General features: G+C 39.5%; 50 protein-coding genes (2 of these 50 only partly in view). 23 read left to right on the top strand and 27 right to left on the bottom strand.

Features of this window, described 5'->3' with window-relative positions; translation table 11 throughout:
* On the top strand, positions 1 to 513 hold the 3' end of the coding sequence (gene barA, locus ATS72_RS15485; protein ID WP_010555869.1) for a two-component sensor histidine kinase BarA. 2274 nt of this gene lie to the left of the window's left edge; the window shows 513 of its 2787 coding nt (coding positions 2275-2787); its start codon lies beyond the left edge, outside the window; it ends in the stop codon at positions 511 to 513.
* A gap of 70 nt (positions 514 to 583) precedes the next feature.
* On the opposite strand, the gene pdxJ is transcribed toward barA, so the two are convergent.
* From pdxJ to rpoE, 10 genes are all read right to left on the bottom strand, one after another.
* Positions 584 to 1315, bottom strand: coding sequence for a pyridoxine 5'-phosphate synthase (gene pdxJ / locus ATS72_RS15480; protein WP_058428512.1), 732 nt, complete (start codon positions 1313 to 1315; stop codon positions 584 to 586).
* Positions 1316 to 1337: 22 nt separating this feature from the next.
* Complete coding sequence (gene recO / locus ATS72_RS15475) at positions 1338 to 2030, bottom strand: DNA repair protein RecO (RefSeq protein ID WP_010555867.1); 693 nt, start codon at positions 2028 to 2030, stop codon at positions 1338 to 1340.
* A 20-nt stretch (positions 2031 to 2050) separates the two neighbouring features.
* Positions 2051 to 2983: a GTPase Era gene (era, locus tag ATS72_RS15470; protein WP_058428511.1), complete on the bottom strand. Its 933-nt coding sequence runs from the start codon at positions 2981 to 2983 to the stop codon at positions 2051 to 2053.
* Positions 2973 to 3650 (bottom strand): ribonuclease III, encoded by a 678-nt coding sequence (gene rnc, locus ATS72_RS15465; RefSeq protein ID WP_006794149.1) that lies wholly within the window; start codon positions 3648 to 3650, stop codon positions 2973 to 2975. Before rnc ends, era begins: the two co-directional genes overlap by 11 nt.
* A 2-nt stretch (positions 3651 to 3652) precedes the next feature.
* On the bottom strand, positions 3653 to 4588 hold the full coding sequence (gene lepB / locus ATS72_RS15460) for a signal peptidase I (RefSeq protein WP_058428510.1): 936 nt from the start codon (positions 4586 to 4588) through the stop codon (positions 3653 to 3655).
* 16 nt (positions 4589 to 4604) lie between these two features.
* Positions 4605 to 6395 carry a translation elongation factor 4 gene (gene lepA, locus ATS72_RS15455; RefSeq protein ID WP_008132753.1) on the bottom strand — a complete coding sequence of 597 codons (1791 nt, stop codon included), beginning with the start codon at positions 6393 to 6395 and terminating at the stop codon, positions 4605 to 4607.
* Positions 6396 to 6643: 248 nt separating this feature from the next.
* Positions 6644 to 7093 (bottom strand): SoxR reducing system RseC family protein, encoded by a 450-nt coding sequence (locus ATS72_RS15450; RefSeq protein WP_006794146.1) that lies wholly within the window; start codon positions 7091 to 7093, stop codon positions 6644 to 6646.
* A 19-nt stretch (positions 7094 to 7112) separates the two neighbouring features.
* Complete coding sequence (locus ATS72_RS15445) at positions 7113 to 8063, bottom strand: MucB/RseB C-terminal domain-containing protein (protein ID WP_058428509.1); 951 nt, start codon at positions 8061 to 8063, stop codon at positions 7113 to 7115.
* A 4-nt stretch (positions 8064 to 8067) separates the two neighbouring features.
* Entirely contained in the window at positions 8068 to 8679 is a 612-nt protein-coding gene (locus tag ATS72_RS15440) for a sigma-E factor negative regulatory protein (protein ID WP_058428508.1), read from the bottom strand.
* A gap of 1 nt (position 8680) precedes the next feature.
* Complete coding sequence (rpoE, locus tag ATS72_RS15435; protein WP_006794143.1) at positions 8681 to 9262, bottom strand: RNA polymerase sigma factor RpoE; 582 nt, start codon at positions 9260 to 9262, stop codon at positions 8681 to 8683.
* A gap of 246 nt (positions 9263 to 9508) precedes the next feature.
* Here rpoE and nadB point away from each other — a divergent pair, with 246 nt between their 5' ends.
* A complete protein-coding gene (gene nadB / locus ATS72_RS15430) occupies positions 9509 to 11119 on the top strand; it encodes an L-aspartate oxidase (protein WP_006794142.1) in 1611 nt (536 codons plus the stop codon).
* On the opposite strand, the gene ATS72_RS15425 is transcribed toward nadB, so the two are convergent.
* The gene (locus ATS72_RS15425; protein ID WP_425320029.1) at positions 11094 to 11411 is read right to left on the bottom strand and encodes a hypothetical protein; all 318 of its coding nucleotides are present in this window, start codon (positions 11409 to 11411) and stop codon (positions 11094 to 11096) included. The genes nadB and ATS72_RS15425 overlap by 26 nt on opposite strands.
* Positions 11412 to 11505: 94 nt before the next feature.
* On the bottom strand, positions 11506 to 11757 hold the full coding sequence (locus ATS72_RS15420) for an FAD assembly factor SdhE (protein ID WP_006794140.1): 252 nt from the start codon (positions 11755 to 11757) through the stop codon (positions 11506 to 11508).
* 161 nt (positions 11758 to 11918) lie between these two features.
* Here ATS72_RS15420 and ygfZ point away from each other — a divergent pair, with 161 nt between their 5' ends.
* A complete protein-coding gene (gene ygfZ / locus ATS72_RS15415; RefSeq protein ID WP_058428507.1) occupies positions 11919 to 12830 on the top strand; it encodes a tRNA-modifying protein YgfZ in 912 nt (303 codons plus the stop codon).
* Between the two features lie 12 nt (positions 12831 to 12842).
* Complete coding sequence (locus ATS72_RS15410) at positions 12843 to 13328, top strand: FKBP-type peptidyl-prolyl cis-trans isomerase (protein ID WP_006794138.1); 486 nt, start codon at positions 12843 to 12845, stop codon at positions 13326 to 13328.
* 36 nt (positions 13329 to 13364) lie between these two features.
* Here the strand turns inward: ATS72_RS15410 and ATS72_RS15405 are convergent, their stop codons facing one another.
* From ATS72_RS15405 to ATS72_RS15395, 3 genes are read right to left on the bottom strand one after another with little or no spacing between them, the layout of a single operon-like run.
* Complete coding sequence (locus ATS72_RS15405) at positions 13365 to 13853, bottom strand: hypothetical protein (RefSeq protein WP_058428506.1); 489 nt, start codon at positions 13851 to 13853, stop codon at positions 13365 to 13367.
* Between the two features lie 24 nt (positions 13854 to 13877).
* Entirely contained in the window at positions 13878 to 14693 is an 816-nt protein-coding gene (locus ATS72_RS15400; RefSeq protein ID WP_425320028.1) for a DUF481 domain-containing protein, read from the bottom strand.
* Positions 14694 to 14734: 41 nt separating this feature from the next.
* Positions 14735 to 15055 carry an HI1450 family dsDNA-mimic protein gene (locus tag ATS72_RS15395; RefSeq protein WP_006794135.1) on the bottom strand — a complete coding sequence of 107 codons (321 nt, stop codon included), beginning with the start codon at positions 15053 to 15055 and terminating at the stop codon, positions 14735 to 14737.
* A gap of 243 nt (positions 15056 to 15298) precedes the next feature.
* On the opposite strand from ATS72_RS15395, the gene ATS72_RS15390 reads away from it, so the two are divergent.
* The 14 genes from ATS72_RS15390 to pelG all read left to right on the top strand — a co-directional run bounded on the left by ATS72_RS15390 (position 15299) and on the right by pelG (position 35093).
* Positions 15299 to 16090, top strand: a complete 792-nt coding sequence (locus ATS72_RS15390; RefSeq protein WP_058428505.1) for a crotonase/enoyl-CoA hydratase family protein — start codon at positions 15299 to 15301, stop codon at positions 16088 to 16090.
* An 88-nt stretch (positions 16091 to 16178) separates the two neighbouring features.
* Complete coding sequence (locus tag ATS72_RS15385; RefSeq protein WP_058428504.1) at positions 16179 to 16532, top strand: CidA/LrgA family protein; 354 nt, start codon at positions 16179 to 16181, stop codon at positions 16530 to 16532.
* A complete protein-coding gene (locus ATS72_RS15380) occupies positions 16525 to 17244 on the top strand; it encodes an LrgB family protein (RefSeq protein ID WP_058428503.1) in 720 nt (239 codons plus the stop codon). The genes ATS72_RS15385 and ATS72_RS15380 overlap by 8 nt, the downstream gene beginning before the upstream one ends.
* Before the next feature lie 37 nt (positions 17245 to 17281).
* Positions 17282 to 18112, top strand: coding sequence for a mechanosensitive ion channel family protein (locus ATS72_RS15375; protein WP_058428502.1), 831 nt, complete (start codon positions 17282 to 17284; stop codon positions 18110 to 18112).
* Between the two features lie 157 nt (positions 18113 to 18269).
* A complete protein-coding gene (locus ATS72_RS15370; protein ID WP_058428501.1) occupies positions 18270 to 21521 on the top strand; it encodes an nSTAND1 domain-containing NTPase in 3252 nt (1083 codons plus the stop codon).
* Between the two features lie 20 nt (positions 21522 to 21541).
* Positions 21542 to 21922: a DP-EP family protein gene (locus ATS72_RS15365; RefSeq protein WP_058428500.1), complete on the top strand. Its 381-nt coding sequence runs from the start codon at positions 21542 to 21544 to the stop codon at positions 21920 to 21922.
* 185 nt (positions 21923 to 22107) lie between these two features.
* Positions 22108 to 23097: a sensor domain-containing diguanylate cyclase gene (locus ATS72_RS15360; RefSeq protein WP_058428499.1), complete on the top strand. Its 990-nt coding sequence runs from the start codon at positions 22108 to 22110 to the stop codon at positions 23095 to 23097.
* 337 nt (positions 23098 to 23434) lie between these two features.
* Entirely contained in the window at positions 23435 to 26146 is a 2712-nt protein-coding gene (locus ATS72_RS15355; RefSeq protein ID WP_058428498.1) for an endo alpha-1,4 polygalactosaminidase, read from the top strand.
* A complete protein-coding gene (locus tag ATS72_RS15350) occupies positions 26146 to 29427 on the top strand; it encodes a tetratricopeptide repeat protein (RefSeq protein ID WP_058428497.1) in 3282 nt (1093 codons plus the stop codon). Before ATS72_RS15355 ends, ATS72_RS15350 begins: the two co-directional genes overlap by 1 nt.
* A gap of 14 nt (positions 29428 to 29441) precedes the next feature.
* On the top strand, positions 29442 to 29957 hold the full coding sequence (locus ATS72_RS15345) for a hypothetical protein (RefSeq protein ID WP_008132805.1): 516 nt from the start codon (positions 29442 to 29444) through the stop codon (positions 29955 to 29957).
* Positions 29954 to 31255: a PelD GGDEF domain-containing protein gene (locus tag ATS72_RS15340; RefSeq protein WP_058428496.1), complete on the top strand. Its 1302-nt coding sequence runs from the start codon at positions 29954 to 29956 to the stop codon at positions 31253 to 31255. Before ATS72_RS15345 ends, ATS72_RS15340 begins: the two co-directional genes overlap by 4 nt.
* Positions 31248 to 32231 carry a tetratricopeptide repeat protein gene (locus tag ATS72_RS15335; RefSeq protein WP_058428495.1) on the top strand — a complete coding sequence of 328 codons (984 nt, stop codon included), beginning with the start codon at positions 31248 to 31250 and terminating at the stop codon, positions 32229 to 32231. Before ATS72_RS15340 ends, ATS72_RS15335 begins: the two co-directional genes overlap by 8 nt.
* Entirely contained in the window at positions 32224 to 33741 is a 1518-nt protein-coding gene (pelF, locus tag ATS72_RS15330) for a GT4 family glycosyltransferase PelF (RefSeq protein ID WP_058428494.1), read from the top strand. Before ATS72_RS15335 ends, pelF begins: the two co-directional genes overlap by 8 nt.
* Positions 33729 to 35093, top strand: a complete 1365-nt coding sequence (pelG, locus tag ATS72_RS15325; protein WP_058428493.1) for an exopolysaccharide Pel transporter PelG — start codon at positions 33729 to 33731, stop codon at positions 35091 to 35093. Before pelF ends, pelG begins: the two co-directional genes overlap by 13 nt.
* Positions 35094 to 35151: 58 nt before the next feature.
* Here the strand turns inward: pelG and ATS72_RS15320 are convergent, their stop codons facing one another.
* The 3 genes from ATS72_RS15320 to ATS72_RS15310 form a co-directional block, all read right to left on the bottom strand.
* Positions 35152 to 36150: a D-Ala-D-Ala carboxypeptidase family metallohydrolase gene (locus ATS72_RS15320; RefSeq protein WP_058429147.1), complete on the bottom strand. Its 999-nt coding sequence runs from the start codon at positions 36148 to 36150 to the stop codon at positions 35152 to 35154.
* An 11-nt stretch (positions 36151 to 36161) separates the two neighbouring features.
* Positions 36162 to 37523, bottom strand: coding sequence for a L,D-transpeptidase family protein (locus ATS72_RS15315; protein WP_058428492.1), 1362 nt, complete (start codon positions 37521 to 37523; stop codon positions 36162 to 36164).
* A gap of 172 nt (positions 37524 to 37695) precedes the next feature.
* Positions 37696 to 38673 (bottom strand): DNA topoisomerase IB, encoded by a 978-nt coding sequence (locus ATS72_RS15310; RefSeq protein WP_058428491.1) that lies wholly within the window; start codon positions 38671 to 38673, stop codon positions 37696 to 37698.
* A gap of 189 nt (positions 38674 to 38862) precedes the next feature.
* Here ATS72_RS15310 and ATS72_RS15305 point away from each other — a divergent pair, with 189 nt between their 5' ends.
* Both ATS72_RS15305 and purU read left to right on the top strand, forming a co-directional pair.
* On the top strand, positions 38863 to 40749 hold the full coding sequence (locus tag ATS72_RS15305) for a hypothetical protein (RefSeq protein ID WP_006794861.1): 1887 nt from the start codon (positions 38863 to 38865) through the stop codon (positions 40747 to 40749).
* A gap of 197 nt (positions 40750 to 40946) precedes the next feature.
* Complete coding sequence (purU, locus tag ATS72_RS15300) at positions 40947 to 41777, top strand: formyltetrahydrofolate deformylase (RefSeq protein ID WP_010555843.1); 831 nt, start codon at positions 40947 to 40949, stop codon at positions 41775 to 41777.
* A gap of 89 nt (positions 41778 to 41866) precedes the next feature.
* On the opposite strand, the gene ATS72_RS15295 is transcribed toward purU, so the two are convergent.
* The 3 genes from ATS72_RS15295 to acs all read right to left on the bottom strand — a co-directional run bounded on the left by ATS72_RS15295 (position 41867) and on the right by acs (position 46517).
* Complete coding sequence (locus ATS72_RS15295) at positions 41867 to 43456, bottom strand: AbgT family transporter (RefSeq protein ID WP_039036525.1); 1590 nt, start codon at positions 43454 to 43456, stop codon at positions 41867 to 41869.
* A 371-nt stretch (positions 43457 to 43827) separates the two neighbouring features.
* The gene (locus ATS72_RS15290; protein WP_006791970.1) at positions 43828 to 44481 is read right to left on the bottom strand and encodes a response regulator transcription factor; all 654 of its coding nucleotides are present in this window, start codon (positions 44479 to 44481) and stop codon (positions 43828 to 43830) included.
* A gap of 95 nt (positions 44482 to 44576) precedes the next feature.
* Positions 44577 to 46517: an acetate--CoA ligase gene (gene acs, locus ATS72_RS15285; protein WP_006791969.1), complete on the bottom strand. Its 1941-nt coding sequence runs from the start codon at positions 46515 to 46517 to the stop codon at positions 44577 to 44579.
* 437 nt (positions 46518 to 46954) lie between these two features.
* Here acs and ATS72_RS15280 point away from each other — a divergent pair, with 437 nt between their 5' ends.
* Together ATS72_RS15280 and ATS72_RS15275 are read left to right on the top strand one after the other, a co-directional pair.
* The gene (locus ATS72_RS15280; protein WP_006791968.1) at positions 46955 to 48124 is read left to right on the top strand and encodes a DcaP family trimeric outer membrane transporter; all 1170 of its coding nucleotides are present in this window, start codon (positions 46955 to 46957) and stop codon (positions 48122 to 48124) included.
* 235 nt (positions 48125 to 48359) lie between these two features.
* A complete protein-coding gene (locus tag ATS72_RS15275) occupies positions 48360 to 50483 on the top strand; it encodes a TonB-dependent siderophore receptor (protein WP_058428490.1) in 2124 nt (707 codons plus the stop codon).
* Positions 50484 to 50752: 269 nt separating this feature from the next.
* Here ATS72_RS15275 and recA read toward each other — a convergent pair whose 3' ends face one another.
* The gene (gene recA, locus ATS72_RS15270) at positions 50753 to 51796 is read right to left on the bottom strand and encodes a recombinase RecA (RefSeq protein WP_006791966.1); all 1044 of its coding nucleotides are present in this window, start codon (positions 51794 to 51796) and stop codon (positions 50753 to 50755) included.
* A gap of 65 nt (positions 51797 to 51861) precedes the next feature.
* Positions 51862 to 52353, bottom strand: a complete 492-nt coding sequence (locus ATS72_RS15265; protein WP_058428489.1) for a CinA family protein — start codon at positions 52351 to 52353, stop codon at positions 51862 to 51864.
* Positions 52354 to 52374: 21 nt separating this feature from the next.
* On the opposite strand from ATS72_RS15265, the gene mutS reads away from it, so the two are divergent.
* Complete coding sequence (mutS, locus tag ATS72_RS15260; protein ID WP_058428488.1) at positions 52375 to 54957, top strand: DNA mismatch repair protein MutS; 2583 nt, start codon at positions 52375 to 52377, stop codon at positions 54955 to 54957.
* 68 nt (positions 54958 to 55025) lie between these two features.
* Here mutS and rpoS read toward each other — a convergent pair whose 3' ends face one another.
* The 4 genes in view from rpoS to ATS72_RS15240 are tightly spaced (at most 41 nt apart) and all read right to left on the bottom strand, a layout consistent with a single transcriptional unit that may run on beyond the window.
* Positions 55026 to 56000 (bottom strand): RNA polymerase sigma factor RpoS, encoded by a 975-nt coding sequence (gene rpoS, locus ATS72_RS15255; protein ID WP_058428487.1) that lies wholly within the window; start codon positions 55998 to 56000, stop codon positions 55026 to 55028.
* Positions 56001 to 56035: 35 nt separating this feature from the next.
* Positions 56036 to 56860: a peptidoglycan DD-metalloendopeptidase family protein gene (locus ATS72_RS15250; protein ID WP_058428486.1), complete on the bottom strand. Its 825-nt coding sequence runs from the start codon at positions 56858 to 56860 to the stop codon at positions 56036 to 56038.
* A 41-nt stretch (positions 56861 to 56901) separates the two neighbouring features.
* Complete coding sequence (locus tag ATS72_RS15245; protein WP_008126892.1) at positions 56902 to 57480, bottom strand: YqaA family protein; 579 nt, start codon at positions 57478 to 57480, stop codon at positions 56902 to 56904.
* Positions 57481 to 57489: 9 nt separating this feature from the next.
* Positions 57490 to 57671, bottom strand: the end of a protein-coding gene (locus tag ATS72_RS15240; RefSeq protein WP_058428485.1) for a protein-L-isoaspartate(D-aspartate) O-methyltransferase. Its footprint extends 457 nt past the window's final position; only the last 182 of its 639 coding nucleotides appear in the window; the start codon falls outside the window, past its right edge; its stop codon occupies positions 57490 to 57492.

Genomic DNA, 57671 nt, shown 5'->3' with positions numbered 1-57671 from the left:
AAAGAACAACTACTGAAAGATGGCTTTAAAGGGTATTTAACCAAGCCTATTGATGAAGATACACTTAAACAAATTATTAGCGACCACAGCCCACAAACGCCAATAAACCGTGAAAAAAGCAAAAATGAAATACCACAAAGTCCAGCGCCTTTTGAGAGTAGCCGAATAGATTGGCCCCTTGCATTACAACGGGCTGGTGGAAAAAACGAATTGGCGCTTGAAATGCTTAATATGCTGCTTTTAAGCGTACCAGAAACGCTTAATTTACTAACTAAAGCTATTGATAATGAAGATTGCGAACAAGTACTCAGCATTGTGCATAAATTTCATGGTGCGTGTTGCTACACCGGTGTACCGAAATTAAAATCGTTAGCTGAAACTATTGAGACTTCACTTAAAAATGAGTGCGTGCTCGAAAATATAGAACCTGAACTTTTTGAGCTACAAGATGAGCTTGAAAACCTATTGGTTGACGCAAAAATGGATAGTAAAAACAAAAAAGACGTGCTTTAAGCGCGTCTTTCAATTATGCCTTAACACTCAGACTTGATAGTTAAGTTAAAACAGCTATTTATAATTGAAGTTAAATCCGCGCTTCAATCATTAGGCGCTTCATATCACGCACCGCTTTATCTAAGCCATCAATGGCGGCACGCGCAATAATAGCGTGGCCTATATTTAACTCATAAATTTCAGGCATAGCCGCTATTGGTTTTACATTATGGTAATTTAAACCATGTCCTGCATTTACAATTAAGCCTAAACTTGCAGCGTATTGTACTCCTTGACGAATATGTTCAAGTTCTTTGCTTAAGTCGCTATCGTTTGTAGCATCTGCGTATGCACCGGTGTGTATTTCTACATAAGGTGAGCCACAGGCTTTTGCAGCATCTAGTTGTGCAGTATCCGCGTCAATAAATAATGAGACTTTAATCCCTGCATCGGTAAGGGTTTTAGTTGCCGCTTTTATTTTGTTTATATTACCTGCAACATCTAAACCGCCCTCAGTGGTCAATTCCTCTCGTTTTTCCGGCACTAAACAAACATATTCAGGCTTCACCTCTAAAGCAATAGCAATCATTTCATCGGTTACTGCTGTTTCGAGGTTCATACGCGTTTGAATTGTTTTTGCCATTACGTACACGTCACGGTCTTGAATGTGGCGGCGGTCTTCACGTAAATGAATGGTAATGCCGTCTGCACCAGCGTGCTCTGCAACGCTTGCTGCATGCGCTGGGTCAGGATAAGTTGTTCCTCGTGCTTGGCGAAGCGTTGCAATGTGATCAACATTTACACCCAAAAGAATATCTTTCATTGTTTTACCTGTAAAATTACGTTTATTGAGAGGCCGTAAATAACTCACGACTTTTTAATGGCTTATTACCTAACAAAGGTTTTAGTAAATAGCGACTTAACTGTTTTGCCATATATAACACATCTTTTCGGCTAAAGTCATGATTTGCTATTGCTTGAAGCTGTTCACCGCTAAAACCTGAGCGAGTATCTTCTTGGATAACAAACCCAAGTTCAGAGAAATAACTATACGTAAGCGCTTTATCTATTGGCTCACCGTTGGTATCAAAACTGAAATCAACACCGTAACCCAATAATTCTAGTAATTGAAATTCGTACGAACGCAAAACAGATTGCAAATTGGCGCCACGGTTTAAGTTTTCTAAATGAGATTTATAAAGCTCATAAGCTTGTTCAATAGGCTCATTAACAGGCACTATTCTATTTGTTAACTCGTTTAAATAAAACCCACAATAAAGCTCGTCACCAGATAGAAAAAGCGGTGCGCCGTGCAGCTCAAATTTATTAATGTATTTTAAATCGTACTTACCACTATAGTGAACAAGTAGAGGTTGAAAGGGTTGTAATTGCGCTTTGTGTTTAGTGGCCTGGCGGCCACTAATTCGTGCGATCATTCTAAGCTGGCCAACGCCTTCTACTAGCATATCGAGCATTACTTGTGAGTCACTATAAGGACGTCGGTGTAATAAATATGCGGTATAGAAGTCACTATCCATAAAGTAGGTTACTTACTATTTTAGTCTTCACCATAGCCTAGGCTTCTAAGTGCGCGTTCGTCATCAGCCCAACCAGACTTAACTTTTACCCAAAGCTCCAAAAATACTTTGTTATCTAGCATTTCTTCAAGGTCTTTACGGGCTTCACGGCCAATTACTTTTAGCTTTTCGCCTTTATTACCAATAACCATGCGCTTTTGTGTTTCACGTTCAACCAAAATTAACCCATTGATATGCCAAACACCGTTTTCTTGCCATTTAAACTGCTCTATTTCAACAGTAACCGAGTAAGGTAACTCTTCACCCATAAAGCGCATTAGCTTTTCACGGATAACCTCTGCAGCCATAAAGCGCATCGAACGATCGGTTACGTAGTCATCAGGAAAGTAAAACTCACATGGCGGAAGACGTTTGGTTACTTCGTCTTTTATAAGGTCAATATTTTTACCTTGCTTAGCCGAAACAGGCATAATGCTCACAAAGTCAAACTTATCGCCTAATAACTTCATGTGCGGAAGCACTAAATCACGGTCTTTCACTTGGTCAATTTTATTAATAACCAACATCACTGGCTTACCGCTTTGCGATACTTTATTTAGTACCATTTCATCATCAGCAGTCCAGTGTGTTCCTTCAACCACAAAAATAATTAGTTCTACGTCACCAATTGAACTAGACGCAGCACGATTCATTAAACGGTTAATTGCGCGCTTTTCTTCTATGTGAAGTCCCGGCGTATCAACATAAACGGCTTGATGTTTACCTTCTGTATGAATACCCATAATACGGTGGCGCGTTGTTTGCGGCTTACGTGAAGTAATACTGACTTTTTGCTCAATAATCTCATTGAGTAAAGTCGATTTACCTACGTTAGGACGTCCTACAATGGCAATCATGCCACAAAATGTATCAACATCGCCTTCATGAGGTTGTATTAGGGTATCAAGATTCATTTTTAATTATCTTCAATGCTTTTTCAGCAGCTTTTTGTTCGGCCTTACGGCGTGAGCTACCAACAGAAATTATGCTATCCATTCCATCAACAATACATTCAACCGTGAATGTTTGATTGTGCGCTTGGCCCTTTGTATCAACCACAGTGTAGCCTGGTAAAGGAAGTTTGCGACCTTGTAGATGCTCTTGCAGCAGGGTCTTCGGATCTTTTTGATTAAGCCCTGGTGAAATAGCATCTAAGCGTGATTCGTACCACGATAAAATAAGCTCGCTGCAACGCTCAATACCTGAATCTAAGAATGCAGCACCAATGATGGCTTCTACTGCATCGGCAAGCGTTGATTCGCGACGGAATCCACCACTTTTAAGCTCACCTGGGCCTAAACGTAAGTAATCACCTAAACCAAATTCAACGCCAAACTCAGCAAGTGTTTGACCACGTACCAGTGTTGAACGCATGCGGCTTAAGTCGCCTTCACGTGCTTTAGGGAATTTGGCATAAAGTGCATTAGCAATAACAAAACTCAAAATTGAGTCGCCTAAAAACTCCAAGCGCTCGTTATGCTGACCTTTGTGACTGCGGTGCGTCATTGCCTGTTCAAGTAAACCTTGATCAGAAAACTCGTAGCCGATTTTGTTGTATAACTCTGTTACATTTTTTTTCATTGTTACTGAATATTACCTAGGCGTTCAAAGCGAACACCAGTTGGAACCCATCCTGGTAAAACATCATCAGGGCCATTCTCAAATTCAAAACTCATCCATATAAAGACAGCTTTCCCCACCAAGTTTTCTTTTGGTACAAATCCCCAAAATCGACCATCTTCACTATTATCACGGTTGTCACCCATCATAAAATAGTGTTCTGCGGGTACAACCCACTCATCGGTGCGAGTACCAGCTTGTCTAAAGTAGCGACCTTTTTTCTCTGGAACCTCAGGGTAAATTAAAATATCGTGACCATCTTCTGTTAGCGATTCATTTATTCGAACCGATTCCATGCCTTTTAGCATAAACTCGCCTCTATCTTTCACTTCCATGTCAATTTTGTTGTACTCACCACATTGTAAGTTACTGCGGCTTACTTCACCCTCAGCACACTTTGGCTGAATGTATAGGTGCTTATCGCGGTATACAACCTTATCGCCAGGTAGTCCTATTGTTCTTTTGATGTAGTCAATTGTTTCATTACCAGGAAACTTAAAAACAACAATATCACCACGTTCTGGCTCGTCCATCTCAACTAATTGAGTGCGCCAAACAGGGTCTTTTATACCGTATGAATACTTTTGTACTAAAATAAAATCGCCCACGAGTAGTGTTGGCATCATTGAACCTGACGGAATTTGAAAAGGTTCAAAGATAAACGATCTGAAAATAGTAATAGCAGCAATCATCGGAAAAATCGATTTTGCAGTTTCGGTTAATACTGGCTCTGGTGCAATTAATGCTGCTGTTTCATCATCTAACTTTGCGCCAGCAGAGGTTTGTGCTAACGCTAAACGCTCTTGCCTTTTTGGTGCATACATTAAGTGGTCTATTAACCATATTAAGCCTGAGCCTAAGGTTAACAGCACCAATAAAATTGAAAAGTAACCAGCCATTTATAATCCTTTGTTGTTATTTGCCAACTTTCAAAATAGCTAAAAACGCCTCTTGAGGTACTTCTACATTACCTACTTGTTTCATGCGTTTTTTACCATCTTTTTGTTTTTTGAGTAGCTTTTTCTTACGACTCACATCACCACCGTAACATTTAGCAATTACGTTTTTACGTAGCTGTTTTACAGTTGTACGCGCAATAACATGCTGGCCAATCGCGGCTTGAATTGCAATATCAAACATTTGGCGCGGAATAAGCTCTTTAAGTGCATCAGCAAGTTGACGTCCACGCGATTGCGCACTGTCTCTGTGAGCAATAATTGCAAGCGCATCAACACGTTCACCATTAATTAAAATATCAACGCGAACCATATCTGAGGTTTGAAAGTGCTTAAAATTATAATCTAGCGATGCAAAACCACGGCTTGTAGATTTAAGCTTATCGAAGAAATCCATTACCACTTCAGCCATTGGTAACTCATACGTTACTGCAACTTGCTTACCATGATAAGTCATTTTGGTTTGGCTACCGCGCTTTTCAATACATAGGGTAATTACATTACCTAAGTACTCTTGCGGCACTAATATATTTGCCTCAACAATCGGCTCGCGAATTTCTACAATGTCATTTACTGCGGGTAAGTCAGACGGATTATCGATTTGGAAAGTGCGATCGTCCTTCGTTACTATTTCGTAAATTACCGTTGGTGCGGTTGTAATTAAATCAATATCGTATTCGCGCTCTAAACGTTCCTGAATAATTTCCATGTGGAGCATACCCAAGAAACCACAACGAAAACCAAAACCAAGTGCCGTTGAGTTTTCTGGTTCGAAGAATAACGACGCATCGTTTAAGCTTAGCTTGTTAAGCGCATCACGGAATGACTCATACTCGTCAGACGCAATTGGGAACATACCTGCATATACTTGCGGTTTAATTTTCTGAAAGCCAGGTAAACGCTCTGGTGCTGCGTTTCTTTGATGCGTGATCGTATCACCAACGGGTGCACCGTGAATCTCTTTAATACCTGCGATAACAAAGCCTACTTCACCGGTACGTAAAATACCTGTATTGGTTTGCTTAGGTGTGAATATACCCACTTGATCGGCTGTATGAATGTGCTCGTTAGACATGATTTTAATTTTGTCACCCGTGCGTAGCTCACCGTGCTTAATGCGCACAAGCGATACAACACCTTGGTATGGGTCAAACCATGAATCAATAATTAGCGCTTGTAGAGGCTCATCCTTTTCACCAACTGGCGGCGGGATGTCTTTGACGATCATTTCAAGTACTTCGGCAATACCAACACCTGTTTTGGCACTACACTGCACAGCGTCTAAAGCATCAATACCAATAATTTCTTCGATTTCTTCAGCAACACGCAATGGATCTGCTTGTGGCAAATCGATTTTGTTTAATACAGGAATTACTTCTAAGTCCATTTCAATTGCGGTGTAACAGTTTGCTAAAGTTTGCGCTTCAACGCCTTGTCCTGCATCAACAACTAATAATGCGCCTTCACATGCAGCTAAAGAACGCGATACTTCATAGGTGAAGTCAACGTGCCCTGGGGTATCGATAAAGTTAAGTTGATATGTTTCGCCGTCATTTGCTTTGTAGTTCAACGTTACACTTTGCGCTTTGATGGTAATACCACGTTCGCGCTCAATATCCATTGAATCTAAAACTTGTTTTTGCATTTCACGGTCGGTTAAACCGCCACAAACTTGAATCAAACGATCTGAAAGGGTCGATTTACCGTGGTCAATATGGGCGATTATCGAAAAATTACGGATATGCTTCATAAACTGAGTTCAATACTTCTTATTTAAAGGACTAAATATGGATACCTAAGTGACTTGCAAATACTTGTTTTAGCATGCTTTTGTTAATTAATTTAAAACATACATAATGACGAAAAATGATATAAACAATCAATAACGGCTCACACAGCAACCATGCTGATTAACTTTTATTAAATTGTTTTAAATCACAGCTTCCTGTATTTCCAAGTTACTTGGGTATAAAACGCCAATTTTACATTTAATTGGCGTCAATCACCATCTATTTGAGTTAAAGGGATACTAATTGGGTGAATTTTTACTACTTTTATATCGTGCCTGAGCGATTTAACACGTGTTTTTGCAATATAAAACCCCAAAACACCGCCCACCGCAGCTGCAAATATTTGCCACCCTTCGCCCATTAGTAATAACTCAGACGTAGCAAGTGCAAAAACAAGACTTAAAAAAAGCGGCAGCATATACACAGCAAATGCGTGTTTTACCATATGGCTATCATCAAGGGATAAAGTGATTTTCTGGCCTATTTCGACAGGGGACTCAAATTTATAAGGGAGTGTTTTTTTTGCAGTGCCAAATAATTTACTAAATACTTGGGAGCCGCAACGACCGTTGCAGCCAGCGCAAGCTTGCTTTTGCTCGGCTTCTAAATGAGCCGTGTGGCCACTAAGGGCCACAACAGTGAGGGTTTGTTCAATCATAACAATCCTTACGAATCGTTTATAAAGCGCGCGTAACAGATTCGGCTATTGCCTTTGCAGTTAGGCTTGGCACATTACCAACAACCGATACATCAAAATTACCGCCATTATGCACATAAACCGTTGTAGCGCCAGAGGTGAGTGCACCACTTAAACGTTTACCAGGTAGTGGTCGCTGAATAAATACCGACACTTCAACAAACCCATCTGAATATAGATAGTAATCCGTAAGCTCATTATTCAAATCTAGCTTGTGTCTGTCCGATTTGAGTAGCTCAAAACCGGCAGGTAACCAGCTTATTTTCCAGTTAGTTGACGAACTATCAACTCCTTCCAATTCGTTTTCAGGTAACGGTGTAGGAAAATTTCGATTTAACACTTCTAATAGCATAGGAGCTGGTTGTTCAGTCACACTAATATGGGTTAACTGAAGCTGCTCAAGAGCTTCTCCTTGATGGTTTACATAAGCAGCTTTTAATAGCAGCGCCGATTCCATATCAAGCCAAATCCAGTAGTTATATTTGTGCTCATCTTTTGACTCTATACGTACAAGTTGTGCAGCACGCCCAGCAATACGCCCTTTTCCGCCAAGTACAAAATCGTAGTGCTCACTTAAGCGTTGTATGTCTTTAAAAAGTACTTCTGGGATAGGCCCTGCAATAGAGTCTGTTTTTAGTGAATAAGGTTCAGACTGAGGTTCAAAGTAAGTTACCTGGTCGTTGACTCTAATCATTTCAAGGCCTGCGCCATTGAGCAAACTCAAGTGTTCGAGTTCAGTTTCACCTTGTTTGGCGTGCACCCATCGATAGGGTTCCATTGATTTACCTTTAACAACCACAAACGAGGCATCAAAGTTACGATTATGAACAGCATTAGCCATTTCTAATAATAGCGTTTTGGCAGGATTTGTGTCGTTGGCAACTGCAGTAAAGCTCAATACCAACGACAGAACAAAAGTGATTACTTTCATTTAATTAGTTTTTTTCCTCTTGCGCTTTTGTTGCATTTTGCGCTGTTTGAAGAGAGTTAGCAACACGTGCTTGACGTTGATGCTCTAACACTAACGCGCCAATACGCTGTTGTTGCAATTCACGTAAGCCTTGCTCTGCGTTTTCAAGAGCGGGCGCTGATGAGTAGCTTACTGGTGACGCCATACCTGTTAACGGTGTTGTTTGCAGTAATGGGATTTCATTTTGCTGTGGATCACTTTGCGGTAAAGTGCTTACTCCCACAATCGCAAACATTGCCACACTTGCGGCAATTGCAAGCTGAGCAACAGGCTTACGCCAATTAAATGCCACTACGTTATTTTGTTCTGACTTATCGGCCACTTCAGACTGCGCTTTCGACTGGGTAAAGTCAGCATAAACAGGCTCGTTTTCAAGTGCTAGAGCAACGCGTTCGCTAATATCGATATGGATGTCGTGATTATTTTTTTGAGCACGCATTGCATCACCAATTAACGCATAACGACCAAACGTAGAAACATCTTGCTCTGCAATTTTTGCATCAGCTAGGTGCTGCTCGCCATCAAGTAATGCAGATAACGATTCGTTATCTAACTTGTTAAGGTGTGCTTTTGTCATACTAAGACTCGCCTATTAATGGGTTTAATTTGTTATCAATTGCTTCACGGGCACGAAATATACGCGAACGTACTGTGCCTACAGGGCAATCCATTACCACAGCTATTTCCTCATAGCTCATACCCTCAATTTCTCTGAGAGTTATTGCGGTTTTAAGGTCTTCAGGCAAACTATCAATTGTATTAAAAATTACAGCGCGAACCTCTTCACTTAATAAAAGGTTTTCAGGTGATGCGTTTGAACGCATCGAGTCACCACAATCATAAAATTCAGCTTCTTCAGCGTCAATATCATTAGCTGGCGGCTTACGCCCCTGAGCAACTAAATAATTTTTAGCACAATTAACGGCAATACGGTATAACCAAGTATAGAAAGCACTGTCGCCTCTAAAGTTGGGAAGTGCACGGTAAGCTTTTATAAAAGCTTCTTGTGCTACATCAGCAATATCGCCTTGATTTGATACATAACGAGAGATCAAACCTGCAATTTTGTTTTGATACTTCTTTACTAATAGATTGAAGGCATTTTTATCGCCCTGCTGCACTCTTCTTACTAGCACTAAATCCAATTCCTGCTCGCTCATTCGAGCCGGTACTCCTATGTCTGGTTTTTGCTTGTTATTCATATTATCGCCATTGTTCACAAATACTCTGACCGCGACATGAATAAAAAGTTCTGCTTAATATTATTTTTATATAAAATAGTTCATAAATAACGGCGCTAAGCCATTAAAATCACTACATAGTGGTATGACAAATATGATACAACTACAAACATTAAAAACAAATACTGCTTTATTTAAGCATTGTAACCGCAAAGTACCCCTGACATGAACCAAAATAAACATCACATCGCAGATGTCGCTATTATCGGAAGCGGCGCGGCTGGCTTATCTCTTGCCTTATCATTAGCTAACTATTGTAACGTTACCGTTATTAGTAAAGGCGCGCTTACAGAAGGCTCTACACTTTATGCACAAGGTGGAATAGCCGCAGTATTTGATAAAAAAAATGACAGTATTGAATCGCATGTTGAAGATACTCTGGATGCTGGCGGCGGCCTATGTGACCGTGAAGCTGTTCACTATACAGCAAGTAATGCACACGATTGCCTTCAATGGCTAATTGACCAAGGTGTGCCTTTTGACATGGAATTTGATAGCAAAGGCAAAGAGCGTTTTCACTTAACGCGAGAAGGCGGTCATAGCCATCGTCGAATTTTGCATGCCGCCGATGCGACTGGTAAAGCCGTTCAAACAACATTAATAAGCCAAGTGAAATTACATAAAAACATCACTCTACTTGAGCAATACAATGCAATTGATTTAATTACTGATAAAAATACTGGCAAAGCAGGAACACACGTTGAGGGTATGTATGTGTGGAACAAAAAAGCTAAAAAAGTCGAAACTATATCGGCTAAATTTGTAGCACTTGCGACCGGTGGAGCAAGCAAGGTGTACTTATATACATCTAATCCTGATGTATCAAGCGGTGACGGTATTGCTATGGCTTGGCGAGCTGGCTGTAAAGTGGCTAATATGGAATTTAATCAATTCCATCCCACCAGCTTATACCACCCTGAATTACAAAACTTTCTAATTACCGAGGCAATGCGCGGTGAGGGCGCGTATTTAAAACGCCCCGATGGCACTCGCTTTATGAAAGATTTTGATGAACGTGAAGAGCTAGCCCCTCGTGATATAGTCGCTCGCGCAATCGATTTTGAAATGAAGCGCTTAGGTGCTAATTGCGTTTACTTAGACATTAGCCATAAAGATAAAGAATTTATTATTGAGCACTTCCCTACCATTTATGCAAAATGCTTGAGTGTTGGGTTAGATATTACAAAAGAAGCGATTCCGGTTGTCCCTGCCGCACACTACACTTGCGGTGGTGTAATGACTGACTTTAACGGTAAAACAGATTTAGATAATCTATATGCAGTTGGTGAAGTAGCTTACACCGGCCTGCACGGTGCAAACAGAATGGCAAGTAACTCATTATTAGAGTGCATTGTGTTTGCCCATGCTGCAGCGAAAGATATTTTAAGCAAAATTGAACATGCACCAGAACCCATGACCTTGCCGCAATGGGATGAAAGCCGTGTAACTAACTCGGACGAAGAAATAGTCATTACGCATAATTGGCATGAGTTACGCCTATTTATGTGGGATTATGTCGGTATTGTTCGTTCAACTAAGCGTTTAGAGCGCGCACTACATCGGGTTGAGTTGCTGCAACAAGAAATACACGACTATTATGCTAACTTTAGAGTAAGTAACAACTTACTCGAGCTACGTAATTTAGTGCAAGTAGCAGAGTTAATAATTAGAAGTGCAATGCAAAGAAAAGAAAGTAGAGGGCTTCATTACACAATTGATTACCCTGAGCAAAACGAAAACCCAACCCCCACTATTTTGACCCCTGAGCGCCATTAACCGCACTCAAAACAGCTCGTTTTAATCGGGCATAGCTTTGCTTATCAACACCATTGGCTGAAATAATAAGCCAATGGTTGTTATTAAATCCTTTTATGAATAGCCAAACACTGCCCAAAAACACTTTGCTTTTAGGACTTATTTGCCCTTCTATTTTATGTACGTCATTTTCGAATCTAAACAAACTAGACTCTAAAATAATCACGCCCATTTGCGGTTGGCAGGCTTTTACTTTACGCCCGACTAAAACCCCGGTTATCAGGTTGGCAAAAATACATATGAGGATTGCCAAAAAAGAGCTTAAAAATAAACATATTATTAAAGTAAGCACACAAAAAAAGACCACAATGGGTTTGTGGTCTGCTTTATTATTTTTTACAGTGAACCTATACACGAACTCTGTTTAATATGAGTTGTACCATACTATTTAGCTGCTCGTCTTTACATTTTTCATGGCCCATAAACCATGCAAATAGATCAGGATCTTCTTGTGTTAACAAGCGCTGAAAAATAGCTTGTTGCTCTGCATTTAAAGAATCGTATGCTTCTTCTACAAACGGCATAAACAAAACATCTAGCTCTAACATACCACGACGACAAGCCCAACGAATACGTGCTTTACTATGAATTTCAACCATTTTAAACCTCATACTGAATTGACTCGAGTTTAACAAACACAAGCCGGTTTAGCAGCTATTAATCAACTATAAAATAAATACACCCCTGCGGGTGCTTGTCTGTACCATACGTAGCAACTGCGTTATTATGTCACTTCATTTGTATTGCAAAGAAGGTTTTTATGTCTAGCGTTTACGCATGTCCGTTATCTCACCAACTTATTAGCCTTACAGGTGCTGATAAATTATCTTATCTGCACGGGCAAATTACTCAAGATCTAAATAAACTAACCAACAGCAATTTTTTATGGACCGGCCACTGTAGCGCCAAAGGAAAACTTTGGGGCGTATTTAAGCTATTTTCTCACCAAGACAGTTACTACTTATCTGGCAGTAGTGCTGAGGTAGAGCAATCGTTAGTTGAGCTAAAGAAATACGCAGTATTTGCAAAAGTAGACATAAGTGCGTCTTCAAACCGGTTAATTGGCCTTATTGGTGATGACTTATCTACGATTTTAACAGAGCTGGGTATTGCTTTTGACGACAATATAATAGCGTGTGACTTTGATAACGGTAAAGCATTGAAGCTGGCTGATAACCGAGTGTTGCTTATGGTTAATAGTCAGTTTGCAATCCCTGATAGCGTTTTAACGCTTGATAACGATGCCCTATGGCAGCAAGCAGCAATTTTAGCTGGCGAGCCACAGCTGAGCAGTGATGCAATTGGTGAATATGTGCCGCAAATGGTTAATTTACAAGCCATTGGTGGAATCAGCTTTAAAAAAGGCTGCTATACAGGGCAAGAAACTGTAGCCCGTATGAAATACCTTGGTAAAAATAAGCGAGCAATGTATATCGTATCAGGGCAAAGCGAAAGCATGTTGGATGAACCCGAACTTGAAGTACAACTGGGTGAAAACTGGCGCCGTGCTGGTAAACTTATTTCGCAAAGCTTTGATGAAAAAACTAATATATTAACTGGCCTTGTTGTGTTGCCAAACGATACTGAAACAACGCAAGTATTTCGTGCAAAACACGCGCCTGAGGTAGAGCTAAGCATTCTGCCTTTACCTTACTCTCTAGATGATGAATAAATAGGAATGACTATGATCGTTGCGGCAAACAAAGTGGTAAAAATGCATTATTCAGTAATGGATAATGATAACAATAGCATTGATAACTCGTTCGGTGGTGAGCCGCTACATTTTATTGTGGGCACTGGTTACCTCATTTCAGGCCTTGAAAATGCGCTACTAGGCAAACAACCTGGTGATACGCTTAGCGTAAAAGTTGAGCCTGAAGATGGTTACGGTGAACGCCACGACAACCTAATGCAAGCTGTGCCAAAATCGATGTTCGAGGGTATGGAAATTGAAGTAGGTATGCAATTTCGCGCATCAACAGATGATGGCGACCAATCAGTAATGATTATTGATATTCAAGATGAAGAAGTCATTGTTGATGGCAATAACCCGCTTGCAGGTATTACACTTAACTTTGATGTAGAAATACTTGAAGTGCGTGACGCAACAGAAGACGAACTCACTCATGGCCATGTTCATGGCGAAGGGGGTTGTGGTCACGACCACTAACTTAAACGTATAAAAAAAGCGCCTAAGGCGCTTTTTTTATATCATGTTATTGCGTTTGACCACTTTGGGTTCGCTTTGTTGCTTTTGAGGCTGCGCCATTGGTACGTTTTGTTTTTTTAGTGCGTCTAATAACCCTTGCTGATCGTTTGTACCCACTCTATACAAGGTGCCATCGTTAAGCGTTAGCTGAACAGCACTAAATCCAGACACGGTATAAACCCACCCATCGTGCGTTATTCTAATACCAATACCATGTCTGTATGAGTTTTGAACCGCTTTTGCCTCTGAAATATCGCTGAGCATAATTTGCTGGCCAGCCACGCCCGGGCCAAATCCCCAGCTAATTGTTTTTTCATCTACTTTAACTGTTAAGCCATGAAACAAAAAGCCCACGAGCATCAACACACCTGCAAAAATAATTAACGGCCAATCTGCCCCTATTAAGTTCCACGCAAGTGCTACAAAGCCACCAATCCATGTCAAAACAAAAAAGATAAACACTGCATACTGTTTATGCTGATACATATAATTCTCTAATTAAATAAATACTTAAAAGCTATACACTAATGTAGCACTGAGCTCAGAATCAAACTTAAGTTTATCATCTTCGGGTTTTGAATTATAACGATACATATAAGCAAACTTAAGAGACACCGCCCCTATAACCTGACTAATCAGCGCAGTTTCAGATTTTAATCGTGAATTTAACCCTGACAATGACTGCTCTATACTCACATCTTGATTAAAACGAGTGCGTTTTGAAACCAGTCGTTCCCATTGCATAGCAACACGAAGTAAGTAACCAGTTTTATTTTCTTCGCTATCACTTACCGTTGAGTCTTCATCAGCCACCGAACGATACAGGCCAGGCCCTATATCAATATCGACTTTGTTCTTAGTGCCCTGATAAACACGTGCGCCATACCCCGTTGCAATGGTGCTTTTGAATTTAAGGCCACTAAACTGATCTTCCTCGTAATCGCCATAGATAAAGAACGATGAGTTTTTAACGCCTACTTTATAGTTACCTTGTGCAGATACAAATACACGGTTTGCAGTTACGTCGCTGTCTCCAGTGTCGTCATTTTCGTCGCGCTTATAGAGGGTGTCGATTTTAAATTGGTTTCGCCACTTTTCAAAATCTTGGTACAGGTTACCTTTGAGCTTAAAGCTGGTTGAATTAATATTTCCCCGAGACAAAATAAACCCAAACTCAGTATCGCCGTAAAGCATTTCACCTTTGTGCAAATCATGGATCTCTTCGTCAGAAAGCTGCCCATACTCATGAAAATCTTCAAATGGATCAACAGCCCAGCAAGAGCTACTAATTAAAATAAAAATTAGAAATAAATACTTACGCAACATTCTCTCTCGCCACTTAATAAAAAATAAACAAGCAGTGGGGCTTATTCACTTTCTTTCCATAAAATATGGCAAAACGGAGCGTCTTTATCACGGCTAATTAAAATTTTTGCAAATAGCACATCTTCATTATCAAACTCTAAACCCACTAACACTTGAATAAAGTGTTCTGGCTCAATTTCAAGCGCTACAAAATCTTGCCACTGGTCGTCAGGTTCATCTTCTTCAATAAAGCCAAGGTCTTCTCGATATTCATTAAAGTTTTCAACGTCGTCATCACTTAAGTTACTCGGTGCTAACTCTAAAAAAATATCATAAGCTTGATGTGTTGCTTCTTCGATTGTAAATAAACGTGGACCCGACATAGTTGCGTAACCTTAACCTTAATAATTGGCGGTATGTTATCAAATCTGATTAGCTATTTGATAAAAAAGCGTTTAAAAACCTGACTTTTTTAACCTCAAACCACACTTTGTTAATTATCAAAATAAAACCAAGCCATTCAGACTGCTCATTTACAAATAAATTCAATCTATTTTAAAAACTACATCACTTTACTTCACCTTTCTAACCGCATAAGCTCAAGCAACAGGTCAGAGGAGTTAACAATGATAAAACTAGAAAAGCAAGACGGTATTGCAACGGTTACCTTGAGTCGAGCTGATAAACAAAACGCATTAAACTTTGCCATGTTTGTGTCGTTAAATAACACGATTAAAAATATAAAAAAGGATCGTACTATTCGTGCGGTAATTATAAAGGGGGATGGCGATCATTTTTGTTCAGGGCTTGATATTGCCGCAGTTATGGCCTCACCTTTAAATATCATAAAATTACTGTTTAAGTGGTTACCCGGCAACCAAAACTTAGCGCAAAAAGTAGTACTGGGTTGGCAGTCGTTAAGCGTACCTGTTATTGCACAAATTAATGGCAATTGTTTAGGTGGGGGTTTACAAATAGCGTTAGGAGCTGATTACAGAATTGTTCACAATGACGCCAAGCTAGCTATTATGGAAGCCCGCTGGGGGCTTTGTCCTGACATGGGAGCAAATGTAATGATGGGCGGACTAGTTAAACGCGACCAAGCACTTTTACTTGCAAGCCATGCGAACCCTATAACTGCAGAGCAAGCAAACGAGCTTGGACTGGTCACACAACTAACAAACAACACCGAACTTGCAACCCAAACACTGCTGAGTACATTGCTTGAACGCTCACCCGATACCCTAGCTGCCATTAAACGTATTACTCAATTAAGCTACAAGTCACGGCAACGAAAAATACTCGCAAAAGAAACCTGGAGTCAAATTCGTTTACTAGCAAATCCAAATACAAAAAAAGCCATTGCAAAAGCAAAAGGTAAATCCGATATAAAATACAAAAACGCCAAACGGTGGTAATGCATTAATAGCGGTAATACTAAGGCACAATGTACACGCTGTTATTGATTGTTAAACTAAATGCACCCTATTAAATTGAGTAATAATGATGAAATACCTTTTAAGTAGCGCAATCATTTTGCTGTGTTTAGCCTGCGCTAAACTTATTATGCATTATACAGGAGGCAGCTTTCCTGCCCCTTTACTCGCTATGGTTATTTTATTAGCGTTGCTGCTAGCAGGCATAGTAAAAGAGCAACACCTAAAGCCTTGTGCCTCCCCAATTTTAAATGTTATGCCTATTTTTTTTATTCCCGCTGGCGTTGGCTTTATTGAACACCTAAACCTTATAAAATCTAATTGGCCTTTTTTAATGTCTGTTATTTTTATTGTGCCAGCTAGTACATTATTACTAGTTAGCTCAGTGATGGTTTTTTTCAAAAGCAGAAAAAACAATGACTGAATTAAAGCCTGACATTTGGTGGTTGTGTGTTCCTATAATTATTGCTTTGTTTTTACTGCTTAGGGCGTTTAACGTACGCATGAAAAGCAGTGCTTTAAAGTCAATTACAAACCCTGTTTTTTTAAGTATTGCCGTTATTGCTTTGCTATTGATTAACTTTAACCTACCTTATTCTGAATTTGCTTATCATAGCCAGCTACTAAGCTGGCTTTTAGAGCCCGCCATTGTCGCATTAGCGCTACCTTTGTATCAGCAGTTTATTCACGTACGTAAAAATCTATTACTCATACTAGGTACTTGCAGTTTAGGTATTGTAAATGCAACTTTTGTGGCTTTTTTATTAAGTGTATTTTTTAAGGTTCCTTCTGAGCTAAGTGCCTCTGTGGCGGCACTTAGCGTCACAACGCCTATTTCTTTAATTGTTACAGATTCGTTGGGGGGGATCAGCTCTTTGGCCGCCGCTATGGTTATTTTTATTGGCTTATTAGGGGCATTATTTGGTTTCATGCTGTTTAAATTGGTAAAAATAGGCAGTCATGAATCCCAAGGTGTTGCTATGGGGACGGCCTGCCACGCTATTGGGACAGCAGCGGCACTTGCTGAACACCCTAAAATAGGTGCATTTTCATCAGTAGCTATGGCGCTCAGTGCATTGCTAACGGCCATAATAGTCCCACTCCTCTATCCTTTTTTAGTAAACAGTTTGCTATAGTTTACAAAAATTTAATTACACGAGTTAAGAGCCCATAATGATCAGTTCTGAAATCGAACAGTTTGAAAAGTATTACAATATGCTCACTGAGTATTTAGTTACCTACAGCATGCAAATTGTAGGGGCTGTTTTTATATTGTTGATTGGCCTTTGGATAGCACAAAAACTATCTAAAATAGTCGCCAATTTAATGACTCGCCATAATGTGGATATTACGCTTACAAACTTTGTTAGTAGTGTTGTAAAAGTACTGCTTATTGTTATGGTTATTATTATAGCGCTTGGCAAGATAGGGATAAGTGTTACTCCCTTTGTGGCGGCAATAGGTGCAGCTTCTTTGGGTGCAGGTTTAGCACTACAGGGCATGCTGTCTAATTATGGTGCTGGCCTTGCCATTATCGCTACACGCCCTTTTGTAGTTGGCGATACCATTGAAGTTAAAAATGTAAGCGGCCAAGTTAAAACAATAGAGCTTGGCTACACCATTTTAATAGATGAAGAAAAAGTAGAAATCACCATCCCTAACAAACATATAATGGGCGAAATAATTCATAACTCATTTAGTTACTCGTTAGTTAAGGGTGAAATAGATATTGCCTATAGCGCATGTACTGATACCGCAATTAATCTTATTGAAGAGGTACTCAACGCACACGAGTTAGTTGCTCAAAACCCGCACTCGCAAATAGGCATTGAGCGCTTTGCCGATAGCGGTGTTACCCTTAGCTACCGATACTGGGTACCCACCACGAAAATTATAGAAACAAAGTTAACTATAAACGGTGGAGTGTACAAAGCCATTAACGACGCCAATATCGAAATTCCTTTCCCGCAACGTGTTGTTACCATAAATAAAAACGACCTATAACTGTAAATACAACGCTGGTCTAGCCAAGGGCTGGCGTTAAAATAACTCAACACCACTGACTAAAAGTCATATTGGTTTGTTATTTTTTCTGTACTATTAAGTTACAGCTTAAAAAGCCGATACATTTTTAGAACCACAAAAACAATAATGAGTCACTATGAACCTCAGCCCATTTTATTTAGGCGATTGGCAGGTAAGCCCCCTATCAAACAGCATTCAACATGCTGGTAAAAACAAGCAGCTAGAACCAAAAGCCATGGATGTTTTAATCTATTTATGCTTAAAAAAAGGGGAGCTTGTAAGCAGTGACGAACTACTTAACCACTGTTGGAAAAATATTGAAGTAGGTGATAACCCGCTACATAAAATAATTACACAGTTGCGCAAAGCTCTTGGCGATAAAGCAAGTGCACCACAATACATAGAAACAATAAGAAAACGTGGCTACCGTATTATTGCAAAGTTAGACTTTCCTTTAAGTGAAGAAGCCCCCAAAGTAACAAGCTGGCAAGGTGGCTCCCCCTTTTTAGGATTAAGCGCTTATATTACAACCGATAACCACCTGTTTTTTGGCCGAAATCAGGCTATTACCACTTTATTGGAAAGAGTGGCTAGCCAAGTGAATTTTGGTCGCGCTTTTTGCTTAATTTTAGGTCCAAGTGGTACCGGTAAATCATCCTTAGTGAACGCAGGCATTTTACCTAAACTGCTTGATGAGCGCGGCTACAACGGGATTGGTGTTGTTTCGTATACTCAACTAGATTTTGCAGATATTGACCACAGCCGGCTTTATTTAGACTTAGCGTCTGCCATGCTTGATTGGGATATAAATAACCTGCCTGTCTTTGATGGTTTAAGCGCCGAAGCACTCGCCCAGCAATTAACGCAAAACACTAATAACGTTATTCATACTTTAACAAATGCCCTAACTAAAACAGTACCAACGCTTAACAAACCGCAATTATTTTTGTTCATAGATCGTTTAGAGGTCCTACTTTCATCACCTTTATTTGATGATGAAACACGTAGCCAATTTTTATCAGTTATTGAGCGCTTAGCAACGTCTAAAGCGGTGATTGTATTTAGTGCGTGCAGAAACGATTTTTATCCTTTAGTGGTTGAGCAACCAAGCCTAATGGCTGGCAAAGCTAATGGCGCGCATTACGACTTAACACCACCGAACAGGCACGAGCTTCAACAAATTATTCGCTTGCCAGCAATAACCGCTAATTTAACGTTTTCACATGACCCACAAACCCAAACACCACTGGATGAAATACTCTGCGCCGATACCGCCAACAATCCCGATGCACTACCCATGCTGCAATACACACTGCAAGAGCTGTATTTACAGCGCAGTGATAATAATGAGTTGTTACACAGTGTGTATAAAAAACTTGGCGGTATTGAGGGCGCCATAGGCAAAAAAGCAGAAGATGTATTTATAGGCCTTAGCAACAAACAACAACTGCAACTAAAAAGCGTGTTATCACAATTAATAACGCTAAACCCTGATGGTAAAACTATTACTAGCCGCGCAGCCCGCTGGAAGGCATTAACTAACACTAGCCAAATAGAACTTGTACAAGCCATGGTCGATAGCCGCTTATTTGTATCGCACTTACAAAATGGCGAAGCCTGTTTTAGCCTTGCGCACGAAGCATTATTGCGTCAATGGCCACGCGCAAAGCAGTGGATAAGCGATCACAAAGATTCATTAGCAATAAAAAGCCGTTTACAACACCAAGCACAAAATTGGATAGATGAAGGTAAAAGTAATGCTTACCTCCTTGCGACAGGAAAACCGCTGCAAGAGGCCGTTACCTTATTGAACGACAACACATTCGAACTAGGCGATGACGAACACGCCCTTATAACCAGCTCTCTTAAGCATAGTAAAACAAAAACAACCATAAAACGTGGCACTGTCGCTTTGCTTTGTTTACTTACCTGTGTTGCCCTATTAATGAGTGTTACCAGCTTTCAAGCGCAGCAACTAGCACAGCAAAAACGCCAAGAGGCCGAAAGCTTACTAGGGTTTATGGTCGGCGACTTTGCGGATAAATTACGTAGCGTTGAACGTATGGACTTACTTGATGGTATTAGTAATAAAGCACTTGAGTATTTTACTGATCAAACTGACGATTCAAGTTCACTTTTTAGCTTTAGCAATAATAAAGCACAATTTAACAACCGTTTTCAGTACGCACAAACCCTTGAGGCCATGGGGGAAGTGGCCTATTCGCGCGGAAAAACCATTGAGGCCTTAACCGCCTTTGAAAACGCCCGCATTCGCCTTGAGGCATTATTAAAAATTCAGCCAAACAACTTAGAGCTACTCACGCTTGCAGGCGCCAATGCCTTTTGGCTTGGTCAATTAGCTTATGATCAAAATGATCATCAAGCTACTGAGCAAATGTTTAAAAGATACCACGATTACAGTAAAAAAATGTATGCGCTGGCAGCCAATGATTTTAACTCCATTATGGAATTATCGTATTCATCTAATTCTTTAGGTTCTTTATACATAAAAAAATCTAACTACAGCGCTGCAAAAAAGAACTTTGCAGAGTCACTTTTACTTAAGAATAAAGCGCTTGAACTGAAACCTAATAACAAAGACTTACTTCGAGATAAATCCGATACAATTAGTTGGCTTGCAAAAACAGAAGAGAGGCTAAGTAACTTTAATGAAGCAGTTAATATATTAGAAGCTGCAGTTAAAGTAATCACAAAATTGATTGCTAACTACCCTAGTGATGCAAGCCTTTTTTACACATCAGCAAACCTATATATGCAACAAAGTTATTTACTGAGCTATTTGAGTGATAAACGGATGGCACATAAAAAAGCCAGCTTGGCTAATCAAGTTATCAATGAAGCTTTAGTACAAGATCCAAAAAACAATAAATTTCAGCTTATGTATTATCGCTCTTTAGCACTTTCACTAATGCTATCTACTGATGAAGCTACTGACTCAACAATTGAAAAAATAATTAATTTTTTAAAATCTCAAAATTTTAAAAATACCAGCACTATTAATACACAAATTACACTGATTCAATATTTTATAAATAGACAATCATCACTCAAAGCGCAGAAGTTATTAACTGAGCTTGAGAATAATGAAAACTACCAACATCAATTATCCAACCTAACTAAAACTGGTGATTACTTAGTATATACAAGAATAAACTTAATCAAAGCAAACTTAGCTACAACTAATAAACAGCGAGAGCAATTTTGCTTAAGCGCTATCAAAGCTATTTCTGAAGCTGCAAAAATAAGTCAGAGCGTAAAAATAACATACCCACTAGTACAAGCTTATACCTGTTTAAACAGGGAAGACGAGATATCAGAAATAAAAACAAGCCTAGTTAAATTAGGCATTACGAACTTCCAACTATAATTACTCATAAAGGAAATAATATGAATAACACCCTAGAAAATGTCGACTTTCAAGTAAATATTAAACTTAACAATAGTGAAGCTATTTTTAGCTATACAAAAAATGGCGAACCCGCTACTGGCGGTGGTGTTGTAAGAACTGAAACCGCTGGCAACTATAATTTAGACGACGCCACAATTCAAAATGGTTTCGTATTTACTGGCGCTACTATCACCGATATCGACACACAAAAACCATGCGCCCAAGACTTCAGCTATAAAGTAAGTGACAACGGCCAAACAATTATCATTACCGACACAGATGAAAATAATGGCTCTGTATGCTTAATTTTTAACGTTGAATGTAATGGCAATAAATATGAAAGCGCTGATCCACAAGTTAAGAATGAAAAAGAACTCTAATTAGTAATACTTATTCTTAAATTGCACAGGCATATTAATTACGGTGCAATTTATTTAAAAACGCCCATTAAATAAATATAAATAACAATAACTTAAACCAGAAGGTTACCGAAAGGTTTAAAAACCATAAATTGAATAAACTGCTAGACATCAAGTTTCATTAACAATAAAAATGAGCAACTGCCATGTCTAACAATAATCAACACAGCAAACTAAATAACGAAAATATCGCTGTATCAACATTAGTAAACAGCCTTTCTGAGCGTGTTAACAATGAAAAAATAAGCGCGATTATTAATGTCACTAACGTGATGGCCGATGCTATATTTATTGTAAATGCACAAGGCATTTTTGAATCGGTAAACCCGGTAGCTGCACGATTTTTTAATGTTCCTTCAGATATATTAATTGGTAAAAAGTGGCAGCATTTTTTACAAGAGCAATACCGTGACGATTACGAATACATGTTTGAAAGTTGGAGAAACAATTATCAAACGCCGCTAAATCATGGCCCCAAAGAAGTAAAAATAATTAAAGCTAATGGTAACTTTTTAGATGTAGAGCTTTCGGTTTCGTGCATTCCACCAGCAACAACTAATAATACTCCTTTATTTATTTGCATCATGCATGACATTTCTAAACACATAAAAAAGTATAAAGTACTCGAAACACTTTCAAAGCTCGATCACCTAACTGGTATTGCAAATCGTGGAACGCTCGAAAAAACAATCCACAAAGATTGGCAAACATGTCTAATGAACAAGCAACCATTAAGTTTTATATTGATTGATATTGATTATTTTAAATTATTTAACGATAACTTTGGGCATGTAAAAGGTGACAAATGCTTGCAAAAAGTAGCAAAAACAATTGAAGAATGCCTGCCGTCAAAAGACAGCTTAGTTGCCCGATATGGTGGAGAAGAGTTTGCCGTGGTATTACCGCGATCTCATATTTCAAACGCTGAGATGATAGCCAAGCGTATTCAAGATAGAATTTTAAATTTAAACTTTAGAGAAATAGGCCTACCTGACAACGTTAAAATTAGTGTTAGCCAAGGCTTAGCGTGTGAATACAATAACCAATATAGAACATCTGAAGCATTAATGTGTGCCGCCGACAGCGCTTTGTACAGAGCTAAATCGCAAGGAAGAAACATGATTTGTATTAGGTAATGATTAATATTTAAAACAATAAACTTTTTAAAGGCCATTTTATAAGCGAAATGGCTTTTAAATTTATCCAGAACTGACAATAAAAACTTACATTTCTTTACAAATCTCGTTTAAAATCCAAGCCTTTCTTAAAGGTTTTATTTATTTAAATTCATTAACTTGCAATAATAACACCACCTAAATAATAGATTAATTTAGTATAAATTTAAAACAACATGATAGACCTTTTATTTTTGTTAACATATAATAATACTTAATAACTAATACAAAATAACTAGAAAAGCCTCGAAATGCTTTCCTTTGAGCAATAGTTTAAAATTAACATAACGAATCATTAATGAAATATATTTTATGGCTTTTGCTTTTAGTATCAGCGCAGTTACTAGCAAAGCCCGTTAATAACAGCATCGCTTTTTACTATTCAGCCCCAATGCCTTTAGCTGAAATGACTTTTTACTCACGCGTTGTTGTGCAACCTGAGTTAGTGACTGAGCATGAATTAAATTGGTTTAAAGAACGTAACATTGCTGTTTATGCTTATTTGAGCATTGGCGAATCATATAATAAAAGTGACTATTCACTTACTACAAACCCAAATTGGAATAGCTACATTTCCGATTTAACTTCAAAGCAATGGCAACAACAATTAAATAGCTCGGCTGTTATATTAAAAGAACGTGGCTTTAGTGGGTTGTTTTTAGACACCCTTGATAGCTATCAATTATTAGATAACGAACGTTACGATAAATTAGCGCAGCAAGCTGGATTAGTTTCAATAATAAAAGATCTGTCTTTAGTATTTAAAAAGCAATTAGTGCTCAATCGTGGCTTTGAATTACTGCCAAGCTTACAAAACCTTGCAACCGACTTAGTTGCTGAGGGATTATTTAGCCACTTTAACCCACTTGATAATAGCTACAAGTTAACCTCTAAGAACGATCAAGCATGGTTAGCTGCCCAACTTAAAAAAGCGCAAAGTTTAGGTTTTAACGTTCAAGTTATTGATTATGCAAAACCTGATAAACGTCTTGTAATGGCTGAAAAAATTATTGCTTCAGGGTTTAATGCTTGGGTGACCGATGGGCATTTACAAACCTGGGGAACATCAGCTATTAGCCCCGTACCTAGGCGTGTGCTTATTCCGTACAATAGTGACTTAAAACCTCTTATTTATTCTACGGTTCACTTAAAGCTGGCCACTCTTATTGAATATTTAGGTTATATTCCTGACTATATTGATATGGCCAAGCGAGACCTGCCATTAGTTGACCCAAGTTTACATGCTGGAATTATTTCGTGGACCAACATGGCCGGCTTCTACTCCGCGACGGTTATAAACTGGCTTGAGAGCAACTTAGGCGTTGTGCCTCAATTAATTGTTGGTGAGCTACCACAATCAGCTAAATTATTAGCAGCATTAGGCGTGCAAACGCTGAACAGCTCCCCACCAGGGCCTTATAAACTTAACTATTTAGCACCATGGTTAAAAGGTGAGTCAGGTTCTTCACCAGCCATTACCAAACCTTATTTATTAAAATTAGCGCCAGAAGCCACCACTCTTATTGATATCAAAGCAGCTGATAGCAGCACAATTGTACAAAGTGCCAAAACCAAATATGGCGCGGTTATTGTTGCCCCGTGGCTAATTGATACGCTCCCAATGGAAGGTAGTAATTGGGTTATTGACCCAATTACACTGCTTACTAAAGCCATGGGGTTATCCACAATACTGGCTCCAGACACAACGACAGAAAGTGGCAGACGTATGCTTACTATGCATATAGATGGGGATGGCTTTACCAGCATTGCACATTTTGATGGCAGCCCGTACGCCGCAGAGGTAATACGCGATGATATTATTAAACCTTATAAACTTCCCATTACATCTTCTATTATTCAGGCGGATATAGAGCCTGGAGGTATTCATGCTAAGCACAGTAAAAAACTAGAAAAAATTGCGCGCAGTATTTTTGAACTTCCCTATGTAGAGGTCGCTTCGCATACTTATAGTCACCCTTACTTTTGGACCGCGCTTTCTGGCCGAAAAGAAATTGACGAAGAAGATACTGACTATGGGTTTCACTTAGATGTACCTGGCTATGACACAATTAGCTTAGAAAAAGAAATTACCGGCACCATTAATTATATTAATGAAAGACTAGTACCTAAAGGAAAAAAAACGGTGCTTATGTTGTGGTCGGGCGATGCTACACCCGGTCCAGACGCATTAAAAATAGCGCGTAATGCTGGTGTACTAAACGTAAATGGCGGCAATACTGATGTAAATAGTGATAACCCTAGCCTTTCACATATATCGCCGATTGCGCGCCCTGAGGGTGATTTACTGTATCAAATTTACGCGCCAATACTGAACGAAAACGTATACACTAATTTATGGCATGGCCCGTATTACGGATTTAAGCGACTAACAGAAACCTTTGAAATAACCGAAAAGCCATACAGGTTAAAGCCCTATACTATTTACTATCATTTTTACTCTGGCGAAGTTCCTGCAGGGCTTGATGCCCTAAAGCATAATATTGACTATGTATTACAAAGACCCAACACCCCGGTGTACTTAAGCCACTATGCAAAAATTGCGAAAGATTTTTACTTTTCGGCCTTAGCTAAAAATAGTAAAGGAGATTGGCTGTTTAGCTCAAAAAATATTCGCACCCTTCGTATACCAAGCGACTTTGATATTGCAAACATATCACAAAGCGATGGGATATTAGGAGTAACGCAGCAAGGCGATTACGTACATACTATAAAGGGTATTTCGCGTATTAGTTTTGACCACAGCCAAAAAGATAATGTACCCTATTTAGCCTCTGCCAATGTAGTAATCGATACATGGCAAGTAAATGGCCCGGTTAGTTTTAAAGCGTGGATACCTGCAACATTTGATTTAGTGAATGCCCACTCATGCCAATTTATATCTCACATGGGAAAAAGTTATAAAGGTATCACTCGCGGAAAATTAACCCACTTTAAACTACCTGCAGGTGAGTTTTTGGGTTATTTAAACTGCACAGGGGTTGCTAAGTAATGAATACCAAAAAGCGCCCTCATTTAGTTTCAATAAAAACAATTTTAACAATACTCGCTGTTAGCTGTTTCTCGTTGTATGCGCTATTTCCGCACACCTTATTTTTTGAAGACGATGCACTTTCACAAGACTACACATTCGAAAAGTCATACTTACACGCTGCACTTAATACTGACCCAAACAATGAAAAACTGCGCGCTAAATTAGTTGAACTGCATATTGCATTGAGTGAATATTCAAACGCAACTAATGAGCTTGAAAAACTGCCAAAAAGTAAGCGTAAAACAGAACTTGAAATAAAGTTACTTTACTCATTATGGCTTGCAAGTGGTGCCAATGTAGATGACCGATTTGAAGAACTTTCATTAAAGGTTAGTGCCTATAAACCATGGAACGAAGACATTCTTACCATAGCTAAAGCACTCGGCTTGAATGTAAAGCTTGCACAATATTATGAAACACACAAAAAGCCGTTAATTGCCGCTGATTATTGGTTAACCGCAGGCCAACCTGCAAAAGCGTTGCTGCTTTACAAAAATAACATGAGCGAAACAATAGCCGAAAAAGCCATTGAAACCGCACTGGGTGCAAACGAAGCGATGCAGGCTTATGCGTGGTGGAAGCAATATGGAGATCAATCAAATATAAAGCGCACACTTTATCTTGCTGACTTAGCAGGCAATAAAGAAGATGCAATTATTGCAGCTACAAAACTGCTGCAAAAAGAACCTAACAATATTAAGTATTTAACACAGGCAATGCAGCTTCACTTAGCCAATGGCGATGCTAACGGCGCTGAATTATTGCTTTCAAAACTACTAAAACAAAAACCTAACGATAAAGAGCTTCATTTACTAAATTGGAAAGTAAAGCGCTGGCTCAATAAGCCAAGAGCTGCACTCAAAGAATTTAAATGGTTAATGATAAATAAAGCTGTTACCGCATCAATGCTTACAGACAGTATTAACGATGCAACGGCATTATATTTGTACCAAGATGCTAACGACATTTACGCTTACAAAGCTAAAAATAGGCAACTAAAAGGCAATGGCTTTACTAAATGGATGCAAACTAACGAATTTATTGGCGATGCCAAACAAGAGCTCAAGCATATAGAACGTTTTGAAAGCATAAACGGTAAAAGCGTATTATCGCAATATTGGAAAGCAAAAGTATTACATGACACAGGCAACTTAAACGGTTTACGTAATTTGTGGCCTATTTATCAGGGTCCCAAAAACGAAGAAGATTTAATGTGGCTAGCTCGCGCGTTTTGGTTAAAAAACGACTTTAACACGGCACTAACTATTTTAAAGCAAAAGCAGCAAAGTACCGATGACGAGTTTTGGAGTGCCCGCGTTGACATGGCGCTCAGGGTAAAAAATAAAAAAGAACAGCTTTATGCCCTTGAGCAACTCAAAGCACTGGGTAAATTAGGCGAAGGCGATTTATTGCAGTACCAGCAACTTAGATTTGAAGGCAACCCACATGAATTATTGACGTATTTATGGCAGCAACCTTCGCTGAGCGAAAGTCAGCTAATTGACATTGCTAATTTAAGTACGCAAATAAACGATTCAAACGCCGTTGAACAAATCTATAACGAACTGAACAAGCAACGCTACAACAAGGCGCTATACCCTGCTTGGTTAACGCTTGCTAGCTGGTATCAAAATCAGAGCGATTTAAATTCAGCGTATACAACGCTCAACCGCGCCGCAAAACTGAGTGAATACAATCCTGACGTAGTACTTGTGCAAGGTTGGTTAGCACTGCAGATGCACGACAGCATCATGATTAAACGTATTTTAAATAACTATGCTGACAACAACCCAACGTATGCGTGGGGCCAACTTTTAGCGAGTTTATCTATTTATGAAAAGTCATATAACAGTGCTTATTTTTACTTACGTAAACTAGCGATAGCTGAGCCTAGCGACTTAACAACATTAGTAAACTTAGCCGATGTAATGAAACAACTCGGCTATTATGCCAACGCCACAGAGCTTAATCATTATCTTCTTCAGCATTTACCTAAAGATAAATATGCATATCGAGGACTTATGTTTAGATGGGCTGGCGCTATGGCTATGCCACATTTAATGCAGCTAAACACACTCGATGAGTTAGCCCCTGAAACCATAGGCACAGCACAAGCAAACTGGTGGTTATCACGCCGTGCTGCGCAAAAACTTGAGCCGTGGCAAGCACTTCAGCTATACATGACTCAAGGTGAGTTTAGTAAAGTAAAACAATTAGTTGATACAAATACACTGGGAAAAAACGATCAGTTAAGTGCGCTTTTATACTTAAACCAACCTTATGCAACTATGCAACGTTGGTATGAAGAGCTAATTAACGAGCCAAGTGAAGCTCAGCTAGGCTTTTTAAGAAACGCGCGCACAGCTTACTTTCGCGCATTTGAAGTAAACCTATCTCCGCAAGCAGGGCTCAATAGTACGCAATACGACATAAATGTGTATTTTCCTTATGCAAAAGGCCAGTGGAAACTGAGCCTTAGCGATCAGCAAAACCTTGGCAATAACGGACTGCTATTCGCAATAGAAAACACTATGACGTTTGGCCGGTGGGCTTTTAATACAAAAGTTGATACGCATCAGGGCAGTATTATTAGCCGACAAGGCGTAAATTTAGACTCTCGTTATCAGTGGGATGCGCGCACTCAAGTTGGCGTAAACTTACAATACAACGCCGAAAACCGCCAATCTGAAGTGTTACTAAGCTATGCGCAACTTAATAAAGCCACGGCTTATATAAATTATAATATTGATAACAGGCAAAGCGTGCAGCTATCAGCAGCTGCTATGTCGTTCACGCGTAGAGACAACGACAGCACACTCGTTAATGGACAAGAATATAACGCACGCTACCAATACAGTATTTTAAAAGATCGCCCTATTTGGAACGCCTACTTTAGTGCGCAATGGCAAGACTTTGACCCAGTAAATACTGCTATTAATACAAATAGAAGACCCAGACGCATAGTTATTGAACCTTTTAGGCGTTTTGCCCTAGGTACTTCTTTTGCCTCAACAGGCTCATTAACGCCCCCATACTTGGGTGCCAGTCCGTCTTGGTTATTTGACATAAGTACAGGCTACCAAACACTGAACGATACAATTGATGTATCTGTTTCCAGTGGTGCTGGATGGTCAGTACTTGGTGATGATTTATTTAAATTACAGCTCGGTTACCAAAGTAGTAATAAGGTCGGTAACTCAGATACACAGTTACAATTAGGATATTACATACATTTTTAATGTTAGGAGAGAATATGTTTCGCTTAGTTATACTTAGTTTGGTTTTGCTCTTGTCGGCGTGCACTACAAGTCGAATTGCTGATGATATCGAAATTAGCCCAGCAACTACCGTGGCTTTATTACCGCTTGTTAATCATGCACAAACACCACTGGCAGGTGAGCGCGCTGAAGATATTTTAGCAAGTATTTGGCAACAAAATAAGCTACCTAAGTTACTTCGTGCGCCAAGAAATAGCAGTAAAGACCTGCCACCCCTAGACGATCAATACCGTTTAAACAACGCAATGCAATGGCTCAATACTCAACAAGCTGACTATGTACTTAGTGGCAGCATTGAAGAATGGCGTTACAAAGCAGGTCTTGATGGAGAGCCAGTGGTTGCACTTACTTTATTGCTTACAAAAAACGGTGAAACAACACCAATTTGGACCGGCACCATTGCAAAAAGCGGTTGGGGACGCGATAGCATTGCAGCAACTGCGCAAGATGTAATTGCCGATTTAGTGTCTTATATTGAGGTTAGTGAGTGAAAACACATTTCTTACGCCCAAGAGACGTTCCTGAGCTACAGATATGGGCTGAGGTATGTTTTTTTACCGCTTTAGCTTTAGGGCTGCCTGTTCTATTTAATGCTGAGGACCCCTATTGGACGCAAGGAGGGTTTTCTTGGCCAGTATTAGGGCCGTTGCTTGTTGCTCTACGCTATGGCTTTTCAAAAGGTTTTATTAGTATTTTAACCTTACTAGTAGGGCAATTATTGCTAATACAAAGCAATATATTAGACCCTCAAAGTGAGTTTAATATTAACGCCATGATTGGCTACATTATTGTAGTTATGGTGGCAGGTGAATTTAGAGATGTATGGGAGCGAACTAATCAACAGCAAAGCATTCAACTAGCCTATGTATCAGACCGACTTGAAAAATTTACGCGCCAATATCATTTAATTAGCTCATCACATGACCGAATCGAACAAATGCTTGCTGGACATACACTTAGTTTACGTGAGTCATTACAAGCAGTACGAGAATCAATTGGTAAATTAAAACAAAGACGCTTAGACAGTGCCGCTGAGGTTATTTTAAATCTATTTATAGAATATGGCTCGATAGAAAAAGCAGGCTTATATAAAGTTGAAAACGATAAAATACAAGAGCCTGCACTAGCTAGTGTAGGAAAAATGAGTGAGCCATCTAATTCAGACCCATTAATAGCTGCCATGTTTGACGAAAAAGAACTGGTGTCACTTAAAAATCCAAAAGCTTCATCGGGTGATAGCAAGTATCATATTGCTATTCCATTGATTGATGTGAACGACACAATTTATGGGGCTATTTTAGTTGAAAAAGTGAAGTTCTTTGCTCTCAAAGAAAACACCCTTACTTTACTTGCCGTTATGGCCGGACATATTGGTGACCTACTGCGTCACGAAATCACTAATCCAATAATGACCCGTGAAGAGTCGCCATACTTTAAGCGCCAAGTTAAACACGCAAACAAAGAAGCAAAGCGTTATAAAATTCCTTCACACTTTTTAAAGGTGAACGCGCTAAGTATTAATGATGAATCTCGACGGCTGATGGAGTATTTAACCGAGGCTCGCCGAGGGTTAGACATCTATTTATACGATAATGAAAAACAAGTTCTGTTAATACTGATGCCGCTTGCCGATGAGCTTGAAAAAGATGGTTTTGTAATGCGAATGAATAGCTGGTGTAAAGAACGTACCGGTAAAACATTACAAGAACTCGATATTATTATTGAGCAAGAAGTGGCGTTTCCAGTCAATAAGGATGAATTATCTAAACTGGTAGCCCTACATGATTAAAGTTGTGATAGCCGCCTTAATTGCATGTTTATGCGAGTATTTTGCACTGCAAGAAATTCTTAGTACACCAAACTGGTTTGGTGTACTTTTCCTGCATGCCATTGCAAGCATACTTTTTACCTTTGTAAGCTACGTTTTAATTCCTAAAAAATATAAAACAACGCTTATAAATGGCACGCTATTATTATTCTTATTACTGTTTAGCTTACCTGTATTTGGTATTTTAGGTGTTGTGATGGCGCTTACATTTGCGCTATGTAAGCCACTTAAAAGTGATGATACCGAAATAATAGAGCATGAAATTCCAGAACTCCCCTTTGAAGTCCCTGATATTTCGGCGAACCCTACTTATTCAATTGGTGGCGTAAAAGCTATTTTAAAATACGCAAGCGAACCTAACAAACGCTTAACTGCAGTAATGGCTGCTCGCCACATGCGCGACAGCCAAGCAATCCCAATATTAAAACTCGCCCTCAAAGATTTAGAAGACGATATACGCCTACTTGCTTACTCAACACTTGATGCCAAAGAAACAAAATTAAACGAAAAAATTAGTGTTTATCAGCAACAAATAGCTAATACCACAAAGCAGCCTGAGCTAAGTAACTTACAAGAACAGTTAGCACACGTATATTGGGAGCTTAGTTATTTAGGGCTTGCACAAGGCGCTTTAAAAATATACGTATTAGAAAAAGCTGAAGCACTCAGTTTACAAAGTATTGAGTACGCACAAAAACCAGCCAATTATGTTTTTTTAGGGCGTGTTTATTTAGCGTTGGGTCATTACGAACGTGCGCTTGATTTGCTTGTACAAGCAACTGAATTAGGTATGGCGCGTCGCCATGTTTTACCCTACAAAGCCGAAGTTGCCTTTTGCATGAATAAGTATGATGACTGTAAACGCTACTTAAAAGAGTTACCTGAACAACCTAAAGGGAGCGAACTTCGCCAATTACAGGAGTATTGGAATGCCTAAACCCAATGCCGATATATTATTATTATTAGAAGGTACTTATCCTTATGTTCGTGGGGGGGTATCGAGTTGGGTTCATCAAATTATTGAAGGGCTACCTCATTATAACTTTGAGCTTATTTTTTTAGGCGGTGCTTCTGAGCACTATGGCGATATTAAATACACACTTCCAAAAAATGTTACAAAATTGCATGTTCATTATCTAGTAGAGCAAAATAATACTGATATAAAAGCAAAGCACGGCGTTAAATATAAAAAAGAGTTGTTTGAGTTTTGGCAGCAACTGCAAAGTTATTTTAGAGACTCAAAAGAGCCTATTCCCACCGAGTTACTTGAATTTACATTTGAACAACTTGGGCAAAAAAACGGTATAAACGAAGCTGATTTTTTATATAGCGAGTCATCTTGGCAGGTATTGGCTGACTACTATTTAACATTTTGCGACGAATCATCTTTTATTGATTTCTTTTGGTCGTACCGTAATTTGTATAAGCCTTTGTTTAAAATTGCAGATATTGCCCGCCAATTACCGAATGTTAAACTTATACACTCTATTTCGACAGGCTATGCTGGTTTTTTAGGTGCAGGTGCAAGCGTAATTAATAACACGCCTTACTTATTAACAGAACACGGTATTTATACCAAAGAGCGAAAAATAGACTTAATTCAAGCCGATTGGATAAAAGAGTCTGAAGCTATTTTAGGTAAAAACTTAAACACCGAAATGGGCTTTATTCGCCGAATGTGGATCACTTTTTTCGAGCAAATTGGCCGCACGAGTTACCACCAAGCCGATAGAATAATTTCACTATACGAAGGTAATAGGCAGCGTCAAATTAAAGATGGAGCCTGTGAGAAGCGCTCTTTAGTCGTACCAAACGGCATTAAAACCGCTCACTACGCTAAAGCACTGGCTGCACGTTCTAAAACTATTCCATTAACAGTAGGCTTAATTGGGCGTGTAGTACCAATCAAAGACATTAAAACCTTTATTCGTGCCATTAAAGAAGTGCAATCAAGCATGCCCGCAATAGAGGGATGGATCATAGGCCCTTTTGAAGAAGACCCAAAGTACTACAAAGAGTGCCAGTTACTGGTGGGCAGCCTTGAGTTACAGAACAGCGTGAAGTTTTTGGGTATGCAAAATATAGCTGAAATACTCCCTAAGTTAGGCCTTGTTGCACTAACATCTATTTCTGAAGCCCAACCCTTAGTGTTACTAGAAGCAATGGCAGCAGGCGTACCTGTTCTAGCCAGTGATGTTGGCTCGTGTCGAGAAATTATTGAAGGTGCCACAGAACAAGATAAGGCTTTAGGTAAAGCAGGTGAAGTTGTTTCTATTGCATCGCCAAGCGATACAGCCATACAAATTACAAACATACTTAATAACGACGATAAATGGCATGAGTATCAATCAAGCGGCTTAAAACGTGTAAAAGCATTTTATGACGAAAGCCACATGTTTGCCCGATACGACAAGCTTTATAAGGATACAATGTCATGGCCGGAATAGGTTTTGAGATACGAAAAATTCTCAAAAAAAATACCCTCCTCTCTGTTTTTGAAGCCTATAGCTACGCTGGCCTCATTGGTTCAGGCCCTTGGTTATTGTCAATCATCGCTCTAATGCTTATTGGTATTTTAAGCCTTGGAATAGTATTACCTAAGCTGTTAATTATTCAGTTTCTAACCCTGATAACTTACATGATGGCGGCCTCGTTAATATTAACTGGCGGCTTACAGCTTATGCTAACGCGCTTTGTGGCAGATTTATTTTTTACAAAAGACGACGACTCAGTACTCCCCAATTTACTTGGTGCACAACTTATTACAACGATTGGTGCATTACTGGTTGGATTTGCTGTTTGGCCATTTTTACCTTTACCCGTTGTAACCAAAATTATTATTTTAGGTGGCTTTGTTAGCCTTTGTAATCAATGGCTTGGTGCTATATTTTTATCGGGTATGAAAGAGTATCGGCTTATTTTAATCACTATGCTCAGCGGATACGCGTTTATGGTGCTACTTGCATTATTACTACGTGACTGGCAATTAGATGGACTCTTTTTTGCTTTTTTTGCAGGTGAAGCACTGTTATTTTTTAGTTTTTTATTCATGATTATTCGTCGCTACCCAGGTAATAAACTAATAAGTTTCGACTTTATGAGTCGAAAAAAAGTCTATTACATGCTGTTCTTTTGCGGGCTATTTTACAATATTGGCGTTTGGGCAGATAAAATTTTATTTTGGTTTTCACCAAGTACATCCATACATATTATAGGCCCCCTAAGAGCTAGCCCAATTTACGATCTCCCCATATTTTTGGCCTATTTATCAATTATCCCCGGCATGGCGGTATTTTTAGTAAGAATGGAAACTGACTTTGTAGAACAATATGACAGGTTTTATTCTGCGATAAGGGGCGGCTCCTCGCTCGAAGAAATTTACTTTTTAAAAGACAACATGATCACAACAGCTCGAGGTGGCTTGTACGACATATTTAAAATTCAAGGCATTACTGTTGCGTGTTTACTATTGTGGGGCGAGCAAATTCTTACCTACATTGGGATTGATCCTAACTATAAAACATTACTTTTTATTGATGTAGTGGGCGTAGGCGTGCAGGTAATATTTTTATCTATTCTCAATATATTGTTCTATCTTGATAAACGCTTTACTGTGTTAATCCTTTCGGGCCTATTTTTAGCATTAAACATTGTGCTTACGTATTTATCTATCGCACTTGGGCCACAATTTTATGGCTACGGATTTGCCCTTTCTACAATAATTACTTCTGTAGTTGGCTTGTTTTGGTTATCTAGGCAGTTTGAAGACCTAGAATACGAAACATTTATGTTGCAATAAAAACACTTACACCTAATAAAAAGTAGCCAATATATTTATTGTTTATTAGGTGTAAACTTTATTTACTTACCCAGCGGGCTTTAAAACCGCGCGTATCCACATGTATAAATGCCCCTCGGTGCGGTTTAGGGCCATAAACGCCCAACCCACCTAATAAGCCTTTAAATGATTCGCGTTTGGCTAACGACTCTACAATATTTGCCATCACTTTTGCGTCTTCAATAGTATATTTTGCATCTTTATTAATATCATCCATACGGTAATTTCCGTCGTTATCGATAAAAATATCTGCTGCGTCTCCAAACACATGGCGGCTCAGTTTCACATTACCAATGGCTTTATTATAATAAGGTGTTCGGTAACCACTCATCACCACCATGTTACTAACTGGAACGCCTTCTAAAATTAGTTCCTTACGAATCATCTCTAACTTTAGCAGCAGTTTATTTTGCAAAAAAAGATACTTGGGATGATTACTTTTTTGCTTACTCACAAATTCTTTCAAAGAAAAATGAGGCGATAATTTGGTACTTTCATTCTCTGGGGTTACCTCAACAAACCCGTCAGGAACAATATAGTGCTTTGAATCTTTAATTTGCGATGGCTTCGGGTAGTGCCCTATTTGGTAATATTTTAGCTTTCCGCCCTCTACTTTATCGGCAGGTACTTTTACAAACACGTTAATTTTCATACGCTGTTTTTTATTTGGCGATTCAATTATTACCGATGTTAAGCCGGGAGTATCCGGTGCCTGCCATTGCCAACGATTAGTATCAGTTAGCATGAACTTTTCATCGCTAATTAATGTGTAAGCATCGGGTGATTGCGCATATAGCACTTCAAATTCAACCTGCTCATTGGGCATTACAAACACCGAAAAAAGTGAGTATGGCATGACAATATCGTTAATTTTTAAACTAAATTCTGCGTCCTCAAAAGCAGGCCTGTTTTGTATATCAACAACCTGATGAGCCGTTTTAGCAGGCTGAGAAGCAAATAAATGCGTGCTAAGCAGAGTAGTCAGCATACTGATTAATAAAATACCGATTAATTTCATATTACCTCTCATTATTTACTTTCTAATAATGCTGCAATAACCGACTGGTTATCATTTTTTAGGAGTGCTTTTTGATCGCGTTTGTAAATATCATCTCTAAAATTAACGAGCTTGTTTTCATCCACCCACGCAGTCCAATAAACTAAATGAATAGGTAATGGCTCGTCCAAATAAAATGTTTGCGTGCTGTTTTCATTTCGTGCATCGTTAACTTGTGCCAATGCATGCTTTTCACCTTGGTGTTTAATTATTTCTTGAGCAAGTGAAAAAGGGTCTTCAATTCTTATGCAGCCATGCGATAACGCACGTCTTGTTTGGCTAAATCGCTGCTTTGCAGGTGTATCATGTACATATATAGCCTCAGGGTTAGGGAACAAATATTTTACTTCACCAAGGGGATTTTTTTCACCCGCACGTTTCACTAAAAAATGGTCAAACTGATAAGGCTTAATTGAATCCCAATCAATATTACTGGGGTTAACTGTTTGTGAGTCTATGTAGCTGTTTTTTCTGATTTCAATATTGTTTTTAACAAGGTAATCAGGATCTTCTGCCACTTTAGGGGCTATTTCCCTAGTAGCAATTGAAATAGGTATGCGCCACTCAGGGTTAACAACAAATTTTTCTATTTCGTCACTAAATGCCGGTGTTTCCCAGCTAGGTTTACCAACAATCACGTTGTTTTGAAGTTTTACATCACCTACTTTCACATAACGCAACTGATACTCAGGAATATTTACATACACGTACTGTTCATCGCTCGAACCAGCAAAGTTGGTAATGCGATAAAAGTTTAACTTTAACTTATTGAGTTTTTGCTCAGCTGAAATATTAAGTTTAGCAAACGTGTTTTTGCCAACTCGTCCATCAACGTTTAAGCCATGGCGATGTTGAAACTGCTTTACAGCGCGCTCAATATGTTTATCAAAAATGCACGGCGCTTTAGTGCATACGTTAGTGAGTAAATCTTGTTCTTGAAATAAACGCATAGCGAGTAAACTTACCGCTTTACTGTTACTACCTAGTTCAAGCAACTCGCTGGCGGGTAAAGAAATAAACCCACCGCGATTCACTATTTCTTGGTACCAATTAATCGCTTTTTCAGTACGCTTTATTAATTGGGCTGAGTATTGATCAAAGTAATAGCTATCTTTAGTTTGCGTGTAGCGCTGCGAGCTGTAGGTGGTCAGTGATGAGCTGGCAAGTAAAACACCATCAAGATCATCATTCGCGAGTAAAGGTGAAGCAAACATGCTTGCTAAGCTCACAAACAAAGCCCCTTTCAAAGTAGCTTTGTTTGTTTTGGTAAAACCTTTTTTTGTAAATAATCCCTTCACGGTGCGCCCCTCGCTAAATAGTGTTGATAAATGCATGTGTACTTGCCGTTTAATTATCAACGAGAGGTGCAACGTCAGTGCCAAAAACAAACTCAAAACTAAGACACTGAAAAGGTTAGGTTTATTAAAATAAAATCATTTCATTTAAGTTACAATACAAACTACTTGTGTAATAAATATACTCAAGTGTGTAAAGTTGCTATGTCGATTAATCGCTTAAAAACGCTAAAAAACCACGTTCGTATCTGCTTAAATACTTAGTCTTGCGAGGTAACGTAAGTGACTCACGCCACGCATTTTGAGCTGCTTCATCTTCTTTACACAGTGTAATTAAATCAGGGTGAACATAAGATTTGCGTGCTATTGCTGGGGTATTACCTAGTTGGTGAGATACACAATCGAGCATGCTTTTTAAGGTAAGTGCGCCTTTGGCTTTAGCTAGCTGCTTAAAAGCAATAACGCTTGCTCGCCAGGTTCTAAAATGTTTTGCACTAAACTCCTCCCCCATTATGTGCTGTATATATTGGTTTATTTCGCTCGATGTTACGTTAGTGCGCTCACCTTCACTTATATACTGAAATAGATGCTGGCCAGGTAAGTCTTGTAAGTCTTTAATTACATGGCTTAGTACTCTGTCAGTAATGTTGACCTCACGCTCTTTTCCAGATTTAGCTCGGTATTTTAACTGAATATTTTTCCCAGTCAGCTTTGCGTGTCGGGTGCGTAAGGTTGTAGCGCCAAAGCTTTTGTTTTGTTTTACGTTTCGCTCGTTACCGACTCTAAGTGCCCCTACGTCCATAAGCCTAACTACCGCTGCTAATGTGCGTTCTACATTAAGCTCACTGCCTTGTAAGTCTGACTCCAAGCGAGCTCTCAATAAAGGAAGTTTATGGCCAAATACACCACAAGCCTGGTATTTTTTGGCTTCTTGCTGAGCTCTAAACTCTGGGTGGTATCGATATTGTTTTCTCCCTTTACTGTCAAATCCTGTAGCTAAAATATGTCCGTTTTCTTCGGGGCAAAACCATGCGCTTTTATACGCAGGCGGAAATGCTAAGCCATTCAAACGCTCAATAACCGCTTCATCTTTTATTACTTTGCCAATAGGGTCGAAATACTGCCATTGCTTGTTTTTAAGCCTTCGAGTGATACCAGGTAAATTATCATCCACATAAATTAACTTCATAATCACTGCACTCCGTTTTGATCAATGACAGCCTATAAAACATTTAAACTAACATATTCAAATAACCTTAAACTGAACACTATTATTGATATACAATCAAAAATTAAGCAATAATGTTTAAAGTGCATACGTTATTGTAACTCTGCTGATATTCCCTTTTTTGGATGTGCTATTTATAAGGAGCATTTAATGGCTTTTGATTACGGATCAATCGATCTTGGACTAAAAAACCCTTTTAAACTAGAAGGTAAAGTAAAGGCTGTAAGAGGGCTGATTGAGGCTGTTGTGGGTGTTAGCCTGTTAGTTACCGCATCTAGCTCTGTAAAAGACGACGCTACCGCAGGTTGGATTTTGATGATATTTGGCATGTTAATACTCGCACTAGGTATTCGTACCTTATCTGGCGGTATATATGCCACACTTAAGTACTTTGTAGGTAGAAATCACCCTACATCGCTGGCGTTTAACTTTAGTAAATCGCAAACCTCAACTGCACAAGAAGAAAAAAACGAAGTAGCCTACACAGCACAAACATTAGAGGAAATGCTTGTTGGGCGCAAAAACAGTACGTTCAAAGAACCAAACGGCTTTTTATCTCGCTTACTACACAGCTTAATACCAAAACTATTATTTCTACCCTATCCAATACGTAATGTTGCCCAACGTTTATTTGGCTCATGGGTTAGCACGCTGGTTGCACTTATTGCTTATGCGTTGGTTGCATTTGTATCACTCTCAGGCTTTACAGGCGAAGCGGGAGAACTTGCTTTTCCGATATATAGCGCAATTTTAATGTTTTACGTGCTGTTTTCTTGGCGTTCGTCTGGCAAACCCATTTCACGAAATGCCGAAAAAAACATTGAAGCCTTGGGTACGGGTGCGCTTGCTAAAATCATTTCCTTATCGTTTATATTACCCATTGCTATAGGGCTTTCTATGTCGTGGCTAATGCAAGAGCAACGCATTAGTAAACAACAAATAGACAACTGGCTAGAACAATTACCTAGCCTTAATGCTGGACTGTATTTAACAGCCATTATTATACTCGCTACACTAAGTTGCGCCCTTGTGTTTGTAATGATTAAAGCTCGTTTAAATATTGTGACCCCCACTGCCGAGGTATCAGAACTGAGGGAGAACTGGCAAGAGTCTGTTCATCCCGATGAAATTTTTATAAACCTTGATAATTTAGTGATGGCAAACCGTCGTTACAAAGAAGTACCTAATAGGGTTTACCGTGAGCTAGATCCTAAATTACAAGAGCAAATTGAAGGTAAAGGCGGCTTTAAAGGTGAAATGATTCAAGAAATCCAACCTAAACTGCACACGATGGATTTAGGTAAGCACTTTAGTCTTTCGCGTTTAATTGCGTTAATTAGCGGTAACTTACTTTATATTGTAGCGCTTACTTTTACCGTATTACTTGCCTACTCGTTTATTAATATTTACCACTATATTGATGCAGCAAATATAAATAGCATTGAGCAAGCGTTTAATAATCAAAATATTATTGAGTTTAGTGAACTGTTAATGGCAAGTGTTCACTTATTACTGATTGGTGTATTAATTAAAGCCTTTGCCCAGTTGCTAAGCAACAGTGCACACTTATTTTTTGCCGAAATGCAATTTGAATCTTTACTGGTATATTTTAAATGCGAAGGCACATTTACTGAGTCAAAAATATCAACAGGTACAGGTATTCACGATAGCACTCGTTCAGAAAACACCTTAGTGCGCAGCAGCATAACACCTTGGGTGATTGTTTCGCGTGTCGTTTCGACAACCTTTGCCGCAACAGGTATGAAAAACCTTGAGCATCCTCGCCATATTATGGAAATGCACAAAGATGAAGGTCAATTACAAGCAATCAAAAAAGATGTAATCGCCTTTTTGAAAGACCGCGAATCCATAGCCTCTATTACGAGTGAACGCGATTTAGGTAACGCATCTCAACTACATCAGTTGAATCAACAAACTCGCGCAATGCCTATGCAACCTACTCTAACTAAAGACGATGAAGAAGCCGCTGGCTTTTTACGTCAAGAAGACGACTTGGCGTCTGAGCCAAAAAAATAGCATTTTCAGATAAATGCCACCTGTATAATTGGGTGGCATTTTTTATTTACCTAAATATGCCCCACCGCTATGTAACGTCTAAATTAAACTAAAAGCGTGCAATAACATGATTAATATTTGATTAGCCCACAAAGCCCTTGCTTTATGTTTTAAAACACAAATAATGAAACATTAATCATAGGGTAAGAATGAGGAAAATGAGTTACATACTAACCACCCAATGTGCCGACGATGTGGGCTTAATTGCTAAAATCACCGGGCTTTGTCATCAAAATAACTTGAACATTACTCGTAATAACGAATTTGTAGACAAAGACGCCAAACGTTTCTTTATGCGCACTGAGCTGACGGGGCAACCACAAAGTGACTTTTTAGAGCAGCTACGCGCTTTATTACCTGAAGGCGCCAAACTTGCATTGCACGACGATGCAAAAACTAAAGTGGTGCTGCTTGCCACCAAAGAAGCACACTGCTTAGGTGGTATGCTATTAAAACAGTTTGAGCAAACACTTAATATTGAAGTGCTAGCTGTTATTGCTAACTACCCTGATTTAGAACCACTTGCTAAAGGTTTTGGTGTGCCATTTCATGTGGTATCGCATGTTGGGCTAAGCCGAAGTGAACATGACCAACAAGTAGGTGACTTAATTGCTAGTTATAACCCAGATATAATTGGTTTAGCCAAGTATATGCGTATTTTAAGCCCTGAATTTGTAGGCCGCTTTGACGGTAAAATTATTAATATTCATCACTCTTTTTTACCCGCATTTATTGGTGCAAAACCGTATCATCAGGCATTTGAGCGCGGCGTAAAAATTATTGGTGCAACGGCTCACTTTGTAAATAATGAATTAGATGAAGGCCCAATTATTTTACAAGACGTGACAAGTGTGACTCACGCTAACACAGCTGAAATGATGGCAAAAATGGGTAAAGACGTTGAAAAAACGGTTTTTTGCAAAGCGTTGCAACTCGCTTCAGAGCACAAGCTATTTATAAATGGCAATAAAACCGTTGTATTTAGCTAGGACGCGTTAACCTTTGTGGTTATACCACGCTCATTTGCTAAAAAAAGCCAGCTAAGCTGGCTTTTTTATTGTTCGCGTAAAATAAGTAATTACGGTGTGTAATACGTAGGAGACTCAGGCCCTACAGGCATACCCAGTAAAAATACCCAAACATAAAACAAAATAACCCAGCCAATAAAAAATACAATACTGTATGGCAGCATGGTAGCAACCAGCGTACCTATGCCCATGTCTTTTTTATACTTAACAGCCACGGCAAGTATTAAACCAAAATAACTCATCATCGGGGTTATCAAGTTTGTTACCGAATCACCAATACGGTAAGCCGCTTGAATTGTTTCTGGCGCGTAGCCTATTAACATAAGCATAGGAACAAAAATAGGCGCTGTAATAGCCCATTGTGCTGACGATGAGCCTAAGCTTAGGTTTACTAACGCACACATTAAAATAAACAGAACAAATACTTCAGGGCCTGTCAGGTTTAAAGCTTGCAAAAGCGCCGCACCGTTTATAGCTAAAATGGTGCCTAAATTAGTCCACTTGAAAAATGCGACAAATTGCGCCGCAAAAAAGACTAGCACAATATATAACCCCATTGAGCTCATGCTTTTACTCATGGCATTAATAACATCTTTATCGTTTTTCATAGTGCCAACAACACGGCCATACACAAAACCAGGGATACTAAATGTCACAAAAATAATAACCACAATCCCTTTTAAAAAAGGAGAACCCGCAACTTCACCGGTTGCAGGGTTTCGTAAAATGCCATCGTCAGGAACGATGGTCCAAGCAAGTAATAAAGAAACTACTAATAAAGAAACGCCAGCCCATTTTAGACCTGATTTTTCTTGTTGAGTAAGGGTGTCTATGCTGTTTTGAGACAGATCAATACCGGCTTCGTCTGGGTTATATTTACCTAAACGTGGCTCAACTATTTTTTCAGTTACCAAAGTACCTAGTACTGAAATTAATAGCACCGATATCATCATGAAATACCAGTTTGCTTCTGCGCCAACAACATAGGTTGGATCGATCATTTGAGCCGCAGGAGTTGTAATACCAGCAAGAAGTGGGTCAATAGTTCCTAATAATAAGTTAGCACTATAGCCACCCGACACGCCTGCAAATGCAGCGGCAAGGCCAGCTAAAGGATGACGTCCCAAACTATGAAAAATCATCGCTGCGAGTGGAATTAAAACCACATAACCTAGCTCTGAGGCGGTATTAGACATAATAGCGGCAAACACCACCATAAACGTAACTAAACGTTTAGAAGCGCCCATTACCATGCCTCGCATGGCTGCAGAGAGCAAACCCGAGTGCTCAGCAACGCTTACACCAAGTAGTGCAACCAACACGGTACCTAAGGGTGCAAACCCCGTAAAATTAGTGACAAGCCCAGCCATAATGCGCTGTAAACCTTCAGCGCTTAATAAGCTTACGACTTCAATAACGCCATCAGCGTCGCGCCCAGGAGCACCTACCGGGCGAGGGTCTATCGCACTTAATCCAAACCAATCTGCAATACCGCTAAACACAACAATTGCCACTGCAAATATTGCAAATAGTGTAATTGGATGAGGCAGCATATTGCCTAAAAATTCGACGGTGGCTAAAAACCGATTAAACAACCCCTTATTTGGGTTGTTGCTAGGTGTGTGTGTGGAGTCTGTCATACCCTGCTCTTAAAGTTATAAAATTGCCGTAACCTAGCATTATTTGTAATTTAGATCATGTATAAAAGGTGAATGGTTTGTGAGTAAAGCTAAATAACACAAAAGCAGGAATATGTTGACCTTTTGTAATTAATTACGCCGTTTAATGTTAGACAAAGCAGAAGGTATAGGTATTAGGCGTGTTTTGTCATAAATGAAAGATGAAAAAGCATAAGTGCTAAGCAGACGCTGCCTAAAGGACTTAACCTACGCCTGCCCAAAATTAAATGCGTTTCAAAGCATAGCCGTCAATATGCCCATGCGCTAAAATGCCAATTCAAAATAGCGGGTAAAATATAACGGTAATAAATCGCTTCAAAGCCGTTAAACCATTATTGAGCTGGCTCAATAGGCTCTAGTTGTAATTTAGCAGCGATCAGTACGGCTTGCGTTCGGTTATAGACACCGAGCTTTCTAAAAATTGCGGTAATGTGTGCTTTTACTGTTGCTTCTGAAATGTGCAACTCATAAGCAATTTGCTTATTGAGTAATCCTTCATGCAAATATTGTAAAACGCGGTATTGCTGAGGTGTAAGAGAAGCGACTTGCGCTGCAATTTCTCTGTCTTCACCTTCAATTTCGGCTACTTTGTTTTTAAGCTCTTTTGGCAGCCATGTATCACCTTCAAGTATTTGGTTAATTGCGTTGGCAATATCGTCCGATGAGGATGATTTGGGAATGAACCCCATAGCACCATAACCCATGACTTTAGAAACAATATTAACGTCTTCACTGCCTGAAACCACAGCAATCGGTAAACTTGGGTACTCTTCTCGGATACGAATAAGACCATACAAATCACCATTACCTGGCATATGAAGGTCTAGCAGTAATATATCAAGATCTTCTTGCTCGCTTAGCACTTGCAATGTGCTATCAAAATCTGACGACTCGAACACTTCTAGCCCTTCAAATTTTGCGCTCAGTGCGCCCTTTAGTGCTTCACGAAATAACGGATGATCGTCCGCTATTAAAAACTGACTCATGGTTCACTCCTAAAAATTCGGCTGATACTTATTACTAAGTAACAGCCGATATACTACGTTTAGAATTAACTTGTAATCAAGCTTTTAACGCGTATTTATCGATTTAATCGATTATCGATAAGTTCATCCACTACCGACGGATCAGCAAGGGTTGACGTATCACCCAATTGCTCGTGCTCATTGGCAGCAATTTTACGCAAAATACGACGCATTATTTTACCTGAGCGTGTTTTAGGTAAACCCGGAGACCATTGAATCATATCTGGAGAAGCTATTGGGCTGAGCTCTTTACGAACCCAATTACGAACCGCTGTTGTAAGCTCATCACTCACCGTCACCCCTTCGTTAGGCGTAATATAAACATAAATGCCTTGGCCTTTAATATTATGCGGGTAACCTACTACAGCAGCCTCTGCCACAGCTTCATGAGCAACTAATGCGCTTTCTATTTCAGCAGTGCCTAAACGATGCCCAGATACATTGAGTACATCATCAACACGCCCTGTTATCCAGTAGTAGCTATCTTCATCACGACGACAACCATCACCGGTAAAGTAAACGCCAGGGTATGCACTAAAGTAAGTTTGTTCAAAACGCTCATGATCGCCATAAACAGTACGCGCTTGTGATGGCCAGCTATCTAAAATAACTAAATTGCCGTCAACCGCGCCCTCTAGTGTATTTCCCTCTGCATCATAAAGTGCCGGAGCAATACCAAAAAATGGATGGGTTGCAGAACCCGGCTTCGTGTCTGTAGCACCAGGTAGTGGCGTGATCATAATGCCACCTGTTTCTGTTTGCCACCAGGTATCCACAATTGGACAATTAGACTTACCTATACTCTCGTAGTACCAGTTCCATGCCTCTGGGTTAATTGGCTCACCTACTGAACCCAAAATACGTAAACTATCGCGATGTGAAGTTGCGGTAGGCTCATCACCTTTGGCCATTAATGCTCGAATCGCTGTAGGCGCAGTATATAAAATAGTGACACCATGCTTATCAACCACCTCACCCATTCTTCCTGCGCTTGGGTATGTAGGTACGCCTTCAAATACAACTTGTGTACACCCATTCACCAGCGGTCCGTATGCAATATAACTGTGCCCAGTGATCCAACCTACATCGGCACTACACCAATACACATCATCATCTTGTAAATCAAATACGTACTCGTGAGTCATTGACGCATAAACTAAGTAACCGCCAGTTGTGTGTACAACCCCTTTAGGTTGACCTGTTGAACCTGATGTATACAAAATAAATAGCGGATCTTCTGCGTTCATTGGCTCTGGTTCACACTGTGCTGGTAAGTCAGCGACTAAGTCGTGCCACCAAATATCGTGATCGTGCCAATCAACTTCACCACCTGTTAACTGATGTACAATCACGTGCTCAATAGTGGTTACAGAATCTTGTAATACGGCTTCATCAACATTCGCTTTTAATGGCACGCAGTTACCTGCACGTCGGCCTTCATCAGATGTAATGACCACTTTAGCACCAGAGTCTTTAATACGGTCAGCGATTGCCGAAGGTGAAAAGCCACCAAATACAACTGAGTGAATTGCACCAATGCGAGCACACGCTTGCATAGCATAAATAGCCTGCGGGGTCATTGGCATGTAAATAGCAACTCGGTCACCTTTTTGCACACCTAGCTTTTTTAAACCATTAGCAAATTTGGCAACTTCATCGTGTAATTGCTGATACGTAATATTTTCGCTTTGTGACGGGTCATCACCTTCCCAAATAAGTGCAATTTTATCGGCTTTGGTTTTTAAATGACGATCAATACAATTGTAAGAGGCATTTAAGAAGCCATCTTCATACCATTTGATACTGATGTGCCCTTTATCAAAAGAGGTGTTTTTAACTTTAGTATAAGGAGTAGACCAATCGAGGCGTTGACCATGCTCTCGCCAAAAGCTTTCGGGGTCATTAATTGACTGCTGGTACATCGAATTATATTTATTTTTATCAACGAGTGTTGTGTCTTTTATATGATTAGGAACAGGATAGATACTTTGTGACATCTTAGTCTCCGTTTAAATTACTTGCCTTAGGCTCTCAACAAGGATTACTCAGCAGTGCTTTATTAAGTATTAGACCTTAGTTGTACTCGCCTCCATATTACTAATTTGTACTATATAATTAATAAGCTTAAATATTTTTACCTAAACAATACATGATGTTAAATAAAGGTAGCAAAAGATTACTTCACTGTTAAACCTTAGTCTTATAGACCAATAGATAATTGAGTTAACACTGCACATATCTAAAGTATTTGTGTTGAACAATTAAGCAAATCTAAAAACTATTGCATGCATTGTTTAAAAATTAAAAGAATATTTATTAACACTGAACAGACTCACACTATTTATTTTTATTCGTAATCTACACCTGTAGCAAGTATTGGCAAAAACGAGTAAAAAATTATAAACAACAAGTAGCCTAAACAAGGGATACCAGTATGAAAATAACTCCATTAAAAACACTCGCAGCAAGCGCTGTTTTATGTGCACTATCAAGCACTACTTATGCGGCTACAGCTGCAAAGATTGGTGACACAGAGTTCACTTACGGCGGATATATTAAACTCGACACTATGTGGAGTGATTATTCAGCGGGTGCCTCTGCTGGTACAAGCGTTGGTCGTGACTTTTATGTACCGAGTACTTTAACTGTAGGTGATGATGACAGCTCAGACGCAGTGTTTGATATGCATGCGCGTCAATCGCGTTTTAATTTTGGTACGTCGACCTTGCTAGATAACGGTAAAAAAATTAACAGCAAGATTGAAATTGATTTTCTTGCCTCAGCCGCAGGTGGTAATGAACGCGTATCAAACTCTTTCGCTCCACGCATCCGCCACGCTTTTATAACCTACGACGGATGGTTATTTGGCCAAACATGGTCAAACTTTCAAAACGTAGGAGCACTTCCTGAAACGTTAGACTTTGTAGGCCCTGCTGAAGGCACAGTGTTTGTTCGCCAAGCTCAAATTAAATACACAACAGGTGCGTGGTCTTTCTCATTAGAAAACCCTGAAAGCACAATCACAACAACAGGCGGAGCACGCGTTGCAACTGATGATGCGTCGCTTCCTGATTTTACCGCACGATACACACACAAAGCAGACTGGGGTAACCTTGTTGTAACCGCACTTGCTCGCCAATTAACGTATAAAGTGGGCGGTATTGATGCTGATGAAACGTCATTTGGCGTAAGTGCATCGGGTATGTTTAAAGTAGGCGACGACAACATTAAATTTATGCTGACACAAGGTAAAGGTTTAGGCCGATATGTAGGTTTAAATGTTGCTCATGGTGCCGTACTCAATGGTGATGAGTTAGATGCAATCGACTCAACGTCTGGCTTTGTTGCTTATCAGCATAAATGGAGCAGCCAATGGCGTTCAACATTCCTTTACTCATTCTTTTCAGCTGACAACAACACTGATTTGTTGAGCATTTCAGGTGATCCTACTGAATCAACGCAAAGCTATAGCGCAAATATTTTATACTCTCCGGTTAAACGCCTAACATTTGGTGCAGAGTTAAAACATGCTGAGAGAGAAACTCAGAGCGGTATTGATGGTGATTTAGACCGCTTACAATTCTCTGTTAAATACGCTTTTTAGTTTAAAGTCTACTCCATAAATTAAGCGGCTTAGGCCGCTTTTTTTTATGCGTATAACTTTAAATTTGGTTAATAAACCTCTTAATTAAACCCTACATAATTTTAAAATAAACCTAAGGGTATTAATTAAGCTGGCCCAAATTAGTTAAAAGATAAACAAACCACAACAATGCAATTGCAAATCAATATCATTTAGATTAGCATAAGTTCCAATTTTTTAACGAACTGGAACCGATATGTCGTCCCCTACTATTTTGCGTTTGTCTAAACTAAGCATTGTTACTTCTTTAATTTTATCTGGAAATACGTTTGCGCAGGAGTTAAAAACTAACAACGAGTCATTAGAGAAAATAGCCGTATATGGCCAGCATCATAAAAACTACATTACCGAAGATGCGCAGTCTGCAACTAAATTAGGCCTTTCAATAAAAGAAACCCCGCAAAGTATTTCGGTTGTTTCGCGCGCATTAATGGACGATTTTTCGTTAGATGATATTAACTCCGTTCTTGAAAGCACACCCGGTGTAACGGTGGAGCAAATAGAAACAGATCGGACTTACTTTAAAGCCCGTGGATTTGAAATCACAAACTTTCAAGTAGATGGCTTGGGTATTCCACAAAGTTCGGGGTCAATTCAAGGCTCATTAGATACCTCTATTTACGACCGTGTTGAAATTGTTCGTGGGGCTAACGGTTTAATGACCGGTGCAGGAAACCCTTCTGCAACAGTGAACATGGTACTTAAAAAACCGACCTACATAACACAAGCGCATGCATCTGTATCTTATGGCTCATGGAATAACAAACGAATAGAGGTTGATGTTTCGACTCCAATAAACGATGAGCACGCTGTACGCGCGGTATTTACTAAGCATAAAGCAGAGTCTTACTTGGACCGTTACGAAACTGACAAAACAATAGGTTACTTAGCCTATGAAGGTAAATTAACAGATGATACAACGCTAAGTCTCAACTACGTTAATCAACAAAAAGATGCCGATAGTCCTCTTTGGGGAGCATTACCCCTTTACTACACTGATGGCTCAGCCACTGATTACGATGCATCTACTAGTACTGCATCAGATTGGTCATACTGGGACAACAGTGCTGAACAGGTTTATGTAACGCTTGAGCAAAACTTATCAGCAACGTGGGTAGCAACCGCCCGTTATGCACATATTGAAAACGAGCAAGATTCAGAGCTTTTTTATGTTTATGGCACACCCGATAGAGAAACAGGCCTAGGTCTTACTGGTTACGCAAGCCGTTATGATTACGAGGATAAACACGACCTGTTTGATTTATACGCTAGTGGTAAGTTTGATTTATTTGGTCAAGAGCACGACCTATCATTTGGTGTAAGCCAAGCAAACATGGATTATAACGAGCAGTCACTATACGATTACACAACGGGTAATGGCTTTCCTGCCATGCCATCGCTTGATACATGGAATGGCGTAGCGCCAGAAGCAACACTTGCAGATGGTTTAAACGGCAGTGATATTGAAAACAAGCAGCAATCTGCTTATATATCTACTCGCATAAAACTTAGTGACCCACTAAGTGTGCTTGCAGGTGTTCGTTACACCGACTGGGAAACAAAAGGCACTGCGTATGGAGTAGTGCAAACACGAGATGACAGTGAAGTTATTCCTTATATTGGTGCGGTTTACGACTTTACAGATTCACTCTCAGCCTACGCAAGCTATACCGAAACATTCGTGCCCCAAGAAGAGCTGGATATAAACGCTGAGCAACTTGCCCCTATTACTGGCAAAAGTAGCGAAATAGGTTTAAAAGCACAGCTTTTAGAAGACCAAGTGTTTTTAACGTTGGCGTATTTTGATGCTAAACAGGAAGGCCTTGCAGTTGCACTACCTGATTCATTACCGAGTGATACGCGCTACTATGCTGCTGATGGCATTAGTAGTGACGGTTTTGAGGTAGAACTAAGCGGTAAACTTACTGAGAGTTTAAGCACTAGCGTAAGCTTTAGTAATCTAAGCATTAAAGGTGATGATTTAGTAAAAGACTACACACCAGAAAATCAATTAAAACTTGCCGCTACTTATCAGGTACCGTTTTTTGAAGGCTTAACATTTGGTGCAAACTATCGCTGGCAAGATTCGGTGAGCCGTGTACAAGTCTTTGACGAAACGGGTACAGCACTTGTAACAACAAACCAAGGTGCTTATGGTATTCTTGATTTGATGGCCAACTACAAGATTACTCAAAACGTAGGTGTTACTTTTAACGTAAATAACACCACCGACGAAAAGTATTTGCATAGCTTATTTTGGGCGCAAGGTTACTACGGCGCGCCGCGTAACTATGCCTTATCTGTTAACTGGCAACTATAAAGCTAATTATAAGTATATTTTAATCACACAATTTAAACGACACAGCTTTTGTGTCGTTTTTCATTTTTAAAACTGTAGTTACAAACCCACCAAAGTGTTAATACAGTAAACCCGATGCTATTAAGGCTTTATAACCTAAAAACAGCACGTTTAGTTAGGCGAATTAATAACGACTTAATAAATGCTTTCACACAAAAAAACGCTAACCATTACTGGCTAGCGTTTTTGTAAAGCTCGGGTCAAATCAAGCTTGAAGAACGTTTTAAACCTTAAAGGTCAGCGTCATCACCTAGTACATCTTCACCATCTTCTGGTTCAATTGTCGCTTTAAGCAATAACATATCGCGTAGTTTGCCTTCAATTTCGTTTGCAATTTCTACGTTTTCTTTTAAGAATTTAATTGAATTGTTTTTACCTTGGCCTACCTTGTTACCATTGTAGCTGTACCAAGCACCTGCTTTTTCAACAATTTTGTGCTTAACACCTAAATCAATTAACTCGCCTTGCTTAGAAATACCTTCACCATACATGATGATAAATTCGGCTTGTTTAAACGGAGGCGCTACTTTGTTTTTAACAATTTTAACGCGCGTTTCGTTACCAACAACTTCATCACCTTCTTTCACCGAGCCAATACGACGAATATCAATACGAACTGATGCGTAAAACTTAAGCGCGTTACCACCGGTTGTTGTTTCTGGGTTACCGAACATTACACCAATTTTCATACGAATTTGGTTAATGAAAATACATAATGTATTTGAACGTTTAATATTACCCGTAAGCTTACGTAATGCTTGCGACATTAAACGTGCTTGTAAGCCCATGTGCGAGTCGCCCATGTCGCCTTCAATTTCAGCTTTAGGTGTTAGGGCTGCAACTGAATCGACAATCACAACATCTACAGCACTTGAACGCACTAACATGTCACAAATTTCTAACGCTTGCTCACCCGTATCTGGTTGAGAAACTAAAAGCTCATCAATGTTAACACCTAGTTTTTGAGCGTATACAGGATCTAGAGCATGCTCAGCATCAACAAAGGCACATGTTTTACCTTCTTTTTGAGCTTGTGCGATAACTTGCAAAGTCAGTGTTGTTTTACCTGAAGATTCAGGACCATATACTTCAACAATACGACCCATTGGTAAACCGCCTATGCCTAAAGCAATGTCGATCCCTAATGAACCTGTAGATACTGCATCAATGTTCAGGGCTTTATTGTCGCCCAGCTTCATGATTGAACCTTTACCAAATTGACGCTCAATTTGTGATAGTGCAGCGTCTAACGCTTTTTGTTTGTTATCGTTCATTTTGTTCTCCAAATCCGGCTAATGCGAACAAGTATACTGTATGAAACCACAGTATCAAGCGAAATTTATAAATTTATCTTTTCAATTGTATTTTTCAAAGCAAATTCAATAGCCTGCATTCTAACTTGGGCTCTATCACCACTAAATATTTGCTTAAATGTAAATTGTTTATCTGCAATTTGTAGGCAGAACCATACAAAACCCACTGGCTTATCTTGTGTTGCTCCACCCGGCCCTGCTATCCCCGATATAGCAATAGCAACGTCAACACTGGCAAGATTTTTTGCCCCCAACGCCATTTCTTTTACGGTTTGCTCGCTCACAGCACCATACTGCTCTAACGTACTCGTCGCTACATTGAGTAGTTCGTGCTTTGCCTCATTGCTATAAGTAACAAATGCACGCCCTAAATAGCGCGAGCTGCCAGGTGTGTCTGTTAGTGCATAACTCACTCCACCACCTGTGCATGATTCAGCAGTAGTGATCCATAAGCATTTATCCGTTAAAATAACACCTAATTTCGCAGCAAGTGTTTTAATCTCTTGATGTAATTCCATATTCAGCCTTTGGGTAAATACATGTCGTTTGATCTTTTTGCACCACACACTATAAAACAACAAACCCCTATGATGCAGCAGTATCTAAAAATAAAATCAGAGCATCGCGATATTTTATTGTTTTATCGTATGGGTGATTTTTATGAGCTTTTCTTTGACGACGCAAAACGTGCAGCTCAATTGCTCGATATTTCGCAAACTCAACGCGGCAAAGCCGGTGGTGACCCTATTCCTATGGCAGGTGTGCCTTATCATGCCGTAGAAAACTACCTAGCTCGTTTAGTACAAATGGGCGAATCAGTTGCTATTTGTGAACAAGTTGGCGACCCCGCAACCAGTAAAGGCCCTGTTGAGCGAAAAGTAGTGCGCATTGTTACACCGGGCACTATTTCAGATGAGGCGCTTCTTCAAGAACGACAAGACAACTTACTGACCAGTGTTTGGCAAAATAAAAAAGGCCAATACGGTGTTGCGTATCTTGATATAAATTCTGGGCGTTTTAACGTTGTAGAAGTAAATACTGACGAAGCGTTAAGCTCAACGCTACAACGTTTATCGCCAGCAGAATTGCTTTATAGCGAAAATTTTGAAAACACCCATCTAATCGAACATATTAAAGGCGCTCGTCGTCGCCCTGAATGGGAGTTCGACTTAGATACGGCTCAGCACTTATTATGCGATCAATTTGGAACAAAAGATTTAGTTGGATTTGGTGTAGAAAAAGCTCACTCAGCGCTCGTAGCTGCAGGCTGTTTAATGCAATACGTGAAAGATACACAGCGCATTGCTTTGCCTCATATTCGCGCCATTACACTTGAGCATAACGAACACGCTGTTATATTAGATGCCGCTACCCGTAAAAATTTAGAACTAACGGTTAATCTATCGGGCGGATTTGAAAACACGCTTGCACAAGTTCTTGATAAAACAGCCACAGCAATGGGCTCACGCTTATTAAAACGCCGCATTCATACACCTGTTCGAAATAAAGACGAGTTGAACTCTCGTCTAAATGCTATTAGCGCAATTTTAGACGTACAACTGTGCGGCGAATTGCACGAGTCGCTAAAAGAGATTGGTGATATAGAACGTGTAATAGCGCGTTTAGCATTATGCACTGCACGCCCAAGGGATTTAACACGCTTGCGCAGTGCTCTACAAGCACTTGCACCTCTGCATAATTTATTAAGTGATGCGAGCGACCCACGCATTACAAGTATTATCAAACACTCACCTGAATTACCTGAGCTACAAGCATTGCTAGAGCGAGCTGTTATTGATAATCCGCCAGTACTTATTCGTGATGGGGGCGTAATTGCGCCTGGTTATAATAGTGAATTAGATGAGTGGCGTAACCTAAGTAAAGGTGCCACAGATGTACTTGAGCAGCTTGAACAACGCGAGCGTGAACGTACAGGCATTAGTACATTAAAAATTGGCTATAACCGAGTACACGGCTTTTTTATAGAAGTGAGCCGCGCCAACTCGCATTTAGTACCTGCTGATTACATTCGCCGCCAAACGCTTAAAAATAATGAACGCTATATTATTCCAGAGCTTAAAGAGCATGAAGATAAAGTACTAGGCAGCCAATCAAAAGCGCTCGCGCTTGAAAAACAACTATACGAAGAGTTATTTGAATTTATCGCTCCACACATTGAACAGCTGCAAATAATGGCTGCAGCGCTTGCTGACTTAGATGTATTAAATAACTTAGCAGAGCGTGCCTTTGCACTTAATTATGCTAAACCAGAGCTTTGCGACAACGACAACATTAGTATTCAACAAGGCCGTCATCCGGTTGTTGAACAGGTAATGAAAGACCCATTTATTGCAAACCCTGTAGAGCTTAATAGTCAGCGCAAAATGCTGATTATTACAGGCCCAAATATGGGTGGTAAATCAACCTATATGCGCCAAACAGCGCTTATTGTATTAATGGCGCACATTGGCTGTTATGTCCCTGCCGATAGCGCAAAAATAGGCAATATTGATCGTATATTTACGCGTATTGGTGCAAGTGATGATTTAGCCTCTGGCCGCTCAACCTTCATGGTTGAAATGACCGAAACCGCCACTATTTTAAATAATGCGACAGCGCAGTCGTTGGTATTAATGGATGAAATTGGACGTGGTACAAGTACCTATGACGGGCTTTCGCTTGCATATGCCACAGCGAATCATTTAGCATCAAAAATATCCGCTAAAACCCTGTTTGCAACTCACTACTTTGAATTAACTGAGCTTGCAGAGCAAACGCAGGGCCTTGTAAACGTTCACCTTGATGCAATAGAGCATAACGACACCATTGCATTTATGCATACTGTGCTAGACGGTGCGGCAAGCAAAAGCTTTGGTTTACAAGTGGCCGCGCTGGCTGGTGTGCCTAAAGCGGTAATTACACAAGCTAAACAAAAGCTTAAGTTACTTGAAAATCACCAAAGTGTTACTGCACCTAATGCTGAGCAACACGCATTTTCATTTAATAATGGCGCTGTAATTGAGCCTTCATTAGTGGAAGAACAATTAAGTGCAATTGACCCAGATAACTTATCGCCTCGTCAAGCACACGAATTGCTCTATAAATTAAAAGCGTTGCTTTAACAAAAAATGCCGAAGAATAATTTCTTCGGCATTTTTTATTCAAGCCTTGTAAGGCCTTAAATTTATTATTAAGAAAATTGGTTAAATAAACTATCTGTGCTTAACCCTTCTTGTTGCAAAATATCTTTTAAACGACGTAGTGCTTCAACTTGTATTTGTCTTACTCGCTCTCGTGTTAGCCCTATTTCTCTACCTACATCTTCAAGTGTAGATGGCTCATAGCCGAGTAATCCAAACCTACGCGCCAGTACTTCACGTTGCTTAAGGTTTAACTCTCCTAACCAATCAACAATGTGTTTATTAATTTCGGTGTCTTGCACTTCACCTTCAGGGCCGTTGCCTTTTTCGTCAGGTAAAATATCAAGCAGCACGCTGTCGTTTTCGCCACCAATAGGCATATCAACCGACGCTATTTTTTCATTCAAACGTAACATTTTGGTTACGTCTTCAACTGGTTTATCTAGGCAGTCAGCTATTTCTTCTGCAGTTGGCTCATGGTCGAGCTTTTGGGTTAGCTCTCGCGCTGTACGTAAGTAAACGTTTAGCTCTTTCACTACGTGGATGGGCAATCGAATAGTGCGTGTTTGGTTCATAATGGCGCGTTCAATTGTTTGACGTATCCACCATGTTGCATAGGTTGAAAATCTAAACCCGCGTTCAGGGTCAAACTTTTCAACAGCACGAATTAACCCTAAATTACCTTCTTCAATTAAATCGAGTAGCGCTAGTCCACGGTTATTGTATCTACGTGCAATTTTAACAACTAAACGTAAGTTGCTCTCAATCATACGTTTACGAGAGGCTTCACAGCCTTTAAGGGATTTACGCGCGAAAAATACTTCTTCTTCAGCGCTTAATAATGGAGAGAAGCCTATTTCACCTAAGTAAAGTTGGGTGGCATCTAGGTTTTTAGTCACTTCTTCTTTGGCAAATATGTCTTCGTCATCTACTTTTTCAAGTAACGGTGTTGCTTCTTCAACGGTGTTTTCATCAAACTTGTCGTCATTGCTGATATTTTTTTCAATCTTTGCTGCGCTAGCCATAAGCCTTCTCCAGAGCAATTATCAATACCTAAAATCTAAGGAAGGTATTTAGCAGGATTGACAGCTTTCCCACGGTAACGAATTTCAAAGCGAAGCGCGGTAACCGAAGACTCTGAATTGCCAATTTCTGCTATTTTTTGTCCTGCCTTAACTTTTTGCTTTTCTTTTACAAGTAATTTCGAGTTATGTGCATAAGCACTTAGGTAATCATCATTATGTTTCAAAATGATTAAATTACCATAACCTCGAAGCGCGTTACCCGCATACACCACCGTTCCTTGTGCAGCGGCTAAAACTGTAGCCCCCATTTTATTAGTAATTTGTAAGCCTTTATAGCCGTTTTCCTTATTAGAAAAGCGTTTGGTAATTTTGCCCTTTGCTGGCCAAAACCACTTTAATTTACCGCTCGACAACTGCTTTTGGTTACTAACTTTATATTTGGCTTGTTTTTGAACATACTCTCGTTTTTTTGGCTGATCAAGTCCTTTCTTTAATTTTTTGTTATTATTTTGTATGTTTTTTCTAGACTTTTTACTCGAATTCGTATATTTTTTTGAGCTTTTAATTTTTTTGATAGTGGGAGAGAGAGAGATTGACTGGCCTGGATATATAACATAAGGACTTGAAATTAAGTTGTTTTTAGCAAGTTCTCTAAAGTCTTTTCCTGCGCTAAATGCGATTGAATAAAGTGTATCTCCTTTTTGTACTGTATATTTGCCATCTACAATGTTAATTAAATGGTTTGAGTCATTAACATTATTATTTAAGCTACTAACGGGCGCTGGAACATGGCGAGATGAACAACCAAAGAGAAAAACACTAATGAACAAAGCAACATAAAGCATAAATTGTCTATTCATCGTGCTTTTCTCCATGTTTAAGTAACATTATTTTATATAGCTTAACGCAACAAAAAGTACGCAACGGCTATTAATATTACTAATCCCCAGCCAAGCACTTCAATATACTGACGTAATTTTTTCTCCATTTGCGCTCCGCCCCATTTCATAAGCGCAGCAACTAGAAAAAACCGAGCACCGCGCCCGATTGCTGAAGCAATTAAAAACGGTAAAAACGCCATCTGCAAAACGCCCGCACCAATTGTAAATACTTTATAGGGTATGGGTGAAAAACCAGCTAAGAACACCACCCAAACGCCATACTCTTTAAACCAATTTAATGCTACATCAAACTTTTCTTGCCAATGCATCTGTGCAATTAGCGGCTCTACAACAGGTTCAAAAAGCCAAAAACCAAGAAGGTACCCAATTACCCCGCCCAGCACAGATGCAATCGTTGCGAAGCTAGCAAAACGCCACGCCTTACTAGGTTGAGCCAGCGACATTGGCGCTAACATTACATCGGGTGGGATAGGGAAAAAAACAGACTCGGCAAAACTCATTCCTGCTAAATAACGCTCCGCATGGCGGTGCTTTGCCCATACTAGGGCCATATCGTACAACTTAGTAAACAACTTCAAAGTGAATTCCTATTCAATATCACCAGGTATCAAAGGTACAAATCTTACTGGTGCAATAACATGCTCTGTAAAGCTTTCGCCCTTTCGAATAACCATTATTAATTTTTGATCAGCTTCGCCAACCGGCGCTAATAATACACCGCCATCGGCGAGTTGACTTAACAAACCTTGAGGTACGGTGGCAGCCGCAG

This window comes from Pseudoalteromonas sp. 13-15, from assembly GCF_001468205.2.
GTDB lineage: Bacteria > Pseudomonadota > Gammaproteobacteria > Enterobacterales > Alteromonadaceae > Pseudoalteromonas > Pseudoalteromonas marina.
Note: the sequence above shows the minus strand (reverse complement) of the source record. Positions and strands in the feature narration are given on the sequence as shown.

What these genes read in the sequence shown, in the direction of transcription:
- ATS72_RS15360 (WP_058428499.1), top strand. Translation starts at nt 22,108, where the DNA reads ATGTCTAACAATAATCAACACAGCAAACTAAATAACGAAAATATCGCT.
- ATS72_RS15385 (WP_058428504.1), top strand. Translation starts at nt 16,179, where the DNA reads ATGAAATACCTTTTAAGTAGCGCAATCATTTTGCTGTGTTTAGCCTGC.
- ATS72_RS15365 (WP_058428500.1), top strand. Translation starts at nt 21,542, where the DNA reads ATGAATAACACCCTAGAAAATGTCGACTTTCAAGTAAATATTAAACTT.
- ATS72_RS15375 (WP_058428502.1), top strand. Translation starts at nt 17,282, where the DNA reads ATGATCAGTTCTGAAATCGAACAGTTTGAAAAGTATTACAATATGCTC.
- ygfZ (WP_058428507.1), top strand. Translation starts at nt 11,919, where the DNA reads ATGTCTAGCGTTTACGCATGTCCGTTATCTCACCAACTTATTAGCCTT.
- ATS72_RS15335 (WP_058428495.1), top strand. Translation starts at nt 31,248, where the DNA reads ATGATTAAAGTTGTGATAGCCGCCTTAATTGCATGTTTATGCGAGTAT.
- ATS72_RS15395 (WP_006794135.1), bottom strand. Translation starts at nt 15,055, where the DNA reads ATGTCGGGTCCACGTTTATTTACAATCGAAGAAGCAACACATCAAGCT.
- ATS72_RS15320 (WP_058429147.1), bottom strand. Translation starts at nt 36,150, where the DNA reads ATGAAATTAATCGGTATTTTATTAATCAGTATGCTGACTACTCTGCTT.
- ATS72_RS15400 (WP_425320028.1), bottom strand. Translation starts at nt 14,693, where the DNA reads ATGTTGCGTAAGTATTTATTTCTAATTTTTATTTTAATTAGTAGCTCT.
- rnc (WP_006794149.1), bottom strand. Translation starts at nt 3,650, where the DNA reads ATGAAAAAAAATGTAACAGAGTTATACAACAAAATCGGCTACGAGTTT.
- rpoE (WP_006794143.1), bottom strand. Translation starts at nt 9,262, where the DNA reads ATGAGCGAGCAGGAATTGGATTTAGTGCTAGTAAGAAGAGTGCAGCAG.
- purU (WP_010555843.1), top strand. Translation starts at nt 40,947, where the DNA reads ATGAGTTACATACTAACCACCCAATGTGCCGACGATGTGGGCTTAATT.
- ATS72_RS15275 (WP_058428490.1), top strand. Translation starts at nt 48,360, where the DNA reads ATGTCGTCCCCTACTATTTTGCGTTTGTCTAAACTAAGCATTGTTACT.
- ATS72_RS15420 (WP_006794140.1), bottom strand. Translation starts at nt 11,757, where the DNA reads ATGGTTGAAATTCATAGTAAAGCACGTATTCGTTGGGCTTGTCGTCGT.
- pdxJ (WP_058428512.1), bottom strand. Translation starts at nt 1,315, where the DNA reads ATGAAAGATATTCTTTTGGGTGTAAATGTTGATCACATTGCAACGCTT.
- ATS72_RS15355 (WP_058428498.1), top strand. Translation starts at nt 23,435, where the DNA reads ATGAAATATATTTTATGGCTTTTGCTTTTAGTATCAGCGCAGTTACTA.
- era (WP_058428511.1), bottom strand. Translation starts at nt 2,983, where the DNA reads ATGAATCTTGATACCCTAATACAACCTCATGAAGGCGATGTTGATACA.
- lepB (WP_058428510.1), bottom strand. Translation starts at nt 4,588, where the DNA reads ATGGCTGGTTACTTTTCAATTTTATTGGTGCTGTTAACCTTAGGCTCA.
- ATS72_RS15345 (WP_008132805.1), top strand. Translation starts at nt 29,442, where the DNA reads ATGTTTCGCTTAGTTATACTTAGTTTGGTTTTGCTCTTGTCGGCGTGC.
- acs (WP_006791969.1), bottom strand. Translation starts at nt 46,517, where the DNA reads ATGTCACAAAGTATCTATCCTGTTCCTAATCATATAAAAGACACAACA.
- ATS72_RS15380 (WP_058428503.1), top strand. Translation starts at nt 16,525, where the DNA reads ATGACTGAATTAAAGCCTGACATTTGGTGGTTGTGTGTTCCTATAATT.
- ATS72_RS15370 (WP_058428501.1), top strand. Translation starts at nt 18,270, where the DNA reads ATGAACCTCAGCCCATTTTATTTAGGCGATTGGCAGGTAAGCCCCCTA.
- ATS72_RS15265 (WP_058428489.1), bottom strand. Translation starts at nt 52,353, where the DNA reads ATGGAATTACATCAAGAGATTAAAACACTTGCTGCGAAATTAGGTGTT.
- lepA (WP_008132753.1), bottom strand. Translation starts at nt 6,395, where the DNA reads ATGAAGCATATCCGTAATTTTTCGATAATCGCCCATATTGACCACGGT.
- mutS (WP_058428488.1), top strand. Translation starts at nt 52,375, where the DNA reads ATGTCGTTTGATCTTTTTGCACCACACACTATAAAACAACAAACCCCT.
- recO (WP_010555867.1), bottom strand. Translation starts at nt 2,030, where the DNA reads ATGGATAGTGACTTCTATACCGCATATTTATTACACCGACGTCCTTAT.
- ATS72_RS15305 (WP_006794861.1), top strand. Translation starts at nt 38,863, where the DNA reads ATGGCTTTTGATTACGGATCAATCGATCTTGGACTAAAAAACCCTTTT.
- ATS72_RS15280 (WP_006791968.1), top strand. Translation starts at nt 46,955, where the DNA reads ATGAAAATAACTCCATTAAAAACACTCGCAGCAAGCGCTGTTTTATGT.
- nadB (WP_006794142.1), top strand. Translation starts at nt 9,509, where the DNA reads ATGAACCAAAATAAACATCACATCGCAGATGTCGCTATTATCGGAAGC.
- ATS72_RS15405 (WP_058428506.1), bottom strand. Translation starts at nt 13,853, where the DNA reads ATGTATCAGCATAAACAGTATGCAGTGTTTATCTTTTTTGTTTTGACA.
- ATS72_RS15310 (WP_058428491.1), bottom strand. Translation starts at nt 38,673, where the DNA reads ATGAAGTTAATTTATGTGGATGATAATTTACCTGGTATCACTCGAAGG.
- ATS72_RS15315 (WP_058428492.1), bottom strand. Translation starts at nt 37,523, where the DNA reads ATGCATTTATCAACACTATTTAGCGAGGGGCGCACCGTGAAGGGATTA.
- ATS72_RS15295 (WP_039036525.1), bottom strand. Translation starts at nt 43,456, where the DNA reads ATGACAGACTCCACACACACACCTAGCAACAACCCAAATAAGGGGTTG.
- pelG (WP_058428493.1), top strand. Translation starts at nt 33,729, where the DNA reads ATGGCCGGAATAGGTTTTGAGATACGAAAAATTCTCAAAAAAAATACC.
- pelF (WP_058428494.1), top strand. Translation starts at nt 32,224, where the DNA reads ATGCCTAAACCCAATGCCGATATATTATTATTATTAGAAGGTACTTAT.
- ATS72_RS15250 (WP_058428486.1), bottom strand. Translation starts at nt 56,860, where the DNA reads ATGAATAGACAATTTATGCTTTATGTTGCTTTGTTCATTAGTGTTTTT.
- ATS72_RS15445 (WP_058428509.1), bottom strand. Translation starts at nt 8,063, where the DNA reads ATGAAAGTAATCACTTTTGTTCTGTCGTTGGTATTGAGCTTTACTGCA.
- ATS72_RS15350 (WP_058428497.1), top strand. Translation starts at nt 26,146, where the DNA reads ATGAATACCAAAAAGCGCCCTCATTTAGTTTCAATAAAAACAATTTTA.
- ATS72_RS15440 (WP_058428508.1), bottom strand. Translation starts at nt 8,679, where the DNA reads ATGACAAAAGCACACCTTAACAAGTTAGATAACGAATCGTTATCTGCA.
- ATS72_RS15450 (WP_006794146.1), bottom strand. Translation starts at nt 7,093, where the DNA reads ATGATTGAACAAACCCTCACTGTTGTGGCCCTTAGTGGCCACACGGCT.
- recA (WP_006791966.1), bottom strand. Translation starts at nt 51,796, where the DNA reads ATGAACGATAACAAACAAAAAGCGTTAGACGCTGCACTATCACAAATT.
- rpoS (WP_058428487.1), bottom strand. Translation starts at nt 56,000, where the DNA reads ATGGCTAGCGCAGCAAAGATTGAAAAAAATATCAGCAATGACGACAAG.
- ATS72_RS15410 (WP_006794138.1), top strand. Translation starts at nt 12,843, where the DNA reads ATGATCGTTGCGGCAAACAAAGTGGTAAAAATGCATTATTCAGTAATG.
- ATS72_RS15290 (WP_006791970.1), bottom strand. Translation starts at nt 44,481, where the DNA reads ATGAGTCAGTTTTTAATAGCGGACGATCATCCGTTATTTCGTGAAGCA.
- ATS72_RS15390 (WP_058428505.1), top strand. Translation starts at nt 15,299, where the DNA reads ATGATAAAACTAGAAAAGCAAGACGGTATTGCAACGGTTACCTTGAGT.